The following is a 55418-nucleotide window of genomic DNA, read 5'->3' as shown; positions in this document are numbered from 1 at the left end:
GCGGATGCTGAAGGCCACGCTGCCTGCGCGGTAACGATCGTCCGACGACTCCACGGGGCGACCTTCGTGGGTGGTCGTCACCCGTCTCTGGCGCAGGAGCGGGCTGCCCCGGCGCACCCTCAGCAGGCGGGCGTCCTGGGCCCCGGCGGGCACCGCGTCGATGAGGTGCTCCCCGTAGGCGAACACCAGGCCGATCGACTCGTACAGCGCCTCGGTGACCGACTCGCAGTCGGCGGGCAGCCGCTCGACGGCGGGGGCGACCCAGCTCGCGTAGACCGTGCGTTCCACGAGGACGGGCTCGTCCTCCAGCGAGCGCAGGCGCAGCACCTCCAGCACCTCCTCCGAGGCGAGCCTGGCGAACTCGGCGGCGCTCGCCGGCCGGCGGCGCTGGCCGATCACCTGGCCGCCGTAGCGGTAGCCGTTCGCGCGGGCCCACTGGGCGAAGCTGTGCAGTTCGGCGAAGCTCTGGCTGCGCGCCCTGCCGAGCACGATGCGCCGGGCGCCCTGCCGGGAGCCGACCAGCCCCTCGGCTGCCAGCACCGCCACCGCCTGGCGAACGGTGCCGCGGGCGGCGGCGTGCCGCTCGGCCAGCTCCGCCTCGCTGGGGAGCTGGGAGCCGACCGGATGGACGCCGGCGAGGATCTCCTCCCGCAGCTCATCCGCGATCCGTTCATAACGCGCAACCATCCCCGACCATCCCAATTCACGAAAGAGCAATATTCATACGACTTACTGGGCTCGCTTGTTTGGACAAGTTCCCTGACGTTCTTGCTAAATCTCCTGGAAGGTGGAGGCGTCGTGTTCGCACCTCTCGCCCGTGCGGCCGGAGTTGTCGCAGCCCTAACCGTAGTCACCGCGGCGTGCGGCGCCGCACCGAGCACCCAGCAGACCACCGAGGCGTCCCAAGGCGGGGTGAACGCGGCCACCGCCACCTCCGCCGCCGACTTCGGCGGGCTCGACAAGCTGGTCGAAGCGGCCAAGAAGGAGGGCAACCTGCACGTCATCGCGCTCCCGCCCGACTGGGCCAACTACGGCGAGATCATCGAGAAGTTCCAGGCCAAGTACGGCATCAAGATCGAGAGCGAGACGCCCGACGCGGCCAGCGCCGACGAGATCAACGCCGTCAAGACCCGCAAGGGCCAGGACCGCGCCCCCGACGTACTCGACCTGGGCCAGTCGTTCGCGATCAGCGGGGCCCAGGAGGGGCTGTTCGCGCCGTACAAGGTGCAGTCGTTCGACAAGATCCCCGAGGGCCAGAAGGAGGCGACCGGGCTCTGGGTCAACGACTACGGCGGCTACGTCTCCATCGGCTGCGACGCCAAGCAGATCAAGACCTGCCCGACGAGCTTCGCCGACCTGCTCAAGCCCGAGTACAAGGGACAGGTCGCGATGAACGGCAACCCGACCAAGTCGGGCTCCGCCTTCGCCGGCGTGTACGCGGCCGCCATCGCCAACGGCGGCTCCTTCGACGACATCCAGCCCGGCATCGAGTTCTTCAAGAAGCTCAAGGCCGCCGGCAACTACAACCCGGTCGAGACCACGCCCGCGACCATCGAGAAGGGCGAGACCAAGATCAGCATCGACTGGGACTACAACAACGCCGCCTACGCGCCCCAGATGGCGGCCAAGGGCATCGACTGGAAGGTGAACGTGCCCTCCGACGGCGCGTACTTCCAGATGTACGCCCAGGCCATCAACAAGGACGCCCCCCACCCGGCCGCCGCCCGCCTGTGGCAGGAGTACCTCTACAGCCCCGAGGGCCAGAACCTCTACCTCAAGGGCTTCGCCCGCCCCGTCCTGCTGCCCGCGATGACCACCGACGGCACCGTGGACCAGGCGCTGGCCGACAAGCTGCCCGCGGTGGACGGCACCCCCACGTTCCCGACGACCGAGCAGGTGGACGCGGCCAAGGCCAAGCTGGCCGCCGGCTGGGACGCCGCGATCTCGGGATGAGCCGGCCCCGCTCGAAGGGCTGGCTCGGCACGCTCCCGCTGCTGGCGTTCTTCGCGCTCGTGTTCGGCGTCCCCGCCATCGCGCTGGTGGCGGGGGCGTTCACGGTGCGGGGACGGCCGAGCCTGGCCAACCTGACGCAGAGCCTCCAGGGCGGCCACCTCACCGCCATGATCGGCAGCGTGCGCCTGTCGGCGGTGGTGGCGCTGGTGGGGGCCGTCCTGGGCACGTTCCTCGCCCACGCGGTCGTCACCTCCCGCTCCACGCTGCTGCGCGAGGCCGTGCTGACCGCGTCCGGCGTGCTGGCCAACTTCGGCGGGGTGCCGCTGGCGTTCTTCTGGATCGCCACGCTCGGCAACTCCGGCGTGGTCAGCGGCCTGCTGGGGCTGCCCTCCGGCGCCCTGTACACGTTCTGGGGGCTGGCCGTGGTGTACCTGTACTTCGCGGTCCCGCTGATGGTGCTGGCCATGGCGCCCGCGCTGGACGGGCTGCGCCCGCAGTGGCGCGAGGCGGCCGCCAACAGCGGGGCCACGGCCTGGCACTACTGGCGCTTCGTGGCGCTGCCCGTGCTGGCCCCGGCCATGCTGGGCGGGATCGTGCTGCTGTTCGGCGCCTCCTTCTCCGCGTACGCCACCGCCAACGCCATGGTCGGCACCGTCGTCCCGCTCGTCACGCTGAAGATCGCCAGCGCGCTGACCGGGGACGTGCTGGTCGGCTACGAGAACATCGCGCTGGCCCTCAGCCTCGACATGGTCGTCGTGGCGGGACTGGTGATGGCGGTCTACCTGCCGCTGCAGAGGAGGACCTCCCGATGGCTGCACTGACCGGCCTGGAACGCGTCTCGGGCGCCGAGGCGCGGCGGCCGCGGGCGTGGTGGCGCGGCCTGGTGTTCCTGACGGCCGGGGTCTACTTCCTGGTCCCACTGGGCACCTCGTTCTGGTACACCGTCTACACGCCCGGCGCCGGGGTGTCCTTCTCCGCGTACGGCGAGTTGCTGACGGCCGACGGGTTCGCCCGGTCGCTGTCGCTCTCGCTCGGGCTGGCGCTGGCCACGATCGTTCTGGTGCTGCTGCTGGCGCTGCCCGCCATGCTGGCCGTACGGCTGTTCGCGCCGCGGCTGGGGCCCGTGATGGAGGTGCTGTGCACGTTGCCGCTGGTGGTGCCGCCGATCACGTTCGTGGCGGGGATCGGCACGTCGCTGCGCGACGGCACCGAGGTGCTCGCGCCCACGCCGTTCTGGGCCACGCTGATCGCCGTGCAGGATCCGGCGTTCCCCGTGGTGCTGGTGCTGGCGTACGTGGTGCTGGTGCTGCCGTTCGTGTACCGGTCGCTGGACGCCGGGCTGCGCACCATGGACGTGCGCACGCTGGTGGAGGCGGCCCGCGGTCTGGGGGCCTCGTGGCCGTACGTGCTGGCGCGGGTGATCGTGCCCAACCTGCGTTCGGCCCTGGCCAGCGCGTCGTTCCTGACGCTGGCGCTGGTGCTGGGCGAGTACACCGTGGCCTCCCTGCTCGGGTACGAGCCGTTCGCGGTGTGGATCGTGACCGTCTCGGGCTCCAAGGGGCAGCTCTCGGTCGCGGTGTCGATCCTCAGCCTGCTGTTGATCTGGGTGCTGCTGCTCGCCGTGTCCACCGTTTTCGGCAGGTCGCGTGAGCCGCGTACGTCGCGTAAGGAGAAGGGGAAATGACCGCATCGGTGGAGTTCCGCGCGCTGCGGCGGACGTTCGGCAGGACGGTCGCGCTGGACGGTCTCGACCTCGTCGTCGCGCCCGGCGAGTTCGTGGCCCTGCTGGGCCCCTCGGGCTGCGGCAAGACGACGGCGCTGCGGTGCGTGGCCGGGTTCGAGCGGCCCGACTCGGGCGCCGTGCTGGTCGACGGCAAAGACGTCACCGACGTCCCGGCCAACAAACGGGACGCGGGCATGGTCTTCCAGTCGTACTCCCTCTTCCCCAACCTGAACGCCCGCGACAACGTCGCCTTCGGCCTGCGCGTCCGCAAGGTGCCGGTCGCCACCAGACGGGCCAAGGCGGACGAACTCCTCGAACTCGTCGGCCTGCCCTCGCACGCCGACCGCTACCCGCACCAGCTCTCCGGCGGTCAGCAGCAGCGCGTCGCGCTGGCCCGCGCGCTCGCCCTGGAGCCGAGCGTCCTGCTGCTCGACGAGCCGCTGTCGGCGCTGGACGCCAAGGTACGCGTGACGCTGCGCGAGGAGATCCGCCGGCTCCAGCTCGACCTGGGCATCACCACCATCTTCGTGACCCACGACCAGGAGGAGGCCCTGTCGGTCGCCGACCGGGTGGCCGTGCTGCGCGACGGGCGGCTGGAGCAGGTCGGGGCGCCCGCCGAGGTGTACGACCGCCCGGCCACGCCGTTCGTCGCCGAGTTCGTCGGCACCATGAACCACCTCGCCGGGCGCGTGTCCGGCGACCGGGTCACGGTGCTGGGCCAGCTCCTGCCGGTGGACGGCCCGGCGCCCGCGGATCCGTCCGTGGACGTACTGGTCCGTCCGGAGGCCGTCCAGGTCACGCCGTCCCCGGACGGGACCGCCGAGGTGCTGGCCGCGTCCTTCCGCGGCGCCTCCGTACGACTGCGGCTCTCGGTGGAGGGCGGGGAGGTGCTCGCCGACGTACCCGGGCACGAGGCCGCCCGGCTCGGCCCTGGGACGCGCGTCGCGGTGCGCCTCGTCGAACGGCCCGTACTGGTCGCGGCCCGCACGGTCACGGTCCCCGCCCCGGTCGTGGCGGCCGATGCGCTCTGACCCGGCCGCCGTCCTGCTGGACATGGACGGCACCCTCGTGGACACCGAGGGGTTGTGGTGGCAGGCGGTCGAGTCCGTCGCCGGGCGTCCGCTGACCGGTGAGGACGTCCCGTACGTCCACGGCCGCACGATCGAGGACGTGGCCCGCCACCTGGGCGAGCCCCGCCTCACCGAGCCCCTGGCCGGCGCGTTCGCCGACCGGGTCGCGCGTGGGCTGACGATCGTGCCAGGCGCGCCGGAGCTGCTGTCCGGCCTGGCCGCCGCCGCCATCCCGACCGCCCTGGTCACCGCCTCGCCCCGGAGCGTCGTCGAACTGGTGCTGCCCCGGCTGGGACACGCCTTCGACCTCGTGATCGCGAACGAGGACACCGAGCGGGGCAAGCCGTGGCCGGACCCGTACCTGGAGGCGGCGCGCCGCCTCGGGGCCGCGCCGTCGCGATGCGTGGCCGTCGAGGACAGCCCGGCGGGGATCGCGGCGGCCACGGCGGCGGGGTGCCGCGTCCTCGTCGCGGGGCCCGAGCACGGGCTGCCGTCACTCGAACGCCTGCGCGCCGCCCTCGCCCCCGGGGACGGCTGACCGCCTGCGCGCCGCCCCGCCCCCGGGGAGGGCTGAGGACGGCTCGCGCGGCAGCCGGACGGGGTCTTCCTGGGCCTGCGCGGGCCCGATACGCGCGTGTCCCGTCGCAGATCGACGGCGTGACGCTCCGAATCGGTAAGCTAACGCGACGTGAGCGGTGAAACCTCCCACCTCGGGCGTTACAGGCTGCTGAGCGTGCTGGGGCGGGGCGGCATGGGCACGGTCCACCTCGCCGAGGACCCCACCGGGCTGCGGGTCGCCGTCAAGGTGATCAACCCGGAGCTGGGCCAGCACGAGCAGTTCCGCATGCGGTTCCGCAGGGAGGCGGAGGCGGCGCAGCGGGTACGCAGGTTCTGCACGGCCGCCGTGATCGAGGCCACGCTCGACGGCGACCAGCTCTACGTGGTCACCGAATACGTGTCGGGCCCCAACCTCGAGGAGGCCGTACGCCATTCCGGCCCCCTGCGCGGCTCCAGCCTCGACGCGCTGGCCGTCAGCGTGGCCACGGCGCTCACCGCCGTCCACGCGGCCGGGGTCGTCCACCGCGACCTCAAGCCGTCGAACGTGCTGCTCTCCCCCGTCGGCCCCCGGGTGATCGACTTCGGCATCGCGCGGGCGCTCGACACGCTCGGCAGCGTCACGAGCACCGGCGAGATCGTCGGCACGCCCCGCTACATGGCCCCCGAGGTGCTGCGGGGCGACCCGGTCTCCCCCGCCTGCGACGTGTTCTCGTGGGGCTGCCTGGTGGCGTTCGCGGCCAGCGGACGGGATCCGTTCGTCGGCGACACGCTCCCGGCGATCGTCTACCAGGTGCTCAACACCGAGCCGAACCTCGACGCCGTCGAACCCGGCCTGCGCGAGCTGGTCGCCGCCGCCCTGCACAAGGACCCGGCCATGCGGCCCACGGCGCAGCAACTGCTCGACCACCTCGTCGGGCGGGCCGCCGAGCCGGAGCAGGCGGCGCACAACGTACAGGTGGCGTGGCAGCGGTCCGCCCTCCCCTACACGGGCGCGCCCGGCTCGAAGCCGCGCAGGGGCAGGCTGTACGCGGCTCTCGCGGCGGCCACGGCGGTCCTCGTCGCGGGCGGCGTGACCGCCTGGGCCGTGCTGACGCCGGAGGGGCCGCCCGACGACCTGGCCGTGCTCTACCGGGAGGACTTCACGCAGACCATCGGCGGCTGGAACGGCGTCTACGACACGCGCGAGAGCGCCAGCTACGGCTACCGCTCCGACGGCACCTACGGGCTCGACGCCGGGGACGGCTACGCGGAACGGTGGGCCAGGGCCCCCATCCCCTTCCTGATCACCCCACCGACCACAGGGCCGACCGCAACACCGGCGACCGCGCCCGACCCCTCGGCCACCCCCACGCCCATGCTGCCCGCGTCCGTCGTCATCGGCGTCACCGCCGAGGTCAGGCGCTCCATCGGGATCGGCGAGTACGGCATCTACTGCCACAACTCCGACCAGGACGACACCTACTACGAGTTCGGCCTCGACACGACCGGCAAGGCCAGGATCCGGCGCATACTGAAGGGCGCGGGCGGCACGCTGGCCCGGCCCGTCCAGGTGGACCACCTGCCGGGCAAGGCCCGCGTGGTGGCGTCGTGCGAGCAGGTCGGGAACGCGGTGCGGCTGACGATGTGGGTCAACGACAAGCAGGTCCACCAGGTGGACGACCCGAACGGGATCGGCAACGGGTCACTCGGGTTGTTCGCCCGTACGAGCAAGGACGGGCGGTCGTCGCTGAAGACCACCTTCGACGACTTCGAACTACGCGGCCAGAAACACCCCTGACCCCTCCCGGCCACCGAGCCCAGACACCTAGCCCAGACACCCAGCCCAGACACCCAGCCCAGACACCTAGCCCAGACACCGAGCCCGGACACCCAGCCCCACCGACGCGCCCACCGCCACGGCCCCACCATCGGGGACCGGTCAGAGGACCCCGGCGCGGGCTGCGGCGAGGGCGGCGTCGGCGGCCCGGTCGGCGTCGCGCTCGGTCACCGGCTCGTGCGCGACGAACAGCCGGTAGTAGACGGGCGCGACCGCCACCCTGATCACCTCTCGGGGGTCGACGACGTCGGGCAGCTCACCACGTTCGACGGCCCGGCGAACGACCTCGGCCGACTGCTCGTGCCGTGACACGAAGAACTCGTGCAGCGCCTGCGCGGCGGCGGCGTTCTGGACGGCGGCGGCCACGAAGGCCGACGACACCGGCCCCAGCTCGGGATCGTCGAAGCCCCTGCGTACGAGCTGGACGATCCCCCGCAGATCCCCCTCGATCGAGCCGGTGTCGGGAACGGGCCAAGGCTCGTGCCTGGCCAGTTCGAGCGCGTCGGAGATGAGCCCCTCCACGCCGCCCCACCGCCGGTAGACGGTCGTCTTGTGCACCCCCGACCGCTCGGCGACGTGCTCCACGGTCAGGTCGGGATAGCCGCGCTCGACCAGTTCGGCGAGCGTGGCCTGGCGCACGGCGTCGCGAACCCGCGCGCTCCGCCCTCCAGGCCGCCTCCCGGCCTCCTTGGGTTCCTCGGCCTCCTTGGACTCCCCTGACATCACCAAAAACTACTCCAGTTGCATTAGCCTCTCCAACATGGCACAGTAAAGCTACAACAGTTGCGATTGGAGTTCCACCGGTCGCGCGCCCACCCGCCGCAACCGGCGCGGCGCAGACCGGCGTCCATCACCATCAGGGGGAACACGATGTTGACCAAGATCGACGCGGGCGCACCGTACGGCATAGCCACCGGCTCCGACGGAGCCCTCTGGTTCACGCTCGTGCACCAGGGCCGGATCGGCAGGCTCGTGCCCGGCGAGGAGCCTGTCATCCACCAACTCGACCCGGCCGACGGGCTGCCGACGGTGATCGCGCCTGGGCCCGACGGAGCCATGTGGTTCACCGAAGGGAAGGGCGGGCGGGTCAGCCGCATCACCGCCGACGGGCGGCGTACCGTCCACGAGGCGGCCTCGCCGTTCGGGATCGTCGCGGGGCCCGACGAGGCGATGTGGTTCACCCAGATGGAGACCGCGCAGATCGGACGCGTCGGGGCCGACGGATCGCTGACGCAGTTCGCGGTGCCGGTGGAGGACGGCATGCCCGCGTTCATCACGGCGGGGCCCGACGAGGCACTCTGGTTCACGCTCACCCAGGGCCACGCCATCGGACGCATCTCGCTGGCGGGTGAGGTCAGCGTCCATCCGCTCCCCACAGAGGGCGCCACCCCGGTGGGGATCACGCGGGGCCCTGACGACGCCCTCTGGTTCGTCGAGATCGGCGCGGGCCAGATCGGGCGGATCGACACCGACGGCAAGATCACCGAATTCCCGCTCCCCGACCGAGCCGCGCGCCCTCACGCGATCATCCCCGGCCCCGACGGCGCCCTCTGGTTCACGGAATGGGCCACCGACCGGATCGGCCGCATCACCACCGACGGGCTCATCGAGGAGCACCCCATCCCCGGCTGGCCGTACGGAGCCGACACCGAGCCTGGAGCCGAACATCCACAACCTGGCACGGCCAAGCCGGCTCACGAGGGCAAGGGCGAGGGCGAGCCTCCGGTGAGGAAAGCCGAGCCGCACGGGCTGACGGTCGGGCCTGACGGAGCGATCTGGGTGGCGTTGGAAGCCGGCGCCCTGGCCCGCCTCACCTGACCACCCAAACCACCACCAAGCACCCCACCGTGCGACACCACCACCCACCACCCACCACCCCCGCGCTCACCGCCCAGCACCCAGCCCCCACCGCCCAGCCCTCAGCCCCTACCACCCAGGCTCACTGCTCACCGCTCACCGCCCAGCACCCAGCCCTCACCACCCACCGCCCAGCACTCACCGCCCACCGCCCACCGCCCGGCACCCGGCACCCGGCACGCGGCACCCACCTTGACGCGTACGGCCCACATCACCGCCCCACGCCAAGGGCCCGTACCGAGAGCCGTGCCAAGGCCCGTACCAAGGGAGCCGCACCAGGCACGACCAGCATTCGGGGTCCCCACCGTCGGGGCCATGGGCCTGCGACAGCGACACGGCCCCGACCGTCGCGTGAGCGCGCCCGTAACTCGGCACGCCCGTCCTCCACCACGCCCCGTTGCCTACGCGGGAGACCACCTCCCACGTCCCCGTGACACGACCACCGCCCTGTGACCGCCGGTCGGCGGCGAGCCCCATGAGGTGACGGCCCGAGTGGCGGTAGGAAGGGAGGGCGGAGTTGACTAGGGCCATGCATGCCATCATCGTCTCCGCCCCAGGCGGCCCAGAGGTTCTCGAGTACGTCGAGCGTCCCGATCCCCGGCCCGGCGAAGGGGAGATCGTCGTCGATGTCGCCGCCTCCGGCGTGAACTTCATCGACATCTACCACCGCTCCGGCGCCTACCCCCTCGCCCTGCCCACCCCCATCGGCTCCGAGGGCGCCGGGACCGTGTCGGCCGTCGGCGCGGGAGTGGACGGAGTGGCGGTCGGCGACACGGTCGCGTGGGCGGGCGTCCTGGGCAGCTACGCCGAGAAGGCGGTGATCCCGGCCGAGCGGGCGGTGCCGGTGCCGGACGGTGTGCGGGCCGAGGTGGCGGCGGCGGCCATGTTGCAGGGCCTGACCGCTCACTACCTGACCCACTCCACGTACGAGGTCAAGGCGGGCGACCACGTCCTCGTGCACGCCGGGGCGGGCGGCATGGGCCAGTTGCTCGTCCAGCTCGTCAAGCTCCGTGGGGCCAAGGCGTACGCCACGGTCTCCACCGGCGAGAAGGAGAAGCTGGCCAGGGAGGCGGGCGCGGACGAGGTGCTCCGGTACGACGACTTCGCCGAGGCCCTGCGCGGCCGGATCGACGTCGTCTACGACGGTGTCGGCAGGACGACGTTCGACGGCGGCCTCGAGGCGCTGCGCCCGCGCGGCCTCATGGCCCTGTACGGCGCCGCCAGCGGCCCCGTCCCCCCGGTCGATCCGCAGACGCTCAACAAGCAGGGCTCGCTCTTCCTGACCCGGCCCACGATCGCCCACTACATCGCCGAGCGCGAGGAACTGCTCCAGCGCGCCTCCGACCTGTTCGGCTGGATCGCCGCCGGCCAGCTCGCGATCAACGTCTCGCACCGCTACCCGCTGGCCGACGCGAAGCAGGCCCACGAGGACCTGGCGGGCCGCCGTACCACCGGGAAGTTGCTCCTCATACCCTGACATCCATGGACATCGCAGGATCGGTATGGTCGTTCGCCGCCGTGGTCGCACTGCTCACCGTCACTCCCGGTCTCGACACGGCCCTCATCCTGCGTACGTCCCTGCTCGCCGGGCGGCGTCCAGCGTGGGGGGTGACGCTGGGCATCCAGCTCGGCACGCTCGTCTGGGGCGTGCTCACCGCGGTCGGCCTGTCGGCGCTGCTGGCCGCCTCGCAACCGGCGTACGACGTCCTGCGCTGGGCGGGTGCGGCGTACCTGGTGTGGATGGGGTTGCGCATGCTGCTGTCCAGGGGCGGCGAGGAGCCCGAGCCGCAGCGGCAGGAGGTGCGGTTCGGGACGGGGCTGCGGCGCGGGCTGCTGACGAACCTGCTCAACCCCAAGGTGGGCGCGTTCTACGTGGCCATGCTGCCGTCGTTCATCCCCGAGGACGCGCCGCACGCGCTGATGGGGCTGCTGCTGGCCGGGGTGCACGTGGCGGAGGGGCTCGTGTGGAGTGCGCTGCTGATCGGGTTCGCGTCGTGGATGGGCGGCTTCCTGCGGTCGCCCGCGGTGCGGCGGTTCCTCGATCGGCTGACCGGCGTCGTGATCGTGGGCTTCGGCGTACGCCTGGCCGTCAGCGACTGAACGCGCCTCACCCGGCGATCTCCGACGGCCCGGACAGGGGACAGCCGAGAAGGCGGGCCTCAGTGACGGAAGCCGGTGGGACAGCCGAGGACGCGGGCGTCAGCGGCGGAAGGCGGCGGGCCAGCCGAGGAGGCGGGCGCCCAGGACGGCCGTTTCCAGGGTGAAGCGCTGGGTCGGGTCGTCGGGGGAGAAGCCCGTCAGGCGCCGGATGCGTTCCAGCCGGTACGTCACCGCCCGCGGGCTCAGCCCCAGCCGCCGGGCCGCGGCCGTCTGGTTGCCGTGCGAGGCGAAGACGGCCTCCAGCGTCTCCAGCAGCGGCTCGTGCCCGCCCCTGGCCTCCAGCAGCGGGTTCAGCACGCTCGTCACCAGGTCCTCGATGGCGTTCCTGTCGCGCAGCAGCACGGGGAAGACCAGCAGGTCGGCGGCCTTGACCACGTCGATCCTGAGGCCGAGCCCGTCGGCCAGCTCCAGGGCCTGCGCCGCCTCCCGGTACGAGGTCACCACTCCCCCCGGCCCCCGCTGCGCCCGTCCCACGCCGACGCGCCAGCCGGGCGGGAAGCGGCCGCGTACGTGGTGGACGAACTCGCCGACGGCGGCCGGCAACGTCGCGGGGGCGACGCAGACCAGCAGCCCGTCCCGTACGGCGACCAGGACGTTGTGCGAGCCGAAGCGGGCGACCAGGTCGCGCTCGATGCGGTCCTGGTCGCCGTCGCGCAGGCCGCGCGCCACGGCCACCACGTACGACTCGGCCAGCCGCAGCCCGAAGTGCTCGGCGCGCTCCGCCAGCCGTTCGGCCCGTCCCTGGAGCAGGTCGTCCACGAACTCACGACGCGCGCCCTCCTCCCGGCGGAGGGCGGCGAGCTGCGCCTGCTCGTACCCTTCCATCAGCGCGGAGACCGCCTTGCGCAGCACGGGCAGCACTCCGGGCAGTCCCTCGCCGGCGGCGAGCGCGGCGTCGACGAGGGAGCGCAGCGGGACGCCCAGTTCGGCGGCCCTGGTGCCGGCGGCGCGGTAGACGTCGAGCGTCTCGCGGTCCGGTGAGCGGCCCGTGACCGCGTGGTCGGCCAGTCGCTGCCGATGCCCGCCGAGCAGGTCGGCGGGCGACTCGGAGATCGCCATCAGACTCCTACGTCACGCCTGTCGAAGGCGAGCACTGCGGTGAGCCCGAGCACGGCCGTCGCCCCCGCGAGGACAAGGTAGTCCCCCACCGGCAGCCCCTCATAGAGTGGTCTGCCCTCGGCGTAGTAGTGGAACGGCGAGACCCACTTGAGCCAGGCGACGGCCTCGACGGAGCGGCCCATGGTGACGACCGTGTACCCGGCCACCGCCCACACGCACACCACGGCGGAGGCGACGAGCCGGCGGCCGACGGCGGCCCCGACGGCCACGGCCACGGTGCCGTGGAACAGCCCGAGCAGGAGCACGCCGAGCTGCGCGGCGAGGATCCGGTCGAACGGCACCCCGGTCTCCATGGCCGCGCTCATCCCCACGGCGACCAGCAGCGTCACCACCGCCACCAGGAGCAGGCCCAGCGCCAGCGCCGCGAGCTTGTCGAGCACGAGCCGCCGCCGGTCCACCGGCAGGGTGACGATCAGTTCCAGCGTGCCGGACTCCTCCGGCCCGGCCAGCGCCCGGTTGGCCAGCAGCGTGCCGCACGCGACGAACAGCATGGGGATGAAGAGCTGGTAGACGACCGTCTGCAGGTAGCCGACGCCGGAGGTCATGTCGGCCAGGCCGCCCATGAGATCGCGCAGCGGGCCGGGGAACTTGGCCACCATCGCGGGCCCGTACGTCTCCGGGCTCGCCTTGATGTTGCCGTAGACGGCCAGGTAGACGGCGATGAAGGCGCTGATGCCGAGGCTCCACCAGACCAGCGACCGCCGGTAGTCACGCAGGCTCCTGCCGATCATGGTACGGACTCCTCGTCGCTGTAGTAGGTCAGGAAGATCTCCTCCAGGTCCGGCTCCGCGCTGACCAGGTGCACCGCGGTGAAGCGGGCGGCGGCCTTGATCAGGGCGTCCGGGCGGCCGTCGATGGTGCAGCGCACGCTCGCGCCGTCCACGCGCAGGTCGCGTACGCCGGGCAGGTTCTCGAAGGCGGCACGCGGCACGGACGACTCGAAGTGCAGCTCGACCCGGCGTACGGCCTTCTCGCGCAGCACCGCGACGTTCTCCACGGCCACGAGGCGGCCGGCCCGGACGATGCCGACCCGGTCGGAGACGCTCTCCACCTCGGCCAGGACGTGCGAGGACATGAGCACCGTCCGCCCGGACGCGCGCACCTCCCGCACCAGCGCCAGGAACTCCTGCTGCACCAGCGGGTCCAGCCCCGCGGTCGGCTCGTCGAGGAGGACGAGTTCCGGCTCGTGCATGAACGCCTGGATCAGCCCGACCTTCTGCTTGTTGCCCTTGGACAGCTTGCGCATGGGCACCGACAGGTCGGCGTCGAAGCGCTCGGCCAGGGCTCGGATGCGGGCCACCGGCACGCCGCCGCGGACCCGGCCCAGGAAGCGCAGGTAGTCGATGGCGTGGTCGTGGCCTTCCAGCACCAGTTCGCCGGGCAGGTAGCCCATCCTGGCGCGGGTCGCGGGCTCGCGCGGGTCGGCGCCGAGCACGCGTACGGAGCCGCGGGTGGGCCTGATCACGTCGAGCAGGAGCCTCAGTGTGGTGGTCTTGCCCGCGCCGTTCGGCCCGAGATAGCCGAAGATCTCTCCCGGCCGGATCTCGAGCGTGAGATCCTCCAGGCCGCGCCGGGCACCGTAGTACTTGGTCAGCCCTTCGGCCTGTACCACTGCTGTCATGGCCGCATCGTCCCGCTCGGGCGGGGTCGGCGTCATTGGACGGGTCCGGCAGCCTGCCTGCCGTTCCGCTGCCGGGATCCGGCAAAGAGCAGGTCAAACATCAACCGCGAGTCGAGGGGTAGGGGGCGCACGTAGTCTGTCTGAAGAAACGGGGACGGTCATGAGCCGCATCGCAGAGTGGCTGAAGAAAGCCGAGAACCTGGCCCGTGGGCACTCCAAGCAGGCCGACCAGGTGCTGGATCGCGCCGAGCGGTACGTCAAGGAGCGCACCGGACACAAGTACGACGACCAGATCGACAAGGGCGCGGACTCCGTGCGGAGCCGCTACGGCGGTGGCGGCGCCGAACAGCAGCCCGGCCAGCAGCCGCCCCAATCGCAGGACGAGCGGGACCGGCAGACGCCGCCCCAGGGCTGAGCTGATCCGACGCGAAGGGGGGCGCGCGCCCGCGCGTGCCCTTCGCGCGCCCCTCGCATGCCCTTCGCGTGCCCCTCGTATGCCCCCCGTATACCCTTCGCGTGCCTTTCACCTGCCCGGACGGGGCTCAGCGGCGCGCTTCCTCCATGACCTTGCCCGCGTCCCGCTCGAACGAGCCCCTGGCCCCGAGCGTGAGCAGGCCGCCCAGGACCATCGGGATCACCAGGATGTACATCCCGGCCACCAGCGAGCCGAGCTGGTCCGAGGCGATGCCGACGACCAGCGAGCCGAACGCGGTGCCGAACGTCAGCAGCAGTTGCATGACCGCGAAGCCGATCCCCCGGGAGGCGGCCGGCACCACGTCCGCCAGGCAGGCCGTCATGTTGGGGATGGCGATCGACATGAGCGAGCAGGCGAGCAGCACCAGGACGGTCAGCGCGGCGATCGAGTCCATGGACAGCGCGCCGGCCAGCACCACCGCGCCGGACGTGATTCCGCTGCCGCCCGCCAGCAGCCGCCCGCCCTTGCGGGTGCCGTGCCACCTCCTGCCCAGCCACGAGCCGGCCAGGGTGCCCACGAGCGTGCCCGCGATGGTGATCAGGCCGCTGAGCGAGCCGGCCGTGCCCACCCCGACGCCGAAGCCGCGCACCATGAACGTGGGCAGCCAGAAGAAGATGCCGGCCAGCCCGAGGCTGAGGAGGGCCAGCCCGACGCAGACGAAGATCAGGGTCGGGATGGACACCACCTGGCGGAGCTGCGGCCAGAACGGCGGCTTGTCCCCGGCCGCCCGCCTCGGCGCCCCGAGTGCCGTCCCGCCGCCGGACGGGTCGGCGGGTAGCTGTCCGGCCGCCACCAGCCGGTCCAGCTCGCCGCGGCGCGGCTCGCGCAGGACCCACACGAGCAGCGCCGTGAGCACGCCGGGGATCACCATGATGAGGAACGCCGCCCGCCACGAGAACAGCTCGGCCAGCACTCCGCCGAGCAGGGTGCCGACGCCGCCCAGGTACGTGGTGACGCGGGTGAGCCCGTACGCCTTGGCCCGGCTGACGGGCGGGTAGTAGTCGGCGAGCAGGCTGCCGGCGGCCGGGTTGTCGATGTTCTCGGCCGCCGCCAGGAACACGCGCATCGCGTAGAACATGGCGAAACCGGTGGCCAGGCCAGAGCCCAGCGTGGCGATCGCCCAGCAGAAGACGACGACGGCGATGATGCGCGTCCGGCTGAAGCGGTCGGCCAGGTAACCGGCGGGCAGCGACACGAGGACCGCGGCCAGGGCGGCGGCGGTCGGGATGGAGCCGGCCGCGGTGTCGCTGAAGCCCCATTCGTTCTGGATGAGCGGGAGCACGCCCGAGAGGAGGTTGTGCTCGATCCGGTCCACGAGCCCGACGATGAAGAGCACCACGAGGGGTGCCCAGCCGAAGGGCGCGTGGGACTGCGCGTCGATGGCGCCTGTACGCGGCGAACCGAACGTGCCGACCATGCCCAGCCTTTCACGTAGGTAACTCTAGAATTCAGTTCTAGGGCAATGTTCTAGCTACAGTGACAGAAGTCACAGCGTTCGTAAATGGGTCGTTACCGCGAAATTTCGCCGTCTGGGTGGTGTGTACGGTGATCCCATGGTCAAAGGGGCACTGCTGGTCGCGGGAACCACGTCGGACGCGGGCAAGAGCGTGGTCACGGCCGGGATCTGCCGCTGGCTGGCCCGGCGGGGCGTACGGGTCGCGCCCTTCAAGGCCCAGAACATGTCGCTCAACTCGTACGTCACGGCCGACGGCGCCGAGATCGGCCGCGCGCAGGCCATGCAGGCGCAGGCCGCCGGCCTCGAACCCGTCGCCGACATGAACCCGATCCTCCTCAAACCGGGCAGCGACCGCCGCAGCCAGGTCGTCCTCATGGGCGCCCCGGTCGCGGACGTGGACGCCATGGAGTACGGCGCGCTGAAGGACCTGCTGCGCGCCACGGCACTGGAGGCGCTCGCCCGGCTCAGGAAGCAGTACGACGTGGTGGTGTGCGAGGGCGCGGGCAGCCCCGCCGAGATCAACCTGCGCCGCGGCGACCTCGCCAACATGGGCCTGGCCAGAGCCGCGAACCTGCCCGTGATCGTGGTCGGGGACATCGACAGGGGCGGCGTGTTCGCCGCGTTCTACGGCACGGTGGGCCTGCTGGACGCCGCCGACCAGTCCCACGTCTCCGGCTTCGTGGTGAACAAGTTCCGCGGCGCCAAGGAGCTGCTGGAGCCCGGTCTCGACATGCTCAGACGCCTGACCGGCCGCGAGGTGTACGGCGTGCTGCCCTGGCTCGACGGGCTCTGGATGGACGTCGAGGACTCGCTGGCCCTCGACGGCCGCCGGGTCGCCGTGCGCGCGCCGTACGGGAGGCAGACGCTGCGGGTGACGGTCGTGCGGTTGCCGCGGATCTCGAACTTCACCGACGTGGACGCGCTGGCCGCCGAGCCGGGCGTCGTGGTGCGGTTCGCCACCGACCCGGTCGAACTGGACGACGCCGACCTCGTGGTGCTGCCGGGCTCGCGGGCCACGGTCGCCGACCTGTCGTGGCTCAGGAAGACCGGGCTGGCGGCGGCGATCCGCGCGCGGAAGGGGCCCGTCCTGGGCATCTGCGGCGGCTTCCAGATGCTCGGACGGGAGATCGAGGACACGGTCGAGTCGGGGGCGGGGCTGGTGGAGGGGCTGGGGCTGCTGCCGGTGCGGGTGGCGTTCGCGCGGAAGAAGCGGCTGTCCAGGCCCGAGGGGACGGCCTACGGGGAGCCGGTGCGCGCGTACGAGATCCACCACGGGGTGGCCACGGTGGAGGGCGGCGAACCGTTCCTCGACGGCTGCCGGGCCGGGAACGTCTGGGGCACCACGTGGCACGGGGCCCTGGAGAACGACGGGTTCCGGCGGGCGTTCCTGACCGAGGTGGCGGGGCGGGCGGGGCGGGACTTCGTACCGGATCCAGGCACGGACTTCGCGCGGCTGCGGGAGGAGCGGCTCGACGCGCTCGCCGACCTGGTCGAGCGGAACCTCGACACGGACGCCCTGCTCCACCTCATCGAGCACGGCCCGTCGGCGGACCTCCCGACCCTCCCCCCTGGCGCTCCCGAGCCGTACTAGGGCGTGCGGGCCAGGCGCTGGGCGGCGATCCAGGCGTCGATCTGCTCCCAGTGGTCGTACAGCCAGCGGATGCGGTCCGCACGCCGGTGCGGGATCTCTCCGGCGGGCACCCGCCACCACTTCGCGGTGATGTGAGCGGCGATGGGCAGCTTGCGCCAGACATCCCCCATCGTGATCAGGTCGTCGAGCCCCGTGTGCGCGACGAAGATGACGTCGGCGGCAGGGCACGCCTCGATGGCCGCGATGGCGCCGTTCGGGCGGGGCGGGAGCAGGTGGTCCATGCCGCGCGCCCGCTCCGCCTCGGCGTCCAGCCCCTTCTCCTCCAGCCGCCTGATGGCCAGCCGACGGCGGCGCGGGGTGAAGTTCCCGCCCTCCGGGAAGATCACCAGGGCGTCCTGGTCGCTCATGGTGGCCGAGAGGTGGCGGATCTCGTCGATGATCCGGGTCTGTCCGGACTTACGGGACACGAACGCGTTCGGCAGGCGGTTGACCACGACGTCGAGCGAGGGGTCGTACTGGAGGGCGGCCTTCATGACGATGCGGGGCCGCCGCCGATAGCGCGACAGGAGGTGATAGATCAGCAGGAAGGAGTCGCCCGGTCCCGCGTGCCGCGACAACACGATGATCGGCCGGGTCAGCCGCGCCGCCAGTTCCTCCTCCGTCGGCTCCGGCTCCTCGATGTCCGTCGACAGCCGGAAGACGCGCACCGCGACCGCGTACACCTTCGACAGGAACCACTTGATCAGCCCGTAGTGCCGCTCCTGCCGCCTGGCCCCGCCCGCCACCCACAACCACAGGCAGGCGATCAGCACCGCCGACTCCAGCGTCAGCCAGGCCACCCCGAACCACACGAACCTCGGCCCCCTGCGCTGCGGCGGCGGCAGGCGCAGCGAGGCGGCGGCCGTGACGACGAGCCAGAACGGCAGCGTCACCAGCATGAACACGGTCACCACGATGACGAGCGGAGCCAGCACGAGCCGGCGCAGGATGCGTGGTGGAAGCACCGCGGCCTCCTTCGGTGTCTCCCTTCATCCTCCCCCGTTCGCCAGGTAGCGGGAAGACGCGTCGTAGGCGCGGTCGATGCAGGCCGAGACCTGCGACACGTCGCGGTAGCGCAGCGGGGAGATCTGTTCGGTCACCCCGGCGGGCAGCACGTGCACCTCGACGCCCGGCGGCAGCGTGGCCAGGTCCTCGGCGAAGCGGTGCCGCCGGGCGATCTCGAACGCCACCATGCCCACCTCCCAGAACCGCCTGGGCGGCGCGAGGGGCTGTTCGATGCGGCCGACGTGCAGGACGTAGACGCGTCTGGCCCCGAGCAGCACCGCGCGCCCGATCGGGATGCTGTGCACCAGCCCGCCGTCGTAGAAGTGCTCGCCCTCGATGACCACGGGCGGCAGCAGGCCCGGCACCGCGCACGAGGCCAGCACCGCCTCCACCAGCGGCCCTCGGGCGAACCAATGCGCCGCCGCCCGCTCCACCGAGGCCGCCACGCACTGGAAGGGGACGGCCAGCTCCTCGATGCGCGAAACCCGCACGGTCTCGCTCAGCACGCCTCGCAACGGGTCGTTCGGGTGCAGATGGGTGCCGGTCCTGGCCAAGGTGGACAGGCGGGCCGCCCAGGAGCCGGCGAAGGCCGTACGTACGACGTCGGAACGCCACAGATCGGTCAGCCTGGCCACGGCCCTGCCGGGGTCGGCGGCGATGACCGCCCCGTTCAGCGCTCCGACCGAGGTGCCCACGATGAGGTCGGGACGGACGCCCGCCTCGTCGAGCGCCCGCAACATGCCCACCTCGTACGCGCCGAGCACACCGCCGCCGCCGAGCACGAACGCGGTCTCCGTGCCCCGCTCGGACGCGGGAACGGCGTCTTCCAGACCGTGCACCCCCGGATCCTACCGAGGGCGGGGAGCGGGAAACCTCGGCGGAAACACCAAAGGAAACACCAAGGCCCCCGAGGTCGGGGGCCTGGTGCGTGGCGAGTGCGGTGGGTGTGGTGTCGTCGAGACCCGGGCACGCCGTGCGCCCGGTCTCGGGCGGTGGGCATCGTCAGAGGTCGAACTCGTCCCGCTTTGCGCCGATGAGGAATGCCTTCCACTCCTCCGACGTGAAGACGACTGCGGGACCCTCCGGGCGCTTGCTGTGACGGACGGCGACGATTCCGGGCAGGTTGGTGGCGACTTCCACGCACTGCCCGTTGTCACCACTGGCAGTCGACTTGCGCCACTCGGCTTCGCTGAGGTTCACCTGGTCCATTTCCTGATCGCATCCTCTAGTGCCTGGTGAGTAACGCTTTTCGGCTGAGCATCCGCTCTGATGCTGTCATACCGTTGCTTGACGCGGGCGACGGCCTCGTGGTCGGCGGTGACCTGGCCGGACAGGACGGAATCAGCAGAGACGACTTCCGAACCGTCTCGCAGTCGCGCCAGCGCGAACCCGCTCATCATGCCACAGGCACAACCGGTCGCGATAGGCACGAACTGGACAGTGATACATGGATGTTGAGTGAGTTCCAGCAGGTGGCGCAGTTGGGCCGCCAGGATGCGGGGGCTGCCGATGGGCCGGTTCAGGACGCCCTCGTCGATGAGCGCGAGAAAGGTGGGCGGCTGGGGCCCGTCGAAGACGGCGATCCTTCTGACGCGCACCTCGACCCGCTGGTCCACCTGGTCGGGGGCGGCCGTCGCCTCGAAGATCGCGCGGGCGTAGTCGGGGGTCTGCAGGATGCCGGGGACCAGCAGCGGGTCCCAGGACTGGAGGATGACCGCGCGGGGCTCGATCTCCTCAACCCAGCGGGCGAACCAGCCGAGCGTGGGCGACTGGGCGATCTTCGTGTAGAGCGCGACGAAGTGCCCGTCGAGGCCGAAGGTGCGGTCGGCCTCTTCCGCGACCTCGATCGTGGCGGCGCGGCGACCGGTCTCGATATGACTGATGAGCGATTCGTGGCAACGCAGGCGTACGGCCAGCGCGGCCTGTGTCATTTTTCCGGCTTTCCGGAATTCAGCCAGATCGTGGGCGAAGCGGGCGCGAGGGGACATTGGTTCGCCGAGGTTGGTCTCCACGGCCTCTCCACAGGTCATGAACTGGAGCCTTCACTGCTCGTGACCGTACTGCGACGCGGTGGCGACGGGCAATACAAAGGCCGCGTATTTCTTTGTCGGCCAAGTTTCGCGAGATTGGCGCATCGCGGGGCGGCGCGAATGTTCATGCTGGAGAGCCGACACAGTCGAAAACGACAGCCTGCGTGTATCGGAAATCGTGGACAGCAAATCGGGATAAGTCGGTGATTTCATGTCAGCACAGACAGTGAGCAGACAGATACTTGGCGTCACTGGCTGGTGGGACACGACTCTGCGCCGCAGCGCGCGCACACCGTGCCAGGCCAGGCACCTGGTCCGGTCATGGCTGGGCGATGCCGAACTCGAACTCCTCGACAGCGCCGCGCTGGTCGTCTGCGAGCTGGTGACCAACGTCATCCGGCACGTCCCGGCGGGAGCGCACCGCGACTGGGTCACGGTACGGCTCGGCGTCGCCGACGACTTCGTCCGGCTGGAGGTGATCGACCCGGGAACGACGACCTCCGAGCCCCGCTTCAGGCCGCTCAAGCCGGGGTCCATGAGGCAGTCGGGACGCGGCCTGGGCCTCGTGGCCGTCCTCGCCGTCCGGTACGGCACCGAGCTCCTCGCGAACGGCCACCGCGTCGTGTGGGCGGACCTGGCGTCCGCCGCCGTTCAGGGGGTTCACGAGCAGTTCGCACCCGGACGCCCGTGAGCCTTCGCCAGGGGCGAACCGGCGGCTTGCATCTCCAGCAGGGGGAGACGGAAGAGTGAGGGCATGGACGGGGACACGCTCTACTCGATCGGCGACCTGGCCCGGCGCACCGGGCTGACCGTCAAGACCATCAGGTTCTACTCCGACGAGGGGATCGTGCCACCCGCCGCACGCGACCCCGCCGGCCACCGCCGGTACGACCTCGCCGCCGTCGCCCGCCTCGACCTCGTACGCACGCTGCGCGATCTCGGGCTCGACCTGCCCACGATCCGCAGGGTCGTCGACCGGGAGACCTCCCTGCCCGAGGTCGCCGCGGCGCACGCGGAGGCCCTGGGGGCGCAGATCCGTACGCTGCGGCTGCGGCGCGCGGTGCTGACCGCGGTGGCCAGGCGCGGCTCCACCCCTGAGGAGACGGAACTCATGCACAAACTCGCCAGACTGTCGGAAGACGAACGCCACCGCCTGATCGACGACTTCCTGCACGCCGCCTTCGGCGCTCCCGACCCCGCCCTCGCGGGGGTCATGCGCTCGATGACCCCCGAACTGCCGGACGACCCCGAACCTGAGCAGGTGGAGGCGTGGATCGAGCTGGCCGAGCTGTCCCGCGACCCGGGCCTGCGCGCCACCCTGCGCCGCATGGCCGACGACCTGGCCGCCGACCGCGGCAGGGCCGGGCACGCGCCGCCCAGGCCCGATCCCGCCGCCGTGGCCCGCGACCTGGCCGCCCCTGCCCTGGCAGCGGGCGTCGACCCGGCCTCGCCCGACGCCGACCCGTACGTCACGGCTCTCACCGCGCGCTTCGCGCACGAGCACGATCCCGCGGAGCTGCGGGCGAGGCTGGCGGTGGCCGCCGACCCGCGCAGGGAGCGGTACGTCCAGTTGCTCGCCGTCATCAACGGCTGGCTGCCGCCGGAACCTCTGGCCCCGGCACTCGACTGGTTCACCAGGGCACTGGACGCCCGCCTTCCGCACGCCACCCGACCGTGAACGAGGCCGCGCACTATCCCTGGAGCCCGAACGCACCGCCACGGTGGGCGAAGGTCTGGCCTGCCGCGATCGGGGGGCCGCCTAGCATACGCGCATGACCACGCACGGATTCACGCTCACCGCGGCAGGCCCGTTCGACTTCGCCGACTCGCTGCGATTCGTCGAGGACTGGCCGGCCACGAGCGCGCTGCCCTCCGATGGCAGGGCGCTGCGCTTCTCGTACTGCGCCGAGTCCGACTGGCGGCCGATCGGCGTGAGCGTGACGGCCGCGCCCGGCGGGGTGGCGGTGACCACGACCCGACCGGCCGGGCCCGCGATCCGGGGCGAGGTGGCGCGCATCCTCTCGCTCGACGTCGACGGCGGCGGCTTCGCCGAACTGGGCGAGGCCGACCCGGTGCTCGGCGACCTGCAGCGGCTGCGTCCCGGTCTGCGTCCGGTGTGCTTCTGGAGCCCGTGGGAGGCGGCGTGCTGGGCGGTGATCGTACAGCGTTCCTCGATGCTCATCGCCTCCCGGATCAAGCAGCGCGTCGCGCAGCGGTACGGCGCTCAGGTCGAGGTGGACGGGCACCCGGTCCCGGCCTTCCCCCCGCCGGTCTCCCTCCTGGAGGCGGGCGGGCTCGGCCTGCCCGCACAGAAGGAGGAGTGGGTACGCGGCCTGGCCAGGGCGGCGCTCGACGGCGTGCTCACCACCGAGCACCTGCGCTCGCTGTCCCCCGAGAAAGCCCTGGCGGAGCTGCGGGCGCTGCCCGGCGTGGGGCCCTTCTCCGCGGGGTTGATCCTGATCCGGGGAGCGGGCGCGCCTGACGCCTTCCCCGGCGACGAGCCGCGGTTGTTCGCGATCCTGCGCGAGGCGTACGGGCTGCCCGAGGACGCGCCGGCGGCGGCGTACCGGAAGCTGGCCAACGCCTGGCGGCCCTACCGCTCCTGGGCCTCCTTCCTCTTCCGCGCGACCGCGTACGGCGTCATGGACGACCGGGCACCCAACCCGAATTGACCACTCTGAGCCCGCGCACCGCCGACGGGTTCATCGAAACCTCGGCCGTCGGGGACGCCGACACGCGGAAACCATCATGTTCTGTGCTCGCCATGTCACAATGAGTGGCATGTCGTCCCCCCGAAATGACGCTCTCGTCGAGAGGTGCACCTTCATCGACGCCCTTGACGCCTCGCCGGTCAGGGAGAGGAGATCATGACGTCCACCGACTGGCCGGTCCACAGCCCGCTCGCCCGCGAACACTTCGGCCGCGGCCTCGACCAAGGCAAAGCCGAGGAGGCTGGCAAGATGCTGCTCCTGGTGCTCGGTGCCCGTGGGCTCGACGTCCCGGCGGACGCACACGCCCGCATCACCGCCTGCACCGACCTCGCCCAACTCGAAGCCTGGATCACCCGCGCCGCCACCGCCCAAATCATCCACGACGTCTTCGACTGACAACATCCTCAGGCCGGGGCGGCCTGACGCGGGTGTCTCGGCGGGCTGGACCGTTACTGGGGGCGGCGGTGCACTCCCACCAGGTGCCCGTTGTGGCGGACGCGGGCCTCGTCGTAAGGGCTCATCGGGCGGGTCACGTACGCCTGCGCGATGCTGTCGGCGTCTCCCCGGTCCACACCCCAGCCGATCGTGTGCCAGCACGCCTGCCCGTCGCCGCCCGTGGTGTCCAGGACGGCGATCTCGAAGAGCTCGGCGGCGGCCGGAGGCGTGCAGCGTACGTGGCCGTGGGGCCGCCCGTCGGCGGCCTGAGCGTCCCGGCTGCCGGTCCCCCGCTGGTCCATATGGATCTCCCTCCCGATCACGCGAACTTGGTCCGGGACAGGCATGCCCCAATTGTCGGCAAATCAGTCATGCCGCCGAATGCACGGCAGAGTGTCCGGGGTCATTACCGAATGCGGAGGTTTCGGCGGGAGGCGGCAAAGGGGGAGCAGGGAAGCCTCCAAGGCATGAGCTTCAATCCGCTGCGCGAGCGGGGCATCCCACTGGACGAGCAGCTACGCGACTGGCGGGAGCTGAACGTCACGCCGATCGACCCCGACCACGCCGACCCGTACACGCGATGCCGGATCATCGTCATGAACGGGATCGAGTCGGAGGCCGTGCAGTTCAGCCACCAGCTCGCCCGCCACTGCCCCGACCTGGAGATCAAGCAGCACCTGGCCCAGGTGCGCCAGGTAGAGGCCCAGCAGCAGAAGGCGGTCGGCTGGCTGCTCTCCGGCCTGGCCTCGGCGCTGGAGACCACCATCGCCTACGAGCAGACCGCCGTCGACCTGACCGCCTGGGTGGCCCGCACGGAGCCCGCGCCCCACCTCAGGCAGGCGTACGAGTTCGGCCTGCTGGAGCACGTCGACCACCTCTACCGGTTCGCCAACCTGTACGAGCTGACCGAGCACCGCGGGGCCGAGAGGATCGTCGGCCGGCTCACGGAGATCATGCCCGGCCGCCCCACCCGCCTGCACCACCGCGACCCGAGGGACAACGTCCGCCAGCACTACGGCAGGGAGAACGCGGCGCCCGTCTCCAAGCTCCACGCGCTGACGGTCACGGCGGTCGAGCAGCAGACCATGAACTTCACCATGAACCTCGGCCCCACCTTCGCGCAGCCGCTCGCGCGCCGGCTCTACCAGGAGATCGCCCTGGTCGAGGAGGCGCACGTCACGCACTACGAGTCGCTCATGGATCCGTGCGAGAGCTGGTGGGAGATGCTGCTCAACCACGAGTACAACGAGTGCCACCTCTACCACTCGTTCATGGAGACCGAGCCCGATCCCAGGGTGAAGCGTCTCTGGGAGCTGCACCTCGCCATGGAGCTGGAGCACCTGCGGCTGGCCGCCGAACTGTTCAGGAAGCACGACGGCCGCGACCCCGAGCAGGTGTGCGCCGCCGAGCTGCCCGCCCCGGTCACGTTCGAGCCCGGCGGGACCTACCTGCGCGAGCTGGCCGCCGCCCAGCTCGACTACACCACCCGGGGCACCGGATACGTCCAGACGGCCCACGCGCGGTTCGAGCGGGCACAGCAGGCGATCATGGGGGGCGAGCAGGCGCCGTCGGAGCGGGTCGTCGAGGACGACCTCGCCAGGTCCGGCCGGGCGTGCCGGCCGCGGAAGAACGGCGAGCGCCCTGTGCACGGGGGATCACGCCGCTCGTAGCGCCGGCCGCTCCCGTCAGTCCTCCAGAACGGGCAGGCGCAGGACGAACCGGGCGCCGATGTCGGAGTCCTCGATGGACAGCGTGCCGAGGTGGGCGGTCGCGATCTCGCGGGCGATGGGCAGGCCGAGGCCGGTGCCGCCGGCGTCGCGGCTGCGCGAGGCGTCGAGGCGGGCGAAGCGCTGGAAGACGAACTCGCGCTGGTCGTGCGCGACTCCCGCGCCGTCGTCCACCACTTCGAGCACGGCGTCGTCGCCCTGCCGCCGCACGGTCACGATGATCTTGCGGTCGGCGTGCCGCTCGGCGTTGTCCAGCAGGTTCGTCAGCAGCCGGGCGAGTTGCAGCCGGTCGCCCATGACGCTCACGCCGGTCTGCAGCGTGGTGACGACCTCCTTCCCCCGCGGCCTGACGGCCTCGGTGGCGACGAACTCCCCCAGGTCGATCGGCTCGCGCTGGTCGGGTGCGCCGGCGTCCAGCTTGGTCAGCGTGAGCAGGTCACCGACGATGGCCTGCAGCCGGTCCAGGCTGCCCAGGACCTCGTCGCCGGTCACCGCCCAGTCGGTGTCCTCGGGGTGGAGCAGGGCGTCCTCGACCTGGGTGCGCATCGCGGTGATCGGGCTGCGCAGGTCGTGGGAGGCGTCGGTGGCGAACCTGCGCTGCCGTTCCATGGCCACCTGGAGCTGCTCCAGCGCGAGTTCCAGCCGTTCCAGCGTCTGGTTGCTGGTCTCGGCCAGGGCCTTGATCTCGTCGTCGTTCTCCGGCACGGGGACGCGCATCCCGCCCCCGCCCGCGCTGATCTCGGCCAGCCGCTTGGTGATGCTGCTGACGGGCGCGAGCGTCCTGGCGACCACCCGCGACACCCCGAACCAGGCCAGCGCGACCAGCGCCGCGGTCACGCAGACCTGGAAGAGGAGCACCTGGGGGCTGACGTACCAGGGGACGGCCTTGCTGAAGGCGTAGACGACCCAGTCGCCCTCCGGCTGGTACGCGACCAGCCCCACGACCATCACGCACCCGTCGGACAGCTCACGCAGCTCGCACAGTTCGCCGTAGTCGTTGGCCTGGTCGCGGTGCGGGATCTTGGTGGTCAGGCGGGGTACGCCGACCAGGTTCGACGACGAGGCGACCGGGCGGCCTCCCGGGTCGACCACCTGGATGCCGTCGAGCCCGTCGAGAGGCAGCACGCGGGGCAGCCGGTTGCGCTTGACCTGGAGCAGCACGCGTACGGCCTTGCTGGACACCTCGTGCGCCCGAAGGTCGGCCACCTCATTGCGGATGCCGTACAGCACGAAGGCGCTGACGACGACGTTCAGCAGCAGCATCGTGACGCTGGCGAACAGCGCCAGCCGCGTACGCAACGACCGGCCGAACCGCGTGCTCACTCGCCTCCCCCGAGGACCAGAAGACCACGAGGACCAGAAGACCACAGTGTCGCGTTCGCCGCTAACCTAGGGAGATTCCCCGACAAATCCGGTTGAGCACCGCGAGCGCGGTTACTCGACGACCAGCTCGACCGGGATGTTGCCGCGGGTCGCGTTGGAGTACGGGCACACCTGGTGGGTGGCCTCCACCAGCTCGCGGGCCGTCTCCGGCGCGAGGCCGTCGGGCAGCTCGACCCGGAGCGTGGCCGAGAGCTGGAAGCCGCCCTGGCCGTTGGGCGACAGGCCGATCTCGGCCGTGACCGCCGCGTCGGAGACGTCGATCTTCCTCTGCCCCGCCACGAGGCGCAGGGCCGAGGCGAAGCAGGCCGCGTAACCGGCGGCGAAGAGCTGCTCCGGGTTCGTGCCCTCGCCGTCGCCGCCCAGCTCCTTCTGCAGGGCCAGCTTGACGTCGAGTCGTCCGTCCGAGGAGACCGCGCGGGCGTCGCGACCGGCGGAGGTGGCGATGGCGGTGTACATGCTCATGGCGACCCTTTCCGATAGACAGACCTGTCTGTCTGCTTTATGGCTCGATACTAGACAGACCTGTCTGGTAGCGTCAACAGGGTGAGCACAGAAGCGCCGGAGGGCCGCCGCCCCAGCCCCGCACGCGACCGCGTGCTGGAGACGGCCGGGCGCCTGTTCTACGCGGAGGGCATCCACTCGGTCGGCATCGACCGGATCATCGCCGCGGCCGGTGTCGCCAAGGCGACCTTCTACCACCACTTCCCGAGCAAGGACGAGCTGGTCCGCGCCTACGTGACCGCGCAGAGCGCGGCGCAGCGGGCGATGGTCGAGGAGCTGCGCGCCGAGTCCCCCAGCGAGCCGCTGCGGGCGATCTTCGCCTTCATGTGCGAGTTCGGGGCCGGGCCCGGCTACCGCGGCTGCGCCTTCCTCAACACCGCGGCCGAATACCCCGACCCGGCCCACCCCGTCCGGCTCGCGGTCGCCGAGCACCGCCGCTGGATACGCGACCTCTTCCGCGACCTGCTGGCCGCCGACGGCGACCCCTGGGCCGAGCGGACGGCCGACATCCTGCTGCTGTTGCGCGACGGGCTGGCGGTCGGCTTCGACCTCGACGACCCCGCCACCGTACGCGGGGCCGTCCACGAGGCCCTTGACCGGGTGCTGGTCAGAAGGGCGTAGGGAGCCGTTCGAAGAACCAGAACAGGCTGACCGCCACGATCGGGATCGACAGCGCCGCCACCGCCCTCGACCCCCGCGACGTACGGCGCAGCAGCACCAACAGAGGGAAGACCACGGCGACGATCGCGAGCTGGGCCGCCTCGATGCCGACGTTGAAGCTCAGCAGCGACAGCAGCAGCTCCCACGAGCCGCTCCGGTCGATGTCCAGCGCGCCCGCGAAGCCGAGCCCGTGCATCAGGCCGAACGCGAAGACGATCGGCAGCCGCCACCTGCCGAGCCGGTCGTCGTCGTGGCCGCGCAGGTTGGCCAGCGCGACGACCATGATCGAGGCGGCGATGACCGGCTCGACGATCCCGCCGGGCACGTTCACCACCCCCATCGCCGCCAGCAGGAACGTGACGCTGTGCGCGACCGTGAACGCGGAGGCCGTGATGACGACCTCACGCACCCGTCGCGCGCCGATGAGCAGGGCGAGCAGGAAGAGCACGTGGTCGAGGCCGAGCAGCAGATGCTCGGCGCCCAGCAGGAAGAACTCGCCGATCTGGTTCACCGCCCGGCGCTCGCCCACGCGCAGGGTCGGGCTCTCGGCGACCAGGACGGCGGAGCCCTTCTCGCCGTCGAGCGCGTAGCGGACGAGCGTCTCCGTGCTGTGCACGAACGTCTCGGAGTCGGGGAACAGGGCGCTGGAGATCGCGTGCGCTCCCCCGCCCGCGCCCTGGCAGGCGTAGGAGAGGGTGAGCAGCGCGAACGTCTTCTTGCCGCGCGGACGCACGTCGGGCTCGGACGCCATCGTGGGGGCGCAGGGCCGTTCGTCGTACGCGACCGCGAACCGTTCGGTGATGTAGGTGGTCACGGCGTCGCGGTTGATCCGAAGCTGACGGAGCTGCTCGTCCCGCCCCTTCGCCTCGTACGCCTCCGCGTAGAGCCAGGCGGACTTCATGAGCAGGTCGTACTCGAGGTCGAGCACGACTCTGACGTTCACGCCGCCCGCGGCGGTCACCTCGGCGTGCGCGGTCGTGGTCGCGTCGTGCGCCCGTGCGGGGACGGCCGGCGCGAGGCCGCCGACGAACGTGGCGAGGAACACGGCGAGGACCACGAGGGACACCCGCTGCAGCATGTCGTTGTCTCCATGAGGAAAGGCCGCCCGGCCCCTTCGACGCGGGGCCGGGCGGAGTGAGAGTTACCGGTTGAACCAGCGGTGCATGGGCGAGTCCGGGCCCCACTTGCCGGGGCGGCCGTGCTCGTCCTTGGTGACGAAGACGCTCGGCTCGGAGGCGGTCACGCCGCCGCCCGCCGAACGCGCCGTGACGAACCAGGCGTAGGCCGTGTCGTCCTTGAGGCGGTCCCACTTGACGGAGGCGACCTGGCCCGAGGCGACCGTGCTCTTGCCGATGGTCCGCGTCGGCTTGTACAGCGCCAGCGAGTCGGTCTGCAGCGTCGTCGTCCGCGAGGTCAGGTCGACCGGCAGCACCATGTTGTCCTCGAGGCCGTTGTAGCGGCGCAGCGGGTCGTACTCGGTGGCGCCGAACTCGTTGAGCAGCGGCGAGTAGGTGTCCACGCTCAGCTCGGCCCGCTTGACGTCGAACTGCAGCAGCCGGAAGAAGCTCGCGCCGAACTGGAGCTGGTCGGCCGGGTTGTACCCGCCGATCTCGGTGAGCCCGAGCCGGTCGGCCGAGACCGTGTAGAACTGGTAGTCCGCCAGCAGCTCGACGACCCCGTTGCCCACCTGGCCGACCTTCGGCTTCACGTTCGTGCCCACGCCGTGCTCGTGGCCGGCGAGGATCAGGAAGACGTTCGGGTTCTTCTCGACGACCGTCTTGTACAGCATCGACCCGTCAGGGGCGGAGAACCCGGCGCCGCGGCCGTCGGGGTTCGTGCTCGGCACGATGTAGTCGTGCGAGAGCAGGATGCCGTTGCGGTTGGGGAACTTCTTGAAGATGGAGTCGGCCCACTCGGCCTCGTCCCTCGTCACCCCGTACGACAGGCCGACCACGACGAAGTCCAGCCCGCCGGCCGAGAACAGGTCGTAGTGGTTCTGGTTGTCGCCCTCCTTCCAGGGGCCGCCGTACTCGGCGTGCTGCCAGCCCCGCGCGGCGTCCTGGTAGCGGGTGGGACCGTAGTACTTGTTGTAGATCGACTCAGGGCCGGTCTCCAGGCCCGACTGGTTGTCGTGGTTGCCGGCGATCACGCCGTTCGGGATGCCGGCGTCGTCCAGCACGCGCTGCTGCTTGGACGACACCTCGAACTCGCCCACGACCTGGCGCTGCGTGGCCTCGTCCACGGGCTTGCGGCTGTTGTTCTCGATGATGTCGCCGGTGTGGGCGACGTACGAGATCTTGCGCTGGTCCTTGTTGTTCTTGATCCAGTCGACGATGCCGCCGTAGGCCGACTCCCAGACCGCGCGCTCCTCGGCCGTCTCCTGCTCCACCGCGCCCTCGGAGAGGTACTGGGTGTCGGTGAAGTGCACGATCGAGAAGTCGTACGAGGCGGGGTCGGCGAAGGTGTTCGGGTCGCCGGGCTCGATGTCGTCGGCGAACGGGTCCTCACCGGTCACCATGACGTGCACCTGCTGCTTGTCGACGTACGCGCGGTCCACGACGGCCGTCAGCAGGGTCTTGCCCTCGGCGGCGCCGCGGGCGCTGGTCAGCAGGTCCCACGCCTTGGTCTCGGTGTTCCACACCCGCAGCGACACCAGCCGCTCGGGGTCGATGACGCCCTCCCAGCGCAGCACCGGCGCGTCCACGTGGCCCTTCACCTGCACGTCGAAGCGCTGGTAGACGAGGTCCTTGCCGTTGGGCGCGTCGAGCGTCCGCCCGTCGGCGGGCTCCAGCGCGTCGGTGCCGACCTTGCGCTCGCCCGGCACCCGCAGCGTCGTGGGCACGGACGTGGCCTCGCCCTGGTACGCCTGGTTCGGCGTGAGGATCTCGGCCTGCGAGAACGTCGCCGTCACCCGTCCGCCGTCAGGCTCGGCCACCTTGGCCGACAGGGTGGCGGGGTCGGACACGTCCACGGCGCCCAGCGCCGGGGACAGCTCGGCCGGGACGTCGGGGATGCCCGCCGACTCGAACACGATCTCGCGGGCCGTGGCGTTGCCGAGCCCGTCGACGCCGGTCACGGTCAGCGTGTGCTTGCCCGCGCGCAGGCCGGGGCCCACCTTGGCGCCCAGTTCGATCGGCTGCCCGTCGAGCTTGACGTCGGGGCCGGACACGACGCCCGAGGCGTCGTCCAGCTTCACGTCCAGCACCACGGAGGCGGTGATCTTCTGGTCGGCCGCCGGGACGCTCCTGGTCACCTTCGGCGCCGAGTTGTCGGTGATCAGGACGCGGGTGGCGACCTCGCCCGTGCTCGACGTGGCGGCCAGGGTGTGCCTGCCGTCCTTGATCTGCGTGGTGTCAAGGTCCGCGCGCAGGCCGCGGGCGGGGGCGTCCACCAGGAACTGGAGGTCGATCTCGGTCAGCGGGTTCACCGTGTCGCCGCAGTTGCCGTCGCCCATGCCGTACGAGGTCTTGAGCATCTGGCCGGTCGCGGTGCCCTGGGCGGGGGTGAGGGCGAGGTTGGAGATCGCGAAGTCGTCGCGGTTGTTGCCGCACGACGTCGGGAACGTGCCGGCCACGAAGTCGATCGTGTTCCAGCCGGGCGCCAGGTACTCGTTCGGGATCGCCAGGTCCACCCGGCGGCTGACGAAGTCGCCGTCGAGCACCACCTTCTGGCCGTTGACGAGCACGTAGTTCTGGTAGCGCGCCTCGATCGAGTTGCTGCCCACGTTGAAGCTGAGGGTCGCCTGGCCCGAGCCGAGCGTCTCGGGGACGCGGACGGCCGGGGCGTCGATCGTGTAGCGCAGCTCGGCCTCGCGCAGCGCGCCCTGGTTGTCGCCGCAGGCGCCGTCGCCCATCCCGTACGACGCCTGGATGTCCTTGCCGGTCACCTTGGCGCCGTCGAGGGCGAGGTCGAGGTTCGCGATCGCGAAGTCGTCGCGGTTGTTGCCGCAGGACTCCTTGTAGTCCCCGGTGACGACCTTGATCGTGTTGTCGCCTGGCACCAGGAACCGGGCCGGGACCGCCACGGTCACGCGCTGGTTCGCGTACGAGCCGCCGAGGTCGATGCGCTTGCCGTTGACGAGGAGGAAGTTGTCGTACTTGTCCTCGATCGGGTCCGCCCCCACGTCGAAGGCGAGCTTGGCGGCGCCGTTGCCGAGCGTGGCCTTCGCGGCGGGCTCCTCGCCGTCCACGGTGAGCGACTTGACGCCGCCCGTGCCGTTCGCGGGGACGTGCGCGAAGATCGGCTTGGTGCCCGCCACGAGCGTGCCGTCCGTGGGCAGCAGGCGCGGCGCGCCGGCCGGGGCGTTGTTGACCGTCACGGTGTTCTTGGCGCTGACGCCGGACGCGGTCGTGGCGGTGATGACGTGCTCGCCGTTGGCCAGCTTCGCCGTGTCCAGGTCCGTGGACAGGCCCGTGGTGGCCTGCGGGTCGGACTGGGTGAAGAACTTCAGCGTGGCGCGCTTGAGCAGCGAGGTGTTCGTGCCGCAACTGCCGTCGCCGAAGGAGAGCGTGTACGGGTTGTCCTCGCCGTCGGCGACCTCGCCGAGCAGTTCGAGGCCCACCTCGGACAGCACGAAGTCGTCGTAGTTGAGCCCGCAGGACGACTGGATCGCGCCGACCACGATCTCGACCGTGTTCTCGCCCTTGACGAGGTGCTCGTTCGGGACCTCGATGGTGGCCCGCTGGTTGACGAAGTTGCCGATCTCGCTGCGGTAGGCGCCGTTGACCAGCACGTAGCTGTGGTACTGCGCCTCGGTCGAGTTCGAGCCGACGTCGAAGGAGAGCTTGGAGACGCCCAACGTACGGGTGGCGTCGAGCGCGGTGTCGTCGACGGCGAGCTTGGTGACGCTGTCACCGGCCGCGGTCGGCACCGCCGCGACCTTCACCGTGCCTTCCAGGTAGGAACCGCTCGCCGGGGTGAGCGTGGGCGGGTTCGTGGTCGGGGAGGCCGTGGGTGTCGGGCTCGGCCGGCCGCGGTCCTGCTGGGCGGGCGCCGGGTCGGCGTACGCCGAGGTCACGAGGCTGCCCGCGAGCAGCACCGCGAGCGCGGCGGCCGTGGCCAGGCGTCCCCGGGTCAGTAAACCGCCCAGTGATTTGGGTGATGCCATTGGCTGCATCTGGTGCAGTCCCTTCTCAAACGTTCAAGGGCGCCGTAGGGCGGCCCTCGGGCACATTGGAGCGCCCGAGTGAACGATGAGCATGGTGAGGCTGAAGAGAACAGGAAATTTCTCATCATCTAGGTCACAACTACGCAAACGTCAGTGGATCATGACGAGATTGGACCCGCGAAACGGGCCAGAAGAAGTTCGATCCGGCGCCCGCCACCCCCGGCCGCCAGCCTGCCGCCGCGCGTGAGCGTCACCAGACCGTGCAGGGCGGCCCAGAACACCTCGGTCAGCAGGCCCAGGTCGGCGTCACCCGCGTGGGGACGTACGGCCTCGGCCAGCTCGCCGAAGCCGGCTTGGAGGGCGGGCGGCGCCTGCGGGGTGGCGAACGGCAGGTCGACGCTCTGCCGGAACATCGCGTCGTAGAGGGCCGGACGCCGGTCGGCGAAGGCCGCGTACGCCGCGCTGACCGCGGCCAGCGCCCCGGCCGCGTCCGCCGACGTACGGGCCGCGCGCAGCTCCTCCGCCAGGTCGGCGAAGCCCTCCAGCGCCACGGCCGTCATGATCGCGTCCTTGCCCTTGAAGTGGCTGTAGAGCACCGGCTGGCTGTACTCGACCCGCTCGGCCAGCCGCCGGGTCGTCACCGCCTCCCAGCCCTCCGCCTCGGCCAGCTCCCGGGCCGCCGTGATGATCAGCTTCTCCCGCTCGGCACGTTCGCGCTCTTTGCGCCCCTGGATCGACATGCCTGCAAATCTAGCACCGCTAGAGTTTTTGTCGACGTACTGTTAGCATCACTTCAATTCCTAGCAGCGCTAGCACCTGGAGACGGACATGCTCACCTATCTCGCCTACGGCCTGGCCATCGCACTCAACCTGATGATCCTGTTCATCGGCGCCCGGTTCCTGTTCGCGCCCCGACCGTCGGCCGCCGGTTACGGCGTCCCGGCCAAGGTGGACGGCGACCGCGCGTACCTGACGGTCAAGGGAGTGCGCGACGGGACCTACGGCCTGCTGGGGCTCGCCCTGCTGGCCTTCGCCGGGCCGACCGCCGAGGCGTGGTTCATGCTGGTGGTGGCCCTGGTGCCGCTGGGTGACACGCTGATCGTGCTGCGCAACGGCGGGACGCGGGCGGTGGCGTTCGGCATCCACTTCGCGACCGCCGTGGTCGTGCTGATCAACGCCGCCCTGCTCTTCGCCCTCTGAGCCGTCCCGCGCCCGTCACGACCCGGCGCCGGGGGGCTGGATGCGGTAGAGGGCGCTGATGAGGGGCCAGGTCAGGGCGGCCATCTCGGTCGGGGAGCGCGGGCAGCCGCGCTGGAGCCAGTCGGACGCCACCCCGATGAGCGCGCCGGCCGTGAACGCGGCGGGCACGTCGGGCGGCAGGTTCGGCGGGAGCCCGGTGTGCTCGCCCGGCCCGGCGACGGCCTCGCTCAGCCGCTCGTGGATGACCCCGGCCGTCCGGCGGCGGATGTGGTCGGCCACCCGCGCACTGCCCTGCGGCCCGAGCAGCGCCCGGTAGAGGCCCGCGTGCTCGGCGAGGCTGGCGAAGAAGCCCTCCAGCGACCTGATCGCCTCCGGCCCCAGCTCGGGCGTGACGGTCCGCGGGGTCGGAATGGCCTCGATCAGCCGGTCGATCATCGCCGTGCAGGCCACCTCGGCCAGCTCGTGGACGTCGCGGTAGTGGTCGTAGAAGGTCGAGCGGCTCACCCCGGCCCGCTCGGCGACGTCGGCGACGGTGATCCTGGACAGGTCCTGCTTCTCGACGAGTTGCAGCAGCGCCCGCGCCAGGGCCGCCTGCGTACGGCGGACGCGCCGGTCGCCCGAGGGGTTGCTGCCGCCGTCTCTGGTCGTCGTTGCCACGAAATTCACCCTACCTTCTGCCTACACTTGAAGGTTTTCCTACAGATGTAGGGTATTGTCAGGAAAGGACGACCGAAAGGACTTGCTATACATGCGGATTCGTGCAGGCCAGGCCATCTTCGGACGCGCCGCCCGGCACCCGGGTGACGCGGCGTGACCTCGCCGGGAAGCATCCTGATCGTCGGCGCCTCGGCCGCGGGCCTGGGCACGGCCGAGGCCCTACGGCGGCACGGACACACCGGCCGGTTGACGCTGCTGGACTCCGAACCCCATCTCCCCTACGACCGGCCGCCGCTGTCCAAGCAGGTCCTGGCGGGGGCGTGGGAGCCGGAGCGGGCCCAGCTCCGCACCCGGGCGCAACTGGAGGCGCTGGGCGCCGAGTTCGTACGGGGTGAGCGCGCCGTCGCCCTGGACGCCGCGAACCGCACGGTCACCGCCGCCTCCGGCCGCGCGCTGAACGCTGACGCCGTGGTCGTCGCCACCGGCCTGGAGCCGCGGCGGCTCCCCTGGCAGGACGGCCTGGCCGGGGTGCACGTGCTGCGCGGCCTCGACGACGCGCTCGCGCTGCGCCTGGGCCTGACCGCGGCCAGGAGGCTGGTGGTCGTCGGCGAGGGGGTGCTCGGCGCGGAGATCGCCGCGACCGCCCGGGGCATGGGCATCGACGTCACGCTCGCCGGTCTCGGCGAGGCGCTCCTGGCCGAGCAGCTCGGCGAGGAGATCGCCGGGCACCTCACCCGGACGCACACCGAGCACGGCGTGCGCCTGCGGCTGGGCGCCGCGGTCGACGGGCTGACGGCGGATGACGGAGGTCGCGTCACGGGAGTGCGGCTGGCCACCGGCGAGGTGCTGCCCGCCGACCTCGTACTGATCGCGATCGGCTGCCGGCCCGCGACCGGCTGGCTGGCGGGCAGCGGGCTCACCCTGGGCGACGGGGTCGAGTGCGACTCGCGCTGCCGCGCCGCCGAAGGCGTGTACGCGGTCGGCGACGTGGCCTCGTGGCACCACGAGGGGCTCGGCCGCAGGCTGCGGCTGGAGAACCGGACGAACGCCACCGAACAGGCCCAGACGGTGGCGGCCAACCTCTTGGGCGCCGACCGCCCGTACACGCCGATCCCGTACTTCTGGACCGACCAGTACGACGTCAAGATCCAGGCCCACGGCCTGCCGTCGCCACGGGCCGAGGTGAGCGTCACCGAGGGCGATCCGCGGGAGAACCGCTTCGCCGCCCTCTACCGCGAGGACGGCCAGGTCACCGGCGTACTCGGCTGGAACATGCCCAAGCAGGCGCGCGTCCTGCGACAACAGACCCTCGGGGCCTGGCGTGGCACCGAGCCCCTCGCACCCGCCTGAGTGTCGACCGATCGGCGGACCACGAACCACCAGGACACGACACGAGGCCGCCCGCGCCAGGACGGCACGACCATCCGTTCCAGAGGAGATGCTGAATGAGTGTCAATGAGCAGGTGCTGAACTACCCGCTGGCCAACGACGCCGCGCTCGACCCGCCCGCGGAGTGGGCCGAGCTGCGCGGCCAGTGCCCGGTCGCCCACGTACGGCTGCCCAGCGGCGACCAGGCCCGGCTGGTGACCAGGTACGACGACGTCAAGCAGATGCTGGCCGACCCGCGCTTCACCCGCGCGCTCACCGCTCCCGACGCGGCCCGGATGTCGGCGGACGGCGGCGGGGTGTTCAACAGCGGCCTCACGGGGATCATCCCCGAGAGCGGCGAGGCGCACCAGCACTGGCGGCGGATGGTCGGCAGGTGGTTCACCGCCAAGCGCATGTCCGCGCTGCGCCCCCAGATGACGCAGATCGCCGACGACCTCATCGACGACCTGGTCAAGCGCGGCGCGCCCGGCGACCTCAAGGCGGGGCTGGGCTTCCCGCTGCCGGTGTACGTGATCTGCGACATGCTCGGGGTGCCCGCCTCGGACCGGGACCGGTTCTCGTACTGGTCCGACACGCTCCTCAACCTCACCCGGTACGGGAAGGAAGAGATCGACGTCGCCCAGGCCGAGTTCTACCAGTACATGTCCGACCACGTCTCCGCCAAGCGGGAGCGGCCGGGCGACGACCTGCTCAGCGAGCTGATCGCGGCCGGCGGGCCGGAGAACGGCGGATTGTCCGATCTCCAGATCCTGGCCACCGGCATGGGGCTGCTGGTCGCCGGGCACGAGACCACCGCCAACATGATCGGCAAGATGGTCTCGATGCTGCTGGCCGACCGGAGCCGGTGGGAGCGGCTGCTGGCCGAGCCCGCGCTGATCCGTACCGCGGTGGAGGAGACGCTCCGGCTCGACGCCAACGCGGGCTTCGGCCTGCCGCGCTACCTGCCCGTGGAGAGCGAGGTCTCGGGCACCGTCCTGCCGAAGGGCACGACCGTGATCTGCAGCATGGCCGCCGCCAACCGCGACGAGAGCGCCTTCGAGGACGCGGGCGAGATGGACCTGACCCGCAGCCCGAACCCGCACCTCGCCTTCGGCTCTGGCCCGCACTCCTGCCTGGGCCAGTCGCTGGCGCGTACCGAGCTGCAGGTGGTGCTCGAAGTGCTGCTGCGCAGGCTTCCGACCCTGGAGCTGGCCGTGCCGGTGGAGGAGTTGGAGCGCATGGAGGGGCTGGCGGTCGGCGGCCTGCGTACGGTGCCGGTCCGCTGGTGAGGGCGAGAGCCAGGAACGAGAGGAAGCCGAGATGAAGGTCACCGTCGACGAGGACAAGTGCTGCGGCGCGGGGAACTGCGTGCTGATCGCGCCCGAGGTCTTCGACCAGCGGGAGGATGACGGCATCGTGATCCTGCTCGACGCCACACCCGCGCCCGGCCAGTACGACGCGGTCCGCGAGGCCGCCGCCGTCTGTCCGGGCGCGGCGATCGAGGTCAGCGAGGACTGACCGCCGGGGAACGATCATCGGCGCGCACGCCGTCCCGGCGCCGTGCGCATGCCGACAAGGGGCAGAAGCGCGGCGCGGGGGGCCGTGAGGCAGCCACGGTCGAGAAGACCGGGGGATGCCCGCCAACCGCGACCGCGTTCTGTCGGGCGCACTGTCGGGCAGCTCGGCCAGGGGGTCGGCCAGCGAAACCCCGACAAGGCTGCCCACCGGGCGCGGGCGCGAGGTGGCGGCCCACGGCCTGGGGGCCGGTCATTCGCCGAATCTCATGCCAGGCGGGCAGTCGATCTTCTCGAAGGAGCCGTCGGGGCGCTGGATCTCGCACCCGCTCTGACTACCGCCGTCCCAGAAGCCGACACCGTCCCAGAGGCCGACACCGTCCCGGAAGCCGAGGAAGAAGACCACGCCGATCACGACCGCGATGAGCCCGGCGACCACGCCACCGTAGCCGCCGCCGACGTTGCTCGCGGGCATGGCCGTGGTCGGGTGCTGCGGATCGTAGAGCACCTCGGTCCTGTCGCCGGTGCCGAGGCGAGAGGGGGCCACCGCCTCAGTGGTGATCTCCTGCCCATCCAGGGTTGTGAAGGTCAGGACCGGCCACTGGTGCGCGCGCAAGGTGTCGCCTCGCCCCGAGAACCTCGTCCGGACGTCGCTGACCACGCCTTGCACCCGCTGCGCCCGCCCTACGAACCGCTTGCTGTTGATAATCCCCCTGACCGAAACCACAATGATCACTAATCCGAACGCCACGAACAGCAACGGGAGGTACTGGAACAGGTCTTCCAACGCAGGTCCCCTCGAGTCGGTCTGCATGCTAGAACGTTCCGGCTGACCAGGGTTCCCGTCGTCGGCGTAGCGGTCGCTGCCATTTTGACAATGGCGATCTGAATGGCGGCTTCGTAGCGGACGGCAGGAGGGCGGGTCAGAACTCGCTCAGCTCGAAGACGCCGATGTCGTCGGCCGAGGTGCCCTGGCTCGGCGACGACTGGTTGAGCGACGCCTCCACGGCGACCCACCCATGGAAGCCGCCCGAGCTGTCGATGATCTGCAACATGGGCTTGACGTGCGAGTTTCCGGTGTAGCAGTGCTCGCCGCGCCCGTCGGCCAGCTCACGCCGCCAGTGCCAGACGGTGTCGCGGCGGTCGGTGGAGGTGGCGTTCGCCGTGGCCAGGTAGTAGTCGGTGGCGCTGTTGGCGCCGCCCAGGCACCGCCCGCTCGCGCACCGCCGCCACCCCGTCATCCAGAACGGCGCCCCGGCCCCCTCGTCGAGGTACGGAGTCCCGGCGTCGGTCTTCCACAGGTGGTAGTCGTGCTTGAGCCGCTGGTGGTCGAAGGCGGCGATCTGGGCCATCGACGCCCGCTGACTCCAGGTGGCGTTGCTGCCGTATCCGTAGCCGTGGGTCGCCCCGAACGAGCTGCCCCGATAGCTGAGCTTGGCGAGCTGGCCGGGGATCGGCTCGCTGACCGTCCACTCCTCCCAGCCGTTCCCGGTCCACGTGATGCGCAGCACCGAGCCGGTCACCGTGTAGGTGCCGCTGAGCTGCTTGGGGGAACTGGTCGCCTGGAAGCCGTTCGCGGTCTGCACCTCGCAGTCGCGCGCCCCGCAGCCCGAGCCCCTGACGCCGGTGTAGCTGCGGTTCACGCGTACGCGCTGCGACCAGTGGAAGTGTGAGTCGTACGCCTTGCCGTCGGCGGTGAGCGAGTAAGTCGCCAGGCGTACCCAGTTCTCTCGCGAGGTGGTCTTCAGCCCGCCGATCGCGACCACGAACCGGTACATGCCGGCCGGGGCCGCGGCGGCGGCCGGCAGGGCGGGCAGCGCGGCCAGGGCCACGGCTGCCGCGAGCAGGAAACGCAGGAAGGCGGTCATGGAGCACCTCCGGGGGACGGGGACGTGCGCACCGATCATCCTGACCATCTGTCGTGCTCTCGGGCAAGCGGGAAGGAGCGCACCCATAGCGGAACAAGAGCGCGCCCGTCCTCGGGTCCGACGTGCCCCGGCGAAGGATGGCTCTTGACGACCCATCGGACATGTCCCTAATCTCATGAAACGATTATGATTATCACTTTGTTGAGATGGACCGAAGGTGGCCCACGTCCGATGAGTAGCGCGATTGATCTCGTCAAGCCGGATGAACCCGGTTACCGTCCCGAGGGGAGGTCAGGTTGCGCAGACGAGCTTTGATCATGCTGCTGGCGTTCCTCGGAGCGGTGCTGGCGGCGTGCGGCACCCAGGACGGCGTTCGGAACGACGGGCAGGACGGTGGGCAGCTCACCCTGGCGGCCCCGCGTGACCTGGTCGCCGGGCCGCAGGACCCCTACTACACACACCAGACGCTGCGGGTGTGGGAGCCTCTGGTGACCGTGGACGACCGGCTGCGGCCGGTCCCCGCCCTCGCCGTCTCGTGGGAGAGCGCCCAGGGCGGGCGGCGCTGGACGTTCACGCTGCGCGAGGGCGTACGGTTCAGCGATGGCACGGCGCTGACCGCCGAGGCGGTGGTCGCCAACATCGAACGGTTCCGGCGGATCGCACCCCGCCCGTCGGCGTTCTTCAGCCTCGACGCCGGGATGGAGGCCGCCTACGGCAAGCTCACCGGCGTGCGCGCCGAGGCGGGCAAGGTGGTGTTCACCCTGGAGGAGCCGGTGGCCGACCTGCCCGGCAGGCTCGCGGGCTTCTTCAGCATGGTGCAGTCGCCGAAGGCGTTCGCCGCCTCGGGCGACTTCGCCGGCGGGCCGGTGGGCACGGGGCCGTACACGCTGGCCGAGTGGGTCAAGGGGCAGCGGGCGGTGCTCGCCGCGAACCCGCACTACCACGGGGCCGCCCCGGCGTACCGGCGGATCGTGGTCAGGGTGATCCCCGACGCCAACGCCAGGGTGGCGGCGTTGCGGGCCGGTGAGGTGGACGGGCTGATCGACAAGGGCGCGCTGCTGCCGGGGCAGGTCGCCGCGGTGGCCGCCGACAGCGCCTACCGCGTCGTACGCAGCCCGTCGGCGCTGACGCACTACCTGACGTTCAACGCGTCCCGCGAGCCCTTCTCCGACCCCCGGTTGAGGGAGGCCGCCGACCTGGCGATCGACCGGCGGGCCATCGCCGAGAAGCTGCTCGCGGGCACGGCCAGGCCCGGCGGCGCCTTCCTGTCCCCCGCCTTCGGCGACCTCGCGGACCCCGGCCTCGCCCCCGCGTACGACCCCGCAAGGGCCCGCGAGCTGGTGACGGCCGCGGGAGCGCCCGCCGAGCCGGTCACCGTCCTCGTCTCCTCGGCCGAGACCGGCCAGTTCCCCTACGCCGACGTCGCCGAGGTGCTGCGCGCGGCCCTGGAGCAGGCGGGCCTGCCGGCGAAGGTGAGCGTGGTCGAGGCCACCAAGTCCGTGATGGAGGCGGGCGGCTACGACCTGTTCCTCAGCGCGTACAGCGTGCCCAACGGCGACGCCGACTACCTGTTCCGGCGGTTCCTGCGCTCCGACGCGGCCTGGAACGTCGAACGGAGACTCGGCTACCGCAGCCCCGAGTTCGACGACCTGATCGACCGGGCCGCGACCACGACCGACGCGGACGCCCGCCGCGACCTCTACCACCGGGCACAGCGGCTGCTGGCGGCCGACCGGCCGATGGTGCCGCTGGCCTACCAGGACAACCCGATCGTGACGACCGCCAAGGTCGGCGGCGTCGCGCAGAACGCGGCCTACGTGGTCGACCTGGGCAAGCTCGTACCGGTGAGATGACCGCCGTCCTGCTGCGGCGGGCGGTGGAGCTGCTGCTCACGCTGCTCACCCTGTCGGTGCTGGTCTTCCTGCTGACGTCGCTCGCGCCGGGCGACCCGGCCGAGGAGCTGCTGCGCCGAGGGGGCGTCCAGCCCACGCCGGCCGACGTCGCGGCGCTGCGGGCCGAACTGGGGCTGGACCGGCCGCCGGCGGAGCGGTACGTGAGCTGGCTGCTCGACGTGCTCCGCGGCGACCTGGGCCGCTCCTACGCCGACCGGTCGCCGGTGGCCGGGGAGGTGCTCGCGCGGGTTCCCGCGACCTTGCGGCTGGCGGGGGCGGCGGCGCTGGTCGCGGTCGGGCTGGCCGTGCTCGCCTCCGTGTGGGCGGGGCTGCGGCCGCGTTCGCTCGTGAGCCGGGCGATCGGATTCGTGACGGTGGCGGTGACGGGCGTGCCGCCGTACGTCGTGGGGATCCTGCTGATCAGCGTGGTCGCGGTCGGCCTGCGGGCGCTGCCCACGGGCGGGGACGACGGCCCCGGCGCGGTCGTGCTGCCCGCGCTGACCCTCGGGCTGCCGGGCGCGGCCACGTTGCTGCGGCTGCTGCGGGCCGATCTCGCCGGGGCGCTGCGGCTGCCGTTCGCCAGGCTGGCCGCGGCGAAAGGGCTGCGGCCGCGGCGCACGGTCGTCGTGCACGCCCTGCGCGTGGCCGCGCCGAACGCCGTCACCGCGACGGGGCTCGTGCTCGCGGAGCTGGTGGCCGGGGCGGTGGTGGTGGAGACGCTGTTCTCCTGGCCGGGCGTGGGGCAGCTCGCGGTGTCGGCGATCAGGCAGCGGGACCTGCCGGTGGTGCAGGCGTACGTGCTGGTCACCGCGGTCGCCACGGTGCTGGTGCTGGCCGTGGCCGAGGTGCTCATGACCGTCTGCGACCCACGGGTGCGGCGCCAGTGAGAGGGCCGGTGAGGGGCCGGGCCGGGGTGCTGGCGTTCGCCGCGATGGTGCTGTTCTGCCTGGTCACGCCGGTGGTGTCGGGGCACGATCCGCGGGTGCCCGATCTGGGGCGGGCGCTGCTGCCGCCCGGCGGGGAGCACTGGCTCGGCACCGACCAACTCGGCCGCGACCTGCTCACCAGGACGGCCGCGGCGGGGCGTACGTCGTTGACGTTCGCGCTGGCCATCACGGCGGTCACCACCCTGCTCGGCACCGTCTCCGGCGCGGCGGCCGGGCTGGCCGGAGGGTGGGCCGAGCGGCTGCTGCGCTTCGCCGCCACCGTGGCGCTCGCAATGCCCGGCCTCACGCTGGCGCTGGCCCTGGCGGGCGTGCTGCCCCCCGGGGCGATGACCGTGCTGGTCGCGCTGGTGCCGCTCGGCTGGGTGAACTGCGGGCTGGTCACCGCCACGGCCACCCGGCGGGTGGCCGCCTCCGGCTACGTGCTGGCGGTGCGGGCGATCGGCGCGTCGCCGTCCTACCTGCTGCGCCGTACGATCGGGCCGCACATCGCGGGCACGGTGCTGACCGTGGCCACGGCCGACTTCGCCAGGACGCTGGTCGCCGTCACGTCGCTGGGCTTCCTCGGCGTCGGGCTGCCACCGCCCGACACCGACTGGGGCGGCATGGTGAGCGAGGCCACGCCGCTGCTGGTCGCCGCTCCCCGGCTGGCGGTCGTGCCCGCGCTGGCCCTGGCCGTCACCGGGCTGGCCATGGCCCTCGTGGTCGACGCCCGGCGTACGGGGTGATCGTGCGCCACACGGTTCAGGAGGTCGCCATGCGCGCCGACAGCCAGCGGCCCGCCGGATGGGCCGCCAGCAGGGCACCCGCCTGGCCCAGGCGGCCCCGGCCCGCCACCGCGGCGGCCTGGAGCGGGAGCAGGGCGAGGATGCTCAGCCGGACGGCCGTGCGCACCTGCGCCGGGTCGGCGCTCACCCGCAGCCCCGCCTGGGCGGGCACGGCCACGGCGAGGTACCCGGCCAGCGCGGCCGCCGCCGCCAGACGGCCGTGCACGGTGGCGTCCCGGCAGGCCGCCAGGCTGAGCACGGCGGCGGCCCCCGTGGCGGCGAGCGCGGCGTGGGCCGTGGCCGGGGTGGCGCCCTCGACCTCGGCCCGGCCCAGGACGCTGATGCCGTACGTGTGCGCCCCCACGGCCAGCGCCATGGGCAGGGCACGGGCCCGTCCGTCGGCGCCGAGCAGCACGTCGAGGGCGCGGCACAGGGACATCGCGGCCGGTCCCGCGGGCGTGCGCTTGAGGCCGAGGTCGTAGGCGTACACGGCGCCCGCGAGCAGCCCGGCGAGGGCCAGCCCGCGCCGCCCGCCGGACACCGCGGCCGCGGCCAGGCCCGCGCCGGTCAGGCCCAGGGCGAGACCGAGCGTCTGCCCAGAGGTGATCCGCCCGGACGGGATGGGCCGCTCCGGCCGCTCGACGGCGTCATCGGCGCGGTCGGCCCAGTCGTTGAGCGCCATCCCGGCCCAGTAGAGCAGGGTGGAGGCCACACCCAGCCCCGGCCGCCAGGGCAGCCCGGCCGCCGCCGCGCCCGCCATCGTGTCGCCGGGCACCGACACCGCGGCCGGGGCCCTGACCACCTCCAGCCATGCCCGCACCATGAAACCTCCGGGTGGTCGGCCAACACCCCCATACAAGTCAGGAAATATGACCATGTAAAGGGCGTCCGCCGCGCGGAGACCCTGGCCTCAGGTGCGGAACGGCCCCGTCACGCAGTACGTGATGCCTCCGGAGGACGACCCCGAGGTGCCACGCTGCGAGGAGAAGTAGAGCCGGTCGCCCACGGGGTTGAAGGCCGGCCCGGTGATCTCCGAGGAGCCCTGGCCGTTGACGCGCAGGAACGGGGAGATCTTGTCGTCGGCCGTGATCAGGCAGATCTCCATGTTGCCGCCGTCCTCGGCCACGTACAGGTCGCCATAGGTGGAGCCGGTGACGTTGTCGACGCCGGTCAGCGGCGCGGTGCCGGGGCTGACGAGGCTGTCGTCGTAGGCGAGTTCGTAGGTGTCGTTGGTCAGGTTGACCTGCCAGACCCGGTTGTCGCCCTTCGTGGTGAACCAGACCGTGTCGTCGGCGTAGTGGCAGCCCTCGCCGCCGTTGAACGACTTGGACCCGGAGACCTGGCTACGCGTGGCCGTGGGCGAGCCGTCCGGGTCGGGGACGTTCGCCCAGGTGAAGGAGCCCGACGTGGCGGATCCTGCCACCAGGACCTGCAGGGTGCCGGACGACAGGTCGCCCCACGTCGTCGGGACGAACCGGTAGAAGCGCCCGTTGGTCTCGTCCTCGGTGAGGTAGATCACCTTGCGGACCGGGTCGGCGGCGGCGGCCTCGTGCTTGAAGCGGCCCATCGCCGGCCGCTGCACGGCGGCGCCGCCGAACGGATAGGTCTCGTACACCAGGCCCAGGCTGACCTCCTCGCACGACAGCCAGGTGTTCCAGGGCGTCTTCCCGCCCGCGCAGTTCGTCCGGGTGCCGGACAGGATCCGGTACGCCGACGTGACGGCCCCGCCGGAGTCGAAGCGGATCGCCGAGGCGCCGCCGCCGGGGTTGATCTCGGAGTTGGACACGTAGATCCAGCCGCTGCCGTCGGCGAAGCAGGCGCCGCCGTCGGGGGCGTCGTGCCACGTGTACGACGTGCCGGGGACGGCCTGGCGGGAGCGTGCGACCACCCGGCTGGTGAAGCCGGCCGGCAACAGGATGCCGTTGGCGTCGGCGGCCTGTAAGGGACCGTAGGGGCCGGGGGCGTTCTGGGCCGGGGCGGCCAGCGCCGCGCCCTGCCAGAGACTGCCGGAGAAGGCGAGGGTGCTCGCGCCGAGCACCGATGCGCGCAGGAAATTACGGCGTTCCATCGACGAAACCTCCATGACCGGGGGGTACGGCTCCGCTGACAGTAAGTCGGCTGAAGATACATCAGACCGTCAGAAAAGTTAACGGCAACAGTGCGATGCCGGACATTCAGGTGCCCGCTTGCGCCCATGGCGGCTGATGATCTGAACTTGATGCGACAGTCGTACGACAGAGGAAGACCATGGCCGACGGCGATGCCGAGATCGTCGAGCAGACCCCGCGCGGGCCGCGCCGGGCGGGGACCGCGGCGCTGCTCGTGCTGACGGCCCTGGCCCTGCTCATCGCCCTGCTCACACCCGTGCTCGGTCCCGCGCCCGACGTGCCCGAGCGCCGGGACGACTCGGGGCCGGGCCCGGTCGTCTCCCCCTCACCCGTACGCCACGCGGCCGGGGTGACGCCCAACGCCGTCTACCCGGCCCCGCACGGCACGGGCGGGACCAGGACGATACGGGTCACGTTCCCCGACGGGTCGCGGGCGGAGCTGTCCTACCCGGCCGAGCTGAACCTGGCCGCGCTCGGCGCCCGTCCGTACACGAGCGGCACCCTGGCCGGCGGCGGGCAGGAGGCGTTCCGCGCCCTCACGACCCCGCTCTACGGCGAGCCCGAGATCGCGGCCGGTCGCCCGATGGTCCGCCCGCTGACCCCCGGGGTCACGCTCTGGCCGGGCCCGCCCGGCCGCGACAGCACCGGTCAGGTCCTGCTGTTCGCGTTCGGCGAGTGGCGGCTGGCCCTGCAGGACGATCACGCGAGCCTGACCTTCGACCAGCGGCTGTCCTGGGCCGAGAACCTGCGCGGCACGCTCACCCCCGACGGATTCCTCACCCTGTCGGGCGGCGGCCCGCTGCGGTTGTCGCGGCCCGGCGAGATCCGCGACGGCCTGCTCGTCGGGCCGCAGCTCTGGCTCGGCGGGCTGAGCCGCCGCATGCTGGTGCTGGTGCCGGTCCCCGACTGCGGGCGGCTGGGCGGGGCACGCGTGGTGCTCGACGCGCGGCACGCCATCGCGCGGAGCGACTGCAGGGACGGCTTCTACCTGGCCGCCTCCGGCGACGAGGACTTCGTGCGCGGCGCGGTCGGCGACGTCCGCGTACGCCCCTTGTGAACCGAGCCGTCCCTCTCGCGAATGCCATACGGGTGTGGACAAAGGAATGGACCCGCCTCCGGCCGTGGGTCATGATGATGAACCACTGCGTCATTCTTCGTTCACCAGGCACGGGATGGATCCGGCTGAGGGAGTGTCCAGGTGGCCGAGCTACGAGGCGTCATCGAGCGGTTGATCCGCCGGCCCGTGTTCTGGCGTGCCGACCCGCCCCTCCCGACCGTGCTGGTGACCGGTGACCAGGCGCGGCCCGCCGTCCAGCGGCTCGCCGAGCCGTTCGCCGACTCCGTGCCGTACGCGTTCGTCAAGGACGAGCACGCCTCTATCCGCGACCTGGTGAAGGCGCTGGCAGGCGAGCACGGCCAGCTCGGCAAGCCGGTCGGCGGCTCGCTCCTGCCGCCGCCGCGCTTCCCGCTGGCCCAGTTCGTGCTCTGGGCGATGGAGCAGCGCGACCTGCCGCCGCAGGGCACCACCGACCCCTGGCCGCCCGAGCCGCAGTCGCACACCGGCTACCGCGAGTTCAGGAAGCGGCTGCGGGCCTGGCGCAGGCGCAGCAGCGGCGGCGACCGGGGCGTGCGGACGTCCGCCGACTTCCTCACCCGCGCCGCCACGACGTGGGTGCCCGTCGGCACGCTGGCCGTCTGGTGGGTCGGCGGGGCCTCCGACCTGGTGGGCGTCGTGCCGTGGCTGCTCGGCGCCGTGGTGGCCCTGGCCGGCACCGGGGCACAGGGCCTGCTGTCGATCCGGGGCTCGCTCTTCATGCGCTGGCTGCGCAAGAAGCCCGCGCTGAGGCGGAAGCGTTTCGAGCGACTCCCCCAGTACGCGCTGCGCATCGCCGGCGCGACACCGGCGCAGGCCGAGAAGCTGCTGGTCCACGCGATGATGCAGGACCTGCTGGACGCGTACAGGAAGTGGGTCATCCCCTGGCCGAGCTGGGGCAGGGGCCTGTACGCGCTCCTGGCGCTCCAGGTGGACACCCCCGACGGGACCAACGCGCGCTTCCTGGACCTGTTCGAGAAGATCACCAGGAGGACCGGCCTGCTCACCCCGATGGTGGTGCTGGCGTCCGTGCCCGACGTCCCGCCCAGCCGACCGGCGCGGCCCGACGACCTGGACGACCTGGACGAGGCGGTCAGGAGATGGCGGAACGCGGCCCGGCTGGGCGTGCCCGACCTGAGCCTGCCCGTCCTGGCCACGGCCCCGCCCGCGGGCGATCCCGCGTACCGGCCGCCGCCGCCACGCCACGCGCGCGCCAGGTTCTACTGGGCGGTGATGGCGCTGCTGCTGGTCGTGCCGCTCTCGCTGGTCGTCTGGATCCAGCGCGACCGGGACGAGCACTGCGGCGGCCTGCCCTGGACCGAGCGCATCGAGAACGAGTGCGTCGGCATCGTCAACGCCTCCCGTGCCACGCCCGAGGACATGTTCGCCGGCAAGGTGCGCGAACTCGTCCAGGAGATCGACAGGAACAACGTCTACGCGACCGAGTCCGGGCGGTACGTGAGCATGGTCCTGTTCGGCGAGTTCTCGATCAAGAAGACCACTCCCGACGACACCCGGCTCGCCGCCGCGATCTCCGAGCTGACGGCGGTCATGGAGTTCCAGCGGACGGTCACCAGCACGCCCCGCCTGCGCGTGCTGATCGCGAACGCGGGCGACAACTTCGTGCACGGGAGGAGGACGGCGCAGCTCATCACCGAGATGGCCGAGCGTGACCCGCACGTGATGGCCGTCGTGGGCCTGCCCCGCAGCGTGAGCGGCGTCAGCGAGGCGATCAAGGAGTTACATCTGGCGAAGATCCCGATGGTGTCGAGCACGGCGACCGCGGACCGGCTCGGCTACGTCAGGAAGGACGAGAAGTCACCCGTGCGGGGAGAGCCGTCCCCCTACTTCTTCCACGTCGGGCCGACGAACTTCCGCCAGGCGACCCTGGGCGCCCGCTACGCCCGGCGCACCCTCCTGGGCGAGGTGGCGAATCCGGTCGCGGTCATCGTGGAGGACCGTACGCCGAGCGACGAGTACACCGGCAATCTGGCCGACGACTTCGAGCGGGCGCTGGGGGTCGAGGGGGTCACGGTCGCGGAGCGGATCCCGTACACGGTGGACGAGGGCGGCATCTCCTCCGCGGCGGGGAAAGCCTGTCTGCGGAAGCCGAACATGCTCGTCTTCGCGGGCCGCTCGTCGGAGTTCCGTGACTTCCTGCGGGCGATCGAGGGCCAGGCGTGCGGGCGGGTGAAGGTCATCGCGGCGGACGACGTCGTCAAGGTCGTGAGCGACCACGGCGAGGAGATCGCGGACATGAGGCAGGTCGAGGTCTACCACATGGCCCTGGCGCACCGGACGTTGTGGACGCCCGAGTCCGCCACCGGCTTCGTCAGCAGGCTGCTGGCCGGCGTCCACGAGGACCTTTCCGACGACAACCTCATCCTCACCTACGACGCGGCCGACGTCGTCTACCGCGCCGCGAACACCGCCTACCGGGTCGCCAGCACGACCGGCGGGCAGGAGGACCAGCGGCTGCCCAGCCGGGGCGACATCCTCTACCGGCTGGCCCGCATGTCGGGCGACACCCCCTGGGCGGGGTCCGGCGGCGTGATCGACTTCACCAGCGAGGAACGGCACACGCCCATGAACAAGTCCATCGCCATCATGAAGGTGGAGAAGACGGGGGAGAAATACTCGCACCCCGTCGTCCGCTGTGGCCGCCTCGACACCGACGAGCCGCCCGAATACGCGCCGCCCACGAAGGACCGCCTGTGCGCGGAGCTGCGGGACACCAGCGACGAGGGCACCGCCGCCCCGGCCACCCAGTAGAGCGGACCGCACGGTGACCCCGCCCTCCGAGGCCGCCCCTGAGGCCGACAGGGTCATGGCCGCCTCCGGGGCGTGCCGGGCGCACGGGGCGAGTGGTAATGCCTCTGCACCCGCTCGTGCAGGGCCGCCTTACGAGGTCACCAGCCGAGTTCGTCGCAGCCGCTGTGGTCGGCCGGCTCGATCTGCAGGGTGGCGTGCGCGATGTCGTGCCGGGACAGCAGCACCTCGCGGGCCCGATCGAGCACGGCGTGGCTGTCTCCGAGATCGGCGGCGACGAGGTGGGCGGTGGCGACGTTCATGCCGGAGGTGAGGGTCCACAGGTGCAGGTCGTGCACGTCGCGTACGCCGTCGATGGCGGCCAGGTCGGCCGCGACGGCGGCGGCGTCCACCCCCTCGGGCACGTGCTGGCCGAGCACGGCGAACACCTGGCGGCCGAGCCCGATGGCGCGTACCGCGACGAAGGCGCCGATGGCCAGCGCCACCAGCGTGTCCCACAGCGCCTGCCCGGTGACCGAGATCAGGACGCCGGCCACGACGACCCCGACGGAGCCCGCCGTGTCGGCCACGACCTCCAGGTAGGCCCCCTTGACGTTGAGGCTCTCGCGGGCGCCCGCGCGCAGCAGGGCCAGCGCGACGAGGTTGACGACCAGGCCGATCGCGCCGACCACCACCATCGGCCCCGACGAGACCTCGGCGGGACCGCCGATCCTGCCGACCGCCTCGGCGACCACGTAGACCGCCACGGCCAGCATCAGCACGACGGCCAGCAGCGAGGCGAACACCTCGGCCCGGTAGGAGCCGTAGCTGCGCCGCCCGGTGGTGTCGGGCCGGGTGGCGATCCTCGTCGCGACCAGCGCCGCACCGAGGGTGACCACGTCGGCGGCCATGTGACCGGCGTCCGAGAGCAGCGCCAGCGACCCGGAGGCGAGGCCGTAGCCCAGCTCGACGACGAAGAACCCGGCGATCAGCACGAACGACACGGCCAGCCGCCAGCGGTGCCGGCCGCCCGCGTGCCCCTGCGCGTGCCCGTGTCCGTGGCCGGTGCCCATCAGGTGTTCCCGTCGCGTTCGGGGTGCAGGGCCTCGGTGTGCTCGGTGTGCGCGAGCGCCACGTCCAGCAGCATGCGTACGTGGGGGTCCTCCAGCCGGTAGTAGGCCATGCGGCCGGAACGGCGGGCGGCCACGATGCGGTGGGCCCGCAGCAGGCGCAGCGCGTGCGAGACCGCCGACTCGCTCTGGCCGGTCACCGCCGCCAGGTCGCACACGCACAGCTCGCCGTCGAGCAACGCGACCAGCAGGCGCAGCCGGTTCGGGTCCGACAGCAGGCCGAACACGTCGGCCGTGTCGATCAGGTCCTCGGACTGCGGCATGCGCTCGCGCACGGCCGTCACCCGGTCGGCGTCGACCACCCGGGTGGTACAGGCGTCGAGTGCCAACACTCTGTCATCTGAAGGACTGTTCATATGAGCAAGGTAGCGGGTGGTCCTGGCGCCCCGTCAAGCGAGGGCGGGTCAGGCGTACGGCCAAGGGGACGAGCGCCAGGAACGCGACCAGCAGGTGGACGGCCCCGGCCAGCCGCTGACCGGCGAACAGGTCAGGCCCACCGGGCGGCGCGGCCACCACGAACCACTCGGCCGCGACCGGCGGCGTCACCAGCAGGAACACGCCCACCGCCAGGAGCACCACGGCCACCGCGCCCAGCAGACCGGCGCGCACCGGCCGGGAGAGCGGGCGCGGGAGCGGGTCCACGCCCACGAGGGGCCAGAACACCACCAGCCCCGCGGCGAGGAACGACAACTGGGTGAGCATATGGGGAACATGCCCGGAAAGTGACCAGGCCAGCCAGCCGGTGCGGTACAGCAGCGGAAAGGCCACCAGGTACGCCACCGGAACCACGGCCAGGAGCGCAGGGGGAACCGTCAGGTGGGCGCGGACACGACCGTATTGGGAGGCGGGAGTGGTGGCGCGGGCCGCCAGCGTGAGCGGAGCGCCGAGGCAGAGCAGCAGCGGGACGGCCACGGCGAGCACGGTGTGCTGCAGGGCGTGGGCCGGCGCCGTCGCCCGCGCGTACGCGCCGACGCCGCCGAGCAGGACCAGGCCCATGGCGGCCAGGCCGGCGTACCAGGCGAGCGTGCGCCCGAGCGGCCACGCGCGGACCCGGCGCAAGCCGACCAGATAGCCGATCGCGGGCAGGGCCAGCAGCAGGAGGACCAGCGGGTCGAGGCGCGCCTCGATGAGCAGGGTGACGGGTGTGAGGCCGGGCAGGTCGTAGCCGAGCACGCCGGGGTCGTGCCCGCCGTCGCCGGTGCCGGGCGGGGCGGTTCGCGACAGGGCGACGGCCAGGGCCAGGGCCACCGCCATCAGCACCAGCTCACCGGTCGCCAGCCGGGCGAACGTGGCCCGTACCGTGCGGTCGGCGGCCCGTGCCACCGTACGGCGGCGGTGGGCCCGCCCGAACAGCGCCAGGGCGGCCAGGGCGGCACTCTTGGCGAGCAGGAGCCGCCCGTACGTGGTCTGCCAGAGGTCGGGCACCGCGTTCATCCGGACCCAGGCCGCCGCCACGCCCGAGACGGCCACGGCCGCGAAGCAGCACAGGGCGATCGTGCTGAAGCGGGGCAGCGCCACGGCGAGGTCGTCGCGGCCGCGAAGGTGCACGAGCACCGCGCCCAGCCCGCCGACCCACAGCGACACCGCGACCACGTGCACCGCCAGCGCCGACACGGCCAGATCGTGGTCACCGGCGGAGGCCGCGTGGCCGACGAACACGGGCGGCAGGATCCCGGCCGCCGCCACGACGAGCAGGAACGCGGCAGGCGGCCGCCCCAGCACCCCAGCGACCGACCGGGAAGCGGCAGGCGGGCGGGGTGCCGGAGGGCGTCCCAGACGGGTGGACGCGCCGACCGCGAGGGAGACGGCGGCGACCAGCGCGAGGGCTCGGGCCTGCGAGATCGACAGGCCGGCGCCCAGGGTGGCGGGGTCGGCGAGCAGGTCGGCGACCGGCACTGCGCTCACCTCCGACACGGTCAGCACGTAGCCGAGGCACGCGGTCACGGCCCAGCCGAGCGCCCACCGACCGGCCGCGCGCAGGCACACCGCCCTCGCCGAGGAGCCCGCCGGGGCCAGGACCGAGGCCGCGAGCAGCGTCCCCACGACGGCCGACGCGCACACCTGGTAGCCGAGCCGGACCAGCGGCAGGCCCCACTCGGTCAGCGGTCCCGCCTCGGGCAGCCCGGCGATCTCCGGCTCGGTTCCGCCGCGCGCCAGCGCGACGGCCGTCAGCACGACGGCCACGGCGATCAGCGCCGACCCCGCGTGAAGTCGCCGGGCCCGGCCGTCACCGGGCACAGGCGGGCGGAGCACCGGCCGGTCACTCCCGCGCGTCGAATCGGGCCGGGCCGGATAGGGCCTGTCCATGGTCAATGTCCCGTCCTGCGCCACATGTCTGGGGATACGCAGGGACGGCAGGCGCGGTTCGCCTTCATCGACGGGGAGTCTGGAGAGAGGTCGTAGGCGCGATCGCGAGCTTGACTCTCGGATCTGCCTGGCAAACGCCAGGGTGATCGAGAAAGAGGAGCGCAAGTGAGTGTCGGAGGCCCGGCGGGCGGGCATGCGGAAGGGAGGCGTACGCAGGCGGGGAGGGTGCCGATGTGGCCCGAGTCGATCGACACACGTACGGACATGACCCTGTCGGGTGAGGTGCGCACGCCGGCGGCGCTGAGCGTGGCCGCGCTGCGCTCGATGCCGCAGCGGGAGACGATCGTGACCTTCGAGTGCCGCAGTTCCGGGCTGCGGCGCCACCACTTCAGCGGACCGCTCCTGATGGACGTGCTCCAGGCCGCCGGCCCGCTCTTCGACCCGGCCGAGCGCAAGGACCGGCTGCGCTTCCTCGTCTCCGTGCTGGGCCGTGACGGGCACCGCGCGGTGCTGTCGTGGGGCGAGCTGGACCCGGAGTTCGGCAACGCGGCGGCGCTGCTGGCCGTGGCCATGGACTGCCGCGACCTCGACGAGCAGGGCCCGCACCTGGTGGTGCCCGGCGACCGCTGCGGCGCCCGGCACGTCAGCGGGGTCGCCAGGATCCGGGTCTGCGCGGACGACCGGTTATGGGACTGAGCCGGACGCCGGGTGTCAGGGCAGGGTGCGGAGGACGGCGACGGCGATCTCGCCGCTGACGGCGTGCAGCGCGACCGAGGGGGCGACGGCGCTGTCGACGATGACGGTGGCCTGGTCGGCCGCCCCCGACGCATAGCTCACGCCGTCGACCACGGCCTGCTCGGCGAGGAGCGACGGACGTCCGGCCCCGGGGCCGCGTCCTGGCACGTGGATGAGCTGGACGCGTTCGCCCCGCTCCAGGTCGTAGGGCGCCTGGCCGGGCTTGAGGTCGAGGCCCACCCTGACGGGACGCCCGGTGACGGCCCCGTTGTCGGCGGCGGCCATCGGCCGGGTGAGCAGCGTGCCGGGGAGCACGGTGACGGTGGCGACGGTCCTGGTGACCCGGTCGAGCTCGGACCAGGACCAGTAGGCCACGCCGTCGTCGGCCACGCGCGCCTCCTGCAGGGCGCTGCGGTCGAGCGGCTGGCCCGCGCCGATCCACTTCGTCACCCGGATCACCGAGGTACGCTCGTCGGCCCGCATCACCAGCACGGTCGTGGCCAGGGCGCCGCCGAGCACGAGCAGCAGTGCGAGCCCGGCCAGGCGCGGCCTGCGTTGACGGGACTGGTGCGGCAGCCCGCGTGAATCGACCCCGGTCAGCACACCAGGTCCTCCAGTCGTCTCGCGTTCGGACGGCACCCATGATGTCACTGTGGGTAATGGGATGTCCTCGGAACGGTGCTCTTCGACCCGGGTGGAACCGGCCCGCCCCTGCGTTTCGGGCGCGGAGCGGGCCGGGGCTTCACTGCCTCCCAGCGGCCCCGGACGACGGCCTCCCTGACGGCGGCCTCCCCGACTCGTTCTAGACGAGGATGTCCACGCGGTACTCCCTGAGCCACTGGTCGAGCTGGAGGAAGCCCTCCAGCGCCGCGCGGGCCGACGAGTCGCCGGGGTCACCGCCGGACGGCTCGGCGAACGCCCGCGCCTTGTCCCGGTCGACCAGCCGGTCGGCGGGCGAGTCGCCGCGCAGGAGCAGCTCGCGGGCCCGTTCGCGCAGGACCCGGTCGTACGACGGGTCCTGGGTGGCCGGGTACGGGCTCTTGACCCGCCGCAGGACGGCGTCGGGCAGCAGGTCGGCGGCGGCGGCGCGCAGCACGCTCTTCTCCCGCCCGTCGAACGTCTTGACCGCCCACGGCACGTTGAAGACGTACTCGACCAGGCGGTGGTCGCAGAACGGCACCCGCACCTCCAGCCCGACGGCCATGCTCATCCGGTCCTTGCGGTCGAGCAGGATCTGCACGAACCGGGTCAGGTGCAGGTAGCTGATCTCCCGCATGCGCCGCTCGTGCCCGCTCTCGCCGGGCAGCCGCGGCACCTCGGCCAACGCCTGGCGGTAGCGCTCCGCCCGGTAGCCGGGCAGGTCGAGGTCGTGGGCGAGATCGTCCTTGAGCAGCCGTTCCGTGCCGTTGCGGCCGGGCATGTCCGTGCCGACGAGCCACGGGAACGTGTCGGCCTCGACCGCCTCGCGGTCGTGGAACCACCGGTAGCCGCCGAACACCTCGTCGGCCGACTCCCCCGACAGCGCCACCGTGGAGTGCTCCCTGATGGCCTTGAACAGCAGGTACAGCGAGGTGTCCATGTCGCCGATGCCGATCGGCAGGTCGCGGGCGCGCAGCACGGCCGAGCGCACGCCCGGGTCCATGAGCGCGGCGGAGTCGAGCACGATGTCGGTGTGGTCGGCGCCCACGTGGCGCACCAGCTCGTGGACGTAGGGGGCGTCGGGCGTCCCGCGGGTCTGGTCGGGCTTGAAGTGCTCGGTGTAGCCGACGAAGTCGACGGAGAACGAGCGTACGGTGCCGAGGTGCTGATCGCGCAGGTCCTTGGCGGCCAGGGCGGTGATCGTGCTGGAGTCGAGGCCGCCGGACAGCAGCGCGCACAGGGGGACGTCGCTGATGAGCTGGCGGGTGACGATGTCGTCCAGCAGGCCGCGTACGGTCTTGACGGTCGACTCGACGTCGTCGTGGTGCTCGTGCGAGTCCAGTTGCCAGTAGCGGCGTTTGCGGATGCCGTCCCGGTCCACCCGGACGAGCTGGCCGGGACGCACCTCGTGCATGCCCGCGAAGACGGCCTTCTCCGGCGTCTTCACGAAC

General features: G+C 71.9%; 54 protein-coding genes (2 of these 54 running past the window's edge). 27 read left to right on the top strand and 27 right to left on the bottom strand.

The genetic code is table 11. The features are described 5' to 3' along the window. Positions 1 to 687, bottom strand: partial view of a GntR family transcriptional regulator gene (locus ACZ6S0_RS24955; protein WP_465921732.1) — the 5' portion only. 81 nt of this gene lie to the left of the window's left edge; 687 of the gene's 768 nt are visible here — the first part of the coding sequence; its start codon is at positions 685 to 687; its stop codon lies beyond the left edge, outside the window. 111 nt (positions 688 to 798) lie between these two features. Here ACZ6S0_RS24955 and ACZ6S0_RS24950 point away from each other — a divergent pair, with 111 nt between their 5' ends. The 6 genes from ACZ6S0_RS24950 (at position 799) to ACZ6S0_RS24925 (ending at position 7081) form a co-directional block, all read left to right on the top strand. Continuing rightward, the gene (locus tag ACZ6S0_RS24950) at positions 799 to 1953 is read left to right on the top strand and encodes an ABC transporter substrate-binding protein (RefSeq protein WP_465921731.1); all 1155 of its coding nucleotides are present in this window, start codon (positions 799 to 801) and stop codon (positions 1951 to 1953) included. Then, a complete protein-coding gene (locus ACZ6S0_RS24945; RefSeq protein WP_465921730.1) occupies positions 1950 to 2774 on the top strand; it encodes an ABC transporter permease in 825 nt (274 codons plus the stop codon). The genes ACZ6S0_RS24950 and ACZ6S0_RS24945 overlap by 4 nt, the downstream gene beginning before the upstream one ends. Then, complete coding sequence (locus ACZ6S0_RS24940) at positions 2762 to 3637, top strand: ABC transporter permease (protein ID WP_465921729.1); 876 nt, start codon at positions 2762 to 2764, stop codon at positions 3635 to 3637. Before ACZ6S0_RS24945 ends, ACZ6S0_RS24940 begins: the two co-directional genes overlap by 13 nt. Further along, positions 3634 to 4707: an ABC transporter ATP-binding protein gene (locus ACZ6S0_RS24935; protein ID WP_465921728.1), complete on the top strand. Its 1074-nt coding sequence runs from the start codon at positions 3634 to 3636 to the stop codon at positions 4705 to 4707. The genes ACZ6S0_RS24940 and ACZ6S0_RS24935 overlap by 4 nt, the downstream gene beginning before the upstream one ends. Next, entirely contained in the window at positions 4697 to 5284 is a 588-nt protein-coding gene (locus ACZ6S0_RS24930) for an HAD family hydrolase (RefSeq protein WP_465921727.1), read from the top strand. The genes ACZ6S0_RS24935 and ACZ6S0_RS24930 overlap by 11 nt, the downstream gene beginning before the upstream one ends. 150 nt (positions 5285 to 5434) lie before the next feature. Continuing rightward, positions 5435 to 7081, top strand: coding sequence for a serine/threonine-protein kinase (locus ACZ6S0_RS24925; protein ID WP_465921726.1), 1647 nt, complete (start codon positions 5435 to 5437; stop codon positions 7079 to 7081). A gap of 141 nt (positions 7082 to 7222) precedes the next feature. On the opposite strand, the gene ACZ6S0_RS24920 is transcribed toward ACZ6S0_RS24925, so the two are convergent. After that, positions 7223 to 7843: a TetR/AcrR family transcriptional regulator gene (locus tag ACZ6S0_RS24920; RefSeq protein ID WP_465921725.1), complete on the bottom strand. Its 621-nt coding sequence runs from the start codon at positions 7841 to 7843 to the stop codon at positions 7223 to 7225. 147 nt (positions 7844 to 7990) lie between these two features. On the opposite strand from ACZ6S0_RS24920, the gene ACZ6S0_RS24915 reads away from it, so the two are divergent. Further along, positions 7991 to 8938 (top strand): Vgb family protein, encoded by a 948-nt coding sequence (locus ACZ6S0_RS24915; RefSeq protein WP_465921724.1) that lies wholly within the window; start codon positions 7991 to 7993, stop codon positions 8936 to 8938. A gap of 128 nt (positions 8939 to 9066) precedes the next feature. On the opposite strand, the gene ACZ6S0_RS24910 is transcribed toward ACZ6S0_RS24915, so the two are convergent. Then, entirely contained in the window at positions 9067 to 9189 is a 123-nt protein-coding gene (locus ACZ6S0_RS24910; RefSeq protein ID WP_465921723.1) for a hypothetical protein, read from the bottom strand. 317 nt (positions 9190 to 9506) lie between these two features. On the opposite strand from ACZ6S0_RS24910, the gene ACZ6S0_RS24905 reads away from it, so the two are divergent. Further along, positions 9507 to 10454, top strand: a complete 948-nt coding sequence (locus ACZ6S0_RS24905; RefSeq protein WP_465921722.1) for a quinone oxidoreductase family protein — start codon at positions 9507 to 9509, stop codon at positions 10452 to 10454. 5 nt (positions 10455 to 10459) lie between these two features. Next, positions 10460 to 11077: a LysE family translocator gene (locus ACZ6S0_RS24900; protein ID WP_465921721.1), complete on the top strand. Its 618-nt coding sequence runs from the start codon at positions 10460 to 10462 to the stop codon at positions 11075 to 11077. Positions 11078 to 11176: 99 nt separating this feature from the next. Here ACZ6S0_RS24900 and ACZ6S0_RS24895 read toward each other — a convergent pair whose 3' ends face one another. From ACZ6S0_RS24895 to ACZ6S0_RS24885, 3 genes are read right to left on the bottom strand one after another with little or no spacing between them, the layout of a single operon-like run. Beyond that, positions 11177 to 12196 (bottom strand): PucR family transcriptional regulator, encoded by a 1020-nt coding sequence (locus ACZ6S0_RS24895; RefSeq protein ID WP_465921720.1) that lies wholly within the window; start codon positions 12194 to 12196, stop codon positions 11177 to 11179. After that, complete coding sequence (locus ACZ6S0_RS24890; RefSeq protein ID WP_465921719.1) at positions 12196 to 12987, bottom strand: ABC transporter permease subunit; 792 nt, start codon at positions 12985 to 12987, stop codon at positions 12196 to 12198. The genes ACZ6S0_RS24895 and ACZ6S0_RS24890 overlap by 1 nt, the downstream gene beginning before the upstream one ends. Further along, positions 12984 to 13877 (bottom strand): ABC transporter ATP-binding protein, encoded by an 894-nt coding sequence (locus tag ACZ6S0_RS24885; protein WP_465921718.1) that lies wholly within the window; start codon positions 13875 to 13877, stop codon positions 12984 to 12986. The genes ACZ6S0_RS24890 and ACZ6S0_RS24885 overlap by 4 nt, the downstream gene beginning before the upstream one ends. A gap of 160 nt (positions 13878 to 14037) precedes the next feature. Between ACZ6S0_RS24885 and ACZ6S0_RS24880 the strand changes: the two genes are divergently transcribed. After that, on the top strand, positions 14038 to 14292 hold the full coding sequence (locus tag ACZ6S0_RS24880) for an antitoxin (RefSeq protein ID WP_465921717.1): 255 nt from the start codon (positions 14038 to 14040) through the stop codon (positions 14290 to 14292). A 127-nt stretch (positions 14293 to 14419) separates the two neighbouring features. Here the strand turns inward: ACZ6S0_RS24880 and ACZ6S0_RS24875 are convergent, their stop codons facing one another. Next, on the bottom strand, positions 14420 to 15769 hold the full coding sequence (locus ACZ6S0_RS24875; RefSeq protein WP_465921716.1) for an MFS transporter: 1350 nt from the start codon (positions 15767 to 15769) through the stop codon (positions 14420 to 14422). A 136-nt stretch (positions 15770 to 15905) separates the two neighbouring features. Between ACZ6S0_RS24875 and ACZ6S0_RS24870 the strand changes: the two genes are divergently transcribed. Further along, a complete protein-coding gene (locus tag ACZ6S0_RS24870; RefSeq protein ID WP_465921715.1) occupies positions 15906 to 17399 on the top strand; it encodes a cobyric acid synthase in 1494 nt (497 codons plus the stop codon). Here ACZ6S0_RS24870 and ACZ6S0_RS24865 read toward each other — a convergent pair. The 4 genes from ACZ6S0_RS24865 to ACZ6S0_RS24850 all read right to left on the bottom strand — a co-directional run bounded on the left by ACZ6S0_RS24865 (position 17396) and on the right by ACZ6S0_RS24850 (position 20455). Beyond that, the gene (locus ACZ6S0_RS24865) at positions 17396 to 18403 is read right to left on the bottom strand and encodes a 1-acyl-sn-glycerol-3-phosphate acyltransferase (RefSeq protein WP_465921714.1); all 1008 of its coding nucleotides are present in this window, start codon (positions 18401 to 18403) and stop codon (positions 17396 to 17398) included. The genes ACZ6S0_RS24870 and ACZ6S0_RS24865 overlap by 4 nt on opposite strands. 24 nt (positions 18404 to 18427) lie before the next feature. Beyond that, positions 18428 to 19282: a patatin-like phospholipase family protein gene (locus ACZ6S0_RS24860; protein ID WP_465921713.1), complete on the bottom strand. Its 855-nt coding sequence runs from the start codon at positions 19280 to 19282 to the stop codon at positions 18428 to 18430. Positions 19283 to 19445: 163 nt separating this feature from the next. Then, positions 19446 to 19652, bottom strand: coding sequence for a DUF397 domain-containing protein (locus ACZ6S0_RS24855; protein ID WP_344871781.1), 207 nt, complete (start codon positions 19650 to 19652; stop codon positions 19446 to 19448). Further along, positions 19640 to 20455 carry a helix-turn-helix domain-containing protein gene (locus ACZ6S0_RS24850; RefSeq protein WP_465921712.1) on the bottom strand — a complete coding sequence of 272 codons (816 nt, stop codon included), beginning with the start codon at positions 20453 to 20455 and terminating at the stop codon, positions 19640 to 19642. Before ACZ6S0_RS24850 ends, ACZ6S0_RS24855 begins: the two co-directional genes overlap by 13 nt. Positions 20456 to 20684: 229 nt before the next feature. On the opposite strand from ACZ6S0_RS24850, the gene ACZ6S0_RS24845 reads away from it, so the two are divergent. The 4 genes from ACZ6S0_RS24845 to ACZ6S0_RS24830 all read left to right on the top strand — a co-directional run bounded on the left by ACZ6S0_RS24845 (position 20685) and on the right by ACZ6S0_RS24830 (position 23580). Further along, entirely contained in the window at positions 20685 to 21164 is a 480-nt protein-coding gene (locus tag ACZ6S0_RS24845; protein ID WP_465921711.1) for an ATP-binding protein, read from the top strand. A 63-nt stretch (positions 21165 to 21227) separates the two neighbouring features. After that, complete coding sequence (locus ACZ6S0_RS24840; RefSeq protein ID WP_465921710.1) at positions 21228 to 22151, top strand: MerR family transcriptional regulator; 924 nt, start codon at positions 21228 to 21230, stop codon at positions 22149 to 22151. A 94-nt stretch (positions 22152 to 22245) separates the two neighbouring features. Then, positions 22246 to 23145 carry a DNA-3-methyladenine glycosylase family protein gene (locus ACZ6S0_RS24835; RefSeq protein WP_465921709.1) on the top strand — a complete coding sequence of 300 codons (900 nt, stop codon included), beginning with the start codon at positions 22246 to 22248 and terminating at the stop codon, positions 23143 to 23145. A 195-nt stretch (positions 23146 to 23340) separates the two neighbouring features. Further along, positions 23341 to 23580: a hypothetical protein gene (locus tag ACZ6S0_RS24830; protein ID WP_465921708.1), complete on the top strand. Its 240-nt coding sequence runs from the start codon at positions 23341 to 23343 to the stop codon at positions 23578 to 23580. A gap of 53 nt (positions 23581 to 23633) precedes the next feature. On the opposite strand, the gene ACZ6S0_RS24825 is transcribed toward ACZ6S0_RS24830, so the two are convergent. Continuing rightward, positions 23634 to 23921, bottom strand: coding sequence for a hypothetical protein (locus ACZ6S0_RS24825; protein ID WP_344871793.1), 288 nt, complete (start codon positions 23919 to 23921; stop codon positions 23634 to 23636). A gap of 165 nt (positions 23922 to 24086) precedes the next feature. Here ACZ6S0_RS24825 and ACZ6S0_RS24820 point away from each other — a divergent pair, with 165 nt between their 5' ends. After that, a complete protein-coding gene (locus tag ACZ6S0_RS24820) occupies positions 24087 to 25289 on the top strand; it encodes a hypothetical protein (RefSeq protein WP_465921707.1) in 1203 nt (400 codons plus the stop codon). Between the two features lie 15 nt (positions 25290 to 25304). On the opposite strand, the gene ACZ6S0_RS24815 is transcribed toward ACZ6S0_RS24820, so the two are convergent. Next, a complete protein-coding gene (locus tag ACZ6S0_RS24815) occupies positions 25305 to 26669 on the bottom strand; it encodes a sensor histidine kinase (protein WP_465921706.1) in 1365 nt (454 codons plus the stop codon). Positions 26670 to 26780: 111 nt separating this feature from the next. Beyond that, on the bottom strand, positions 26781 to 27191 hold the full coding sequence (locus ACZ6S0_RS24810; RefSeq protein ID WP_465921705.1) for an organic hydroperoxide resistance protein: 411 nt from the start codon (positions 27189 to 27191) through the stop codon (positions 26781 to 26783). Between the two features lie 81 nt (positions 27192 to 27272). Between ACZ6S0_RS24810 and ACZ6S0_RS24805 the strand changes: the two genes are divergently transcribed. Next, complete coding sequence (locus ACZ6S0_RS24805) at positions 27273 to 27851, top strand: TetR/AcrR family transcriptional regulator (RefSeq protein ID WP_465921704.1); 579 nt, start codon at positions 27273 to 27275, stop codon at positions 27849 to 27851. On the opposite strand, the gene ACZ6S0_RS24800 is transcribed toward ACZ6S0_RS24805, so the two are convergent. From ACZ6S0_RS24800 to ACZ6S0_RS24790, 3 genes are all read right to left on the bottom strand, one after another. Next, positions 27838 to 28968 carry a HupE/UreJ family protein gene (locus tag ACZ6S0_RS24800; RefSeq protein WP_465921703.1) on the bottom strand — a complete coding sequence of 377 codons (1131 nt, stop codon included), beginning with the start codon at positions 28966 to 28968 and terminating at the stop codon, positions 27838 to 27840. The two genes, ACZ6S0_RS24805 and ACZ6S0_RS24800, sit on opposite strands and share 14 nt — an antisense overlap. 63 nt (positions 28969 to 29031) lie before the next feature. Beyond that, on the bottom strand, positions 29032 to 32997 hold the full coding sequence (locus ACZ6S0_RS24795) for a metallophosphoesterase (RefSeq protein ID WP_465921702.1): 3966 nt from the start codon (positions 32995 to 32997) through the stop codon (positions 29032 to 29034). A 158-nt stretch (positions 32998 to 33155) separates the two neighbouring features. Next, positions 33156 to 33737 carry a TetR/AcrR family transcriptional regulator gene (locus ACZ6S0_RS24790; RefSeq protein ID WP_465921701.1) on the bottom strand — a complete coding sequence of 194 codons (582 nt, stop codon included), beginning with the start codon at positions 33735 to 33737 and terminating at the stop codon, positions 33156 to 33158. An 88-nt stretch (positions 33738 to 33825) separates the two neighbouring features. Here ACZ6S0_RS24790 and ACZ6S0_RS24785 point away from each other — a divergent pair, with 88 nt between their 5' ends. After that, a complete protein-coding gene (locus ACZ6S0_RS24785) occupies positions 33826 to 34197 on the top strand; it encodes a DUF4267 domain-containing protein (protein WP_465921700.1) in 372 nt (123 codons plus the stop codon). Positions 34198 to 34212: 15 nt separating this feature from the next. Here the strand turns inward: ACZ6S0_RS24785 and ACZ6S0_RS24780 are convergent, their stop codons facing one another. After that, complete coding sequence (locus tag ACZ6S0_RS24780) at positions 34213 to 34854, bottom strand: TetR/AcrR family transcriptional regulator (RefSeq protein WP_465921699.1); 642 nt, start codon at positions 34852 to 34854, stop codon at positions 34213 to 34215. 153 nt (positions 34855 to 35007) lie between these two features. On the opposite strand from ACZ6S0_RS24780, the gene ACZ6S0_RS24775 reads away from it, so the two are divergent. From ACZ6S0_RS24775 to ACZ6S0_RS24765, 3 genes are all read left to right on the top strand, one after another. Beyond that, a complete protein-coding gene (locus ACZ6S0_RS24775) occupies positions 35008 to 36204 on the top strand; it encodes an NAD(P)/FAD-dependent oxidoreductase (protein WP_465921698.1) in 1197 nt (398 codons plus the stop codon). Positions 36205 to 36299: 95 nt separating this feature from the next. Next, positions 36300 to 37511, top strand: coding sequence for a cytochrome P450 (locus ACZ6S0_RS24770; RefSeq protein WP_465921697.1), 1212 nt, complete (start codon positions 36300 to 36302; stop codon positions 37509 to 37511). 31 nt (positions 37512 to 37542) lie between these two features. Further along, a complete protein-coding gene (locus ACZ6S0_RS24765) occupies positions 37543 to 37740 on the top strand; it encodes a ferredoxin (protein WP_344871817.1) in 198 nt (65 codons plus the stop codon). 249 nt (positions 37741 to 37989) lie between these two features. Here the strand turns inward: ACZ6S0_RS24765 and ACZ6S0_RS24760 are convergent, their stop codons facing one another. Next, positions 37990 to 38523, bottom strand: a complete 534-nt coding sequence (locus ACZ6S0_RS24760; RefSeq protein ID WP_465921696.1) for a DUF3592 domain-containing protein — start codon at positions 38521 to 38523, stop codon at positions 37990 to 37992. 136 nt (positions 38524 to 38659) lie between these two features. Further along, entirely contained in the window at positions 38660 to 39604 is a 945-nt protein-coding gene (locus tag ACZ6S0_RS24755; protein WP_465921695.1) for a hypothetical protein, read from the bottom strand. A 296-nt stretch (positions 39605 to 39900) separates the two neighbouring features. Between ACZ6S0_RS24755 and ACZ6S0_RS24750 the strand changes: the two genes are divergently transcribed. From ACZ6S0_RS24750 to ACZ6S0_RS24740, 3 genes are read left to right on the top strand one after another with little or no spacing between them, the layout of a single operon-like run. Then, the gene (locus ACZ6S0_RS24750; RefSeq protein WP_465921694.1) at positions 39901 to 41457 is read left to right on the top strand and encodes an ABC transporter substrate-binding protein; all 1557 of its coding nucleotides are present in this window, start codon (positions 39901 to 39903) and stop codon (positions 41455 to 41457) included. After that, positions 41454 to 42383 (top strand): ABC transporter permease, encoded by a 930-nt coding sequence (locus ACZ6S0_RS24745; protein ID WP_465921693.1) that lies wholly within the window; start codon positions 41454 to 41456, stop codon positions 42381 to 42383. The genes ACZ6S0_RS24750 and ACZ6S0_RS24745 overlap by 4 nt, the downstream gene beginning before the upstream one ends. Then, the gene (locus tag ACZ6S0_RS24740; RefSeq protein WP_465921692.1) at positions 42380 to 43168 is read left to right on the top strand and encodes an ABC transporter permease; all 789 of its coding nucleotides are present in this window, start codon (positions 42380 to 42382) and stop codon (positions 43166 to 43168) included. The genes ACZ6S0_RS24745 and ACZ6S0_RS24740 overlap by 4 nt, the downstream gene beginning before the upstream one ends. Positions 43169 to 43184: 16 nt before the next feature. On the opposite strand, the gene ACZ6S0_RS24735 is transcribed toward ACZ6S0_RS24740, so the two are convergent. Then, the gene (locus tag ACZ6S0_RS24735; protein ID WP_465921691.1) at positions 43185 to 44030 is read right to left on the bottom strand and encodes an SCO3242 family prenyltransferase; all 846 of its coding nucleotides are present in this window, start codon (positions 44028 to 44030) and stop codon (positions 43185 to 43187) included. Between the two features lie 87 nt (positions 44031 to 44117). Next, positions 44118 to 45275, bottom strand: a complete 1158-nt coding sequence (locus tag ACZ6S0_RS24730; protein ID WP_465921690.1) for an alkaline phosphatase PhoX — start codon at positions 45273 to 45275, stop codon at positions 44118 to 44120. A 179-nt stretch (positions 45276 to 45454) separates the two neighbouring features. Here ACZ6S0_RS24730 and ACZ6S0_RS24725 point away from each other — a divergent pair, with 179 nt between their 5' ends. Both ACZ6S0_RS24725 and ACZ6S0_RS24720 read left to right on the top strand, forming a co-directional pair. Beyond that, the gene (locus ACZ6S0_RS24725; RefSeq protein ID WP_465921689.1) at positions 45455 to 46372 is read left to right on the top strand and encodes a hypothetical protein; all 918 of its coding nucleotides are present in this window, start codon (positions 45455 to 45457) and stop codon (positions 46370 to 46372) included. A gap of 141 nt (positions 46373 to 46513) precedes the next feature. Continuing rightward, on the top strand, positions 46514 to 49180 hold the full coding sequence (locus ACZ6S0_RS24720) for an ABC transporter substrate-binding protein (RefSeq protein ID WP_465921688.1): 2667 nt from the start codon (positions 46514 to 46516) through the stop codon (positions 49178 to 49180). 137 nt (positions 49181 to 49317) lie between these two features. Here ACZ6S0_RS24720 and ACZ6S0_RS24715 read toward each other — a convergent pair whose 3' ends face one another. From ACZ6S0_RS24715 to ACZ6S0_RS24705, 3 genes are read right to left on the bottom strand one after another with little or no spacing between them, the layout of a single operon-like run. Then, positions 49318 to 50229 carry a cation diffusion facilitator family transporter gene (locus ACZ6S0_RS24715; protein ID WP_465921687.1) on the bottom strand — a complete coding sequence of 304 codons (912 nt, stop codon included), beginning with the start codon at positions 50227 to 50229 and terminating at the stop codon, positions 49318 to 49320. Continuing rightward, positions 50229 to 50618: an ArsR/SmtB family transcription factor gene (locus ACZ6S0_RS24710; protein ID WP_465921686.1), complete on the bottom strand. Its 390-nt coding sequence runs from the start codon at positions 50616 to 50618 to the stop codon at positions 50229 to 50231. The genes ACZ6S0_RS24715 and ACZ6S0_RS24710 overlap by 1 nt, the downstream gene beginning before the upstream one ends. A 4-nt stretch (positions 50619 to 50622) precedes the next feature. Continuing rightward, a complete protein-coding gene (locus ACZ6S0_RS24705) occupies positions 50623 to 52539 on the bottom strand; it encodes a bifunctional copper resistance protein CopD/cytochrome c oxidase assembly protein (protein WP_465921685.1) in 1917 nt (638 codons plus the stop codon). 219 nt (positions 52540 to 52758) lie between these two features. On the opposite strand from ACZ6S0_RS24705, the gene ACZ6S0_RS24700 reads away from it, so the two are divergent. Then, positions 52759 to 53289, top strand: a complete 531-nt coding sequence (locus tag ACZ6S0_RS24700) for a molybdopterin-dependent oxidoreductase (protein WP_465921684.1) — start codon at positions 52759 to 52761, stop codon at positions 53287 to 53289. Between the two features lie 15 nt (positions 53290 to 53304). On the opposite strand, the gene ACZ6S0_RS24695 is transcribed toward ACZ6S0_RS24700, so the two are convergent. Continuing rightward, positions 53305 to 53931 (bottom strand): hypothetical protein, encoded by a 627-nt coding sequence (locus ACZ6S0_RS24695; RefSeq protein ID WP_465921683.1) that lies wholly within the window; start codon positions 53929 to 53931, stop codon positions 53305 to 53307. 199 nt (positions 53932 to 54130) lie between these two features. Further along, positions 54131 to 55418, bottom strand: the 3' portion of a protein-coding gene (gene asnB, locus ACZ6S0_RS24690; protein WP_465921682.1) for an asparagine synthase (glutamine-hydrolyzing). It continues 563 nt past the right edge of the window; 1288 of the gene's 1851 nt are visible here — the last part of the coding sequence; its start codon lies beyond the right edge, outside the window — the gene reads right to left on this strand; it ends in the stop codon at positions 54131 to 54133.

The sequence above is a fragment of the Nonomuraea sp. NPDC051298 genome (assembly GCF_055586305.1).
This window is presented reverse-complemented; position numbering and strand designations above follow the sequence as displayed.

Coding starts and splice junctions, on each gene's coding strand:
- ACZ6S0_RS24840 (WP_465921710.1), top strand. CDS start 21,228: ATGGACGGGGACACGCTCTACTCGATCGGCGACCTGGCCCGGCGCACC.
- ACZ6S0_RS24730 (WP_465921690.1), bottom strand. CDS start 45,275: ATGGAACGCCGTAATTTCCTGCGCGCATCGGTGCTCGGCGCGAGCACC.
- ACZ6S0_RS24820 (WP_465921707.1), top strand. CDS start 24,087: ATGAGCTTCAATCCGCTGCGCGAGCGGGGCATCCCACTGGACGAGCAG.
- ACZ6S0_RS24810 (WP_465921705.1), bottom strand. CDS start 27,191: ATGAGCATGTACACCGCCATCGCCACCTCCGCCGGTCGCGACGCCCGC.
- ACZ6S0_RS24800 (WP_465921703.1), bottom strand. CDS start 28,968: ATGCTGCAGCGGGTGTCCCTCGTGGTCCTCGCCGTGTTCCTCGCCACG.
- ACZ6S0_RS24900 (WP_465921721.1), top strand. CDS start 10,460: ATGGACATCGCAGGATCGGTATGGTCGTTCGCCGCCGTGGTCGCACTG.
- ACZ6S0_RS24770 (WP_465921697.1), top strand. CDS start 36,300: ATGAGTGTCAATGAGCAGGTGCTGAACTACCCGCTGGCCAACGACGCC.
- ACZ6S0_RS24910 (WP_465921723.1), bottom strand. CDS start 9,189: ATGTGGGCCGTACGCGTCAAGGTGGGTGCCGCGTGCCGGGTGCCGGGT.
- ACZ6S0_RS24795 (WP_465921702.1), bottom strand. CDS start 32,997: ATGGCATCACCCAAATCACTGGGCGGTTTACTGACCCGGGGACGCCTG.
- ACZ6S0_RS24930 (WP_465921727.1), top strand. CDS start 4,697: ATGCGCTCTGACCCGGCCGCCGTCCTGCTGGACATGGACGGCACCCTC.
- ACZ6S0_RS24940 (WP_465921729.1), top strand. CDS start 2,762: ATGGCTGCACTGACCGGCCTGGAACGCGTCTCGGGCGCCGAGGCGCGG.
- ACZ6S0_RS24920 (WP_465921725.1), bottom strand. CDS start 7,843: ATGTCAGGGGAGTCCAAGGAGGCCGAGGAACCCAAGGAGGCCGGGAGG.
- ACZ6S0_RS24755 (WP_465921695.1), bottom strand. CDS start 39,604: ATGACCGCCTTCCTGCGTTTCCTGCTCGCGGCAGCCGTGGCCCTGGCC.
- ACZ6S0_RS24875 (WP_465921716.1), bottom strand. CDS start 15,769: ATGGTCGGCACGTTCGGTTCGCCGCGTACAGGCGCCATCGACGCGCAG.
- ACZ6S0_RS24725 (WP_465921689.1), top strand. CDS start 45,455: ATGGCCGACGGCGATGCCGAGATCGTCGAGCAGACCCCGCGCGGGCCG.
- ACZ6S0_RS24735 (WP_465921691.1), bottom strand. CDS start 44,030: ATGGTGCGGGCATGGCTGGAGGTGGTCAGGGCCCCGGCCGCGGTGTCG.
- ACZ6S0_RS24870 (WP_465921715.1), top strand. CDS start 15,906: ATGGTCAAAGGGGCACTGCTGGTCGCGGGAACCACGTCGGACGCGGGC.
- ACZ6S0_RS24790 (WP_465921701.1), bottom strand. CDS start 33,737: ATGTCGATCCAGGGGCGCAAAGAGCGCGAACGTGCCGAGCGGGAGAAG.
- ACZ6S0_RS24885 (WP_465921718.1), bottom strand. CDS start 13,877: ATGACAGCAGTGGTACAGGCCGAAGGGCTGACCAAGTACTACGGTGCC.
- ACZ6S0_RS24745 (WP_465921693.1), top strand. CDS start 41,454: ATGACCGCCGTCCTGCTGCGGCGGGCGGTGGAGCTGCTGCTCACGCTG.
- ACZ6S0_RS24835 (WP_465921709.1), top strand. CDS start 22,246: ATGACCACGCACGGATTCACGCTCACCGCGGCAGGCCCGTTCGACTTC.
- ACZ6S0_RS24945 (WP_465921730.1), top strand. CDS start 1,950: ATGAGCCGGCCCCGCTCGAAGGGCTGGCTCGGCACGCTCCCGCTGCTG.
- ACZ6S0_RS24855 (WP_344871781.1), bottom strand. CDS start 19,652: ATGGACCAGGTGAACCTCAGCGAAGCCGAGTGGCGCAAGTCGACTGCC.
- ACZ6S0_RS24715 (WP_465921687.1), bottom strand. CDS start 50,229: ATGGGCACCGGCCACGGACACGGGCACGCGCAGGGGCACGCGGGCGGC.
- ACZ6S0_RS24895 (WP_465921720.1), bottom strand. CDS start 12,196: ATGGCGATCTCCGAGTCGCCCGCCGACCTGCTCGGCGGGCATCGGCAG.
- ACZ6S0_RS24825 (WP_344871793.1), bottom strand. CDS start 23,921: ATGGACCAGCGGGGGACCGGCAGCCGGGACGCTCAGGCCGCCGACGGG.
- ACZ6S0_RS24915 (WP_465921724.1), top strand. CDS start 7,991: ATGTTGACCAAGATCGACGCGGGCGCACCGTACGGCATAGCCACCGGC.
- ACZ6S0_RS24935 (WP_465921728.1), top strand. CDS start 3,634: ATGACCGCATCGGTGGAGTTCCGCGCGCTGCGGCGGACGTTCGGCAGG.
- ACZ6S0_RS24890 (WP_465921719.1), bottom strand. CDS start 12,987: ATGATCGGCAGGAGCCTGCGTGACTACCGGCGGTCGCTGGTCTGGTGG.
- ACZ6S0_RS24785 (WP_465921700.1), top strand. CDS start 33,826: ATGCTCACCTATCTCGCCTACGGCCTGGCCATCGCACTCAACCTGATG.
- ACZ6S0_RS24765 (WP_344871817.1), top strand. CDS start 37,543: ATGAAGGTCACCGTCGACGAGGACAAGTGCTGCGGCGCGGGGAACTGC.
- ACZ6S0_RS24880 (WP_465921717.1), top strand. CDS start 14,038: ATGAGCCGCATCGCAGAGTGGCTGAAGAAAGCCGAGAACCTGGCCCGT.
- ACZ6S0_RS24845 (WP_465921711.1), top strand. CDS start 20,685: ATGTCAGCACAGACAGTGAGCAGACAGATACTTGGCGTCACTGGCTGG.
- ACZ6S0_RS24830 (WP_465921708.1), top strand. CDS start 23,341: ATGACGTCCACCGACTGGCCGGTCCACAGCCCGCTCGCCCGCGAACAC.
- ACZ6S0_RS24905 (WP_465921722.1), top strand. CDS start 9,507: ATGCATGCCATCATCGTCTCCGCCCCAGGCGGCCCAGAGGTTCTCGAG.